Here is a 50,596-nt window from a genome sequence, read left to right as displayed (position 1 = left end):
GGCTGAGCTGAGAATTGCACCGGACCAAAATTATTTCAAGCATAAAGTTTCTGCCGCTGGCCCATTGACGCAATCCGGCACGCTGGCCATTGCTATGCGCCTGAATTGCTGCCGCCTTGGAAGGATGCCCGCATGCTCGAACGCCGTATCGCCGATTGGGACAACGCCTACAGCAATGGCGCCAACATCGCCGGTGGCGATCGTTGGCCTGCTGCATGGGTGGAACCGGCACAGACGTTTCGCGACGCCCTGTCGGCAGATGAGAGAGCGCAGTTCGACATCGCCTATGGTGACAGGCCGCGCAACCTGCTTGACCTGTTCCTGCCTGAAGGCACGCCGAAGGGGCTCGTCGTCTTCGTCCATGGCGGTTACTGGATGGCGCTCGACAAGAGCTACTGGTCGCATCTCGCCAAGGGTTCCATCGACAGCGGCTACGCGGTGGCGATGCCGTCCTACAGCTTGTGCCCGGAAGTCAGGATCGGCGATATCGTGCGCGAGGTCGGTCGGTGCGGCGATAGGCAAGGCGGCCGCGTTGGTCGAAGGCCGATCATGCTGACCGGTCATCATTCCGCCGGCGGGCACCTCGTGTCGCGCATGGTCGCGGCTGCTTCGCCGCTTGCGCCCGAGGTGCAGTCTCGTATCCGTCATGTCGTTTCGCTCTCGGGAGTTCATGATCTCAGGCCGCTGATCAACACCGGCATGAACAAGACGCTCCACATCGACGAGACCGAGGCGCTGGCTGAAAGCCGGCGCTGCTGCGGCCGGTGGACAACGTCCGCATCACCTGCTGGGTCGGCGGTGGCGAGCGCGCCGAGTTCCTGCGCCAGAACGCATTGCTTTCCAATATCTGGACCGGGCTTGGCGCCACCACCGCTACAGTGGTCGAGCCCGACCGGCATCACTTCAGCGTCATCGACGGGCTTGCCGACAAGGATCATGCGCTGACAAGGACCTTGCTCGGCTGAACATGCGCGGATGATACCGACGCGGCGAAGATGATGTCGATGGCCGTAGCGCGCACGTCGTCGGCAGTTTCCGCGACCCCGTTGGCAATGTGCTGGTGGCTCTGTCCACGAGGGGCAGTGCCGTCCAATTGGCGGTCCCATGCAGGGCTTGCCGCGTCCGGGGCGATTGCACAAGTTGCCCTGTTTGTCCGTGTCCAATGATCCTATCTAGTTGAAAATCAATATATTTTATGGCCGATCGCATGATTGCGATTGACAAGCCTCGGCATCCCTGAGTAGCGTCCGCCTCGGAATCGGTTCCGCCGAGAGGCGGATGAAAAGGGAACACGGTGAGGCCGAAGGCCAAATCCGCGACTGCCCCCGCAACTGTAACCGTTGAGCCTCTTCCATCATGCCACTGAACGCATTCGCGCGTTCGGGAAGGCGGAAAAAGGCTGTGACACGGAAGTCAGGAGACCTGCCCGTTCCAGTCACCCATGCTTGTCCACGGGGTGTGGTCAGGCGCGGTCGCTCGTGGCGGTGACATCGAAAGTGTTGCCGCATGCGGAAGGCCGTCGGGTCAATCTTGTCCCAAAGTCTGCCTGCCGACCTGTCTTGCCTGCGGTTTGGAAACCGGGTGCGATCCTTGTCGCGCCCCCCAAACCATTTGAGGGCAGAAATGCAGAGACTTATCCTGGGCATCGGCGCGATCATGCTGGCCATCCCGACACCATCCAGCGCGCAGCAGGCGCCCGCTGCAGGCGGCGTGACCGTGCTGCCGCGTCTGGTCGTTACGCCGCTGCGTCGCGAAACCGCGCTTGTTCGCCCGACGTCGTCGATCACCCTGATCGACGAGGAAGAATTGCGAAAGTCCGCGGCAGCTGACCTGCCGTCGTTGCTGAAGCGCTACGCCGGCGTTTCAATCATCGGCTATGGCGGCCAGGGGGCGTCGTCCAGTGTCTATCTGCGCGGCATGTCGGCCGGCCAGACGCTGGTGCTGGTCAATGGCGTCCGCAGTTCGTCGGCGACCAGCGGTACGAGCTCGATCTTCAACATTCCGCTGTCGTCGATCGAGCGTATCGAGATCGCCAAGGGACCGCACTCAGCGCAGTATGGCGCCGATGCCATCGGCGGTGTCGTCAACATCATCACCAAACAGGGCGGCCAGTGTGCCGACGGCCGTAACGCCTGCGGCAGCATCACCTCGGGCGTCACGCATCCCTGGGGTGGCTATCTCTCAGGCGATCTGCGCGGACGCACCGAGGACGGCATCGATTACTCCGTCGGTGGCTCCATCCTCGGCACGCGCGGCTACGACTTCACCACGCCGCTGGCCTGGGGACATGAGCCTGACGACGATGGCTTCCTGCAGGGCTCGCTCAACGTCGCAGCCGCCAAGGAGTATGGCTGGGGCCGGCTATATGCCGATGGCCTGTTTGCCCGGGGCCGCAGCCAGTACGATGCCTCCGCGCCTTCCGCCAATGAAGTCGACACCGACACCTTCGCCGGCAGGATCGGCGCACGGGTGAAGCATTCCGACAGCTGGAGCTCGACCGTCGAACTTTCCGGCAACCTCGACTATTCGACCAATGTCCGTGACGGCGTCGTGGGCAGCAGCGAATTCGACACTAGGCGCTACGGCATCTTCGCGTCGACGGAAAAGTCCTTTGAAACAGGTGAAGTCAGGCATGTCCTGGTCGGCGGTGCCGAGGCCTATCGCGAGGTGGTGGCTTCGACTGTCGATTTCGGTGTCGGCTCGCGCGACCTCGCGGCGGTGTTCGGCCAGTACTCGCTCGACTATGGCGCGCTGACGATCGACAGCGGTCTGCGCTACGATCACAATGAACAGTTCGGAGGCGCCACCACCTACAACATCGGTGCCAGCTGCGAGCTCGTTCCCGAGCTTGTGGCGCGCGCCTCGTACGGCACCGGCTTCCGGGCGCCGACGTTCAGCGACCTCTATTACCCCGACTACTCCAATCCCAACCTGAAGCCGGAGAAGTCGCGGTCCTATGAGATCGGCATCAACTGGCGTCCAAGCGAGGGGACCGAGCTTGACGTCGCCTTCTACCAGACCTGGCTGACCGACGCGATCGCCTCCAACCCGCCGACCTACCTGCCGTTCAATGTCGCGCGCGCCAAGGTGACCGGTATCGAGGCCAGCCTGTCGCATGCGTTCGACGAGCGCTGGAGTGGCAAGGTTTCGATCGACTACCGCTCGCCGAAGAATGAGGACAACGGCCGCTACATTCCCTATCGCGATCGCTTCAAGGCGGCCGCCGAGGTGAGCTTTGCCGCGACCGACAGCCTCGACCTCACCGCCAAGCTGCTCTACGGCGGGGCGCGCTACGCCAATGCCGCCAACACCGTCAAGCTGCCGGACTATGTGACGGTGGATTTCGCCGCCAACTACACGTTCGACGAGCGGGCGAGCCTGAAGTTTTCGGTCGAGAACCTGTTCGACGAACACTATTCGACCGTCACCAACTATCGCGCGCCGGGCCGAAGCTTCAATCTGAGCTTCACGCGTGTGTTCTGATGCGAGGTAACATGCCCACCAATCGTTTCAGTTGCGCTCGGTTTCGAGCGTGGCTGTCCGCTCTCGCGGGGCTGGCCGCGTTGTCATCAGCGCCGGCAGCCGCTGGGCCGCCGAAACGCGTCGTGTCGATGAATGTCTGCACCGACCAGCTGGCGATGCTTCTGGCGGCCGAGGGGCAGCTGCATTCAGTGTCTTATCTCGCAAGCGATCCCAACACGTCGGTGCTGGCCGATCGGACCAACGGCTTTGCCGTCAATCATGGCCTTGCCGAGGAAGTGTTTCTGATGCAGCCTGACCTGGTGCTCGCCGGAGCCTACACGACACGGACGACGGTTGAGCTGCTGAGGCGCCTCGGCATCCGGGTCGAGGAATTCGCGCCGGACAGCTCCATTGCCGACATCAGGGCCAACATCCTGCGCATGGGAGAGGTCCTGGAGCGGCGCGAAGAAGCGGCAAAACATGTCGCCGCGCTTGATCGTGGCGTCGCCCAATTGGGCAAGGAAAGCGCCTCGGGCAAGACCGTCGCGACCTACTACGCCAACAGCTACACCTCGGGCACCGGAACGCTCGTCGACGAGATCGTCAAGCTTTCCGGACTGGTCAATATTGCAGACAAGCTCGGGCTCAGCGGCACGGCGCGGTTGCCGCTGGAGATGCTGGTGCTGGCCAAACCAGATTTGGTCGTCGGTGGCGGCGAAGACTATGGCGCCCCGGCACTCGCCCAGGAAAACTTCGTCCACCCGGCCTATCGGGCGGTCTCCGGGCAGGGCAGGGCGGTGGCGGTGCCGTCGCGATACACCATTTGCGGCGCGCCGTTTACACTTGAAGCCGCCCGCCTGCTGCGCGATGCCGCCGAGGGGGACGCCAAGTGAGCGACATCTCCCGCTACAGGCTCGTGCTTGCCCTTCTTGCCATCCTGGCCACCATTCTGTTCCTGCTTTCGCTCACCGTCGGTCCGGCGGGCCTCGGCTTCGGCGACAGCATCGCTGCATTGTTTTCCGACAAGGCCGGCGCCATCGAGCTGATCATGCGTGAGATCCGCCTGCCGCGCGCGCTGCTAGGCCTGATGGTCGGTGCTACACTCGGGCTTTCCGGTGCGGCACTTCAAGGCTATCTGCGCAATCCGCTGGCCGAGCCGGGCCTGATCGGCGTCAGCGCTTCAGCTTCGCTGGGCGCGGTGATCGCCATCTATTCCGGCCTGACGATTGTCTTCCCGCTTGCCTTGCCGCTGTCGGCATTGGCTGCCGCCGTGCTCGCCGTCGTCGTGGTCCAGGCACTTGCCGGCCTGCGCGGCAGCACCTTGACCATCATCCTGGCAGGTGTCGCCGTGTCGAGCTTTGCCGGCGCGATGACTTCGCTGGCGCTCAACCTGTCGCCCAATCCGTTCGCCGCGCTCGAGATCATGTTCTGGATGCTCGGCTCGCTGACCGACAGGTCGATGACCCATGTCTGGCTCGCCTTGCCGTTCATGCTCGTCGGCTGGGCTATGCTGGCGGCGCTCGGCCGGGCGCTCGATGCGTTGACACTTGGCAACGAGACGGCAGCGAGCATGGGCATCGACATGCGCCGCGTGCAGTTGCTGGCCGTGTTCGGCACCGCGGCTTCCGTCGGCGCTGCAACGGCGGTGTCGGGCGCCATAGGTTTCGTCGGGCTCGTCGTACCGCATATGCTGAGGCCGCTGGTCGGCGCGCGGCCGTCGCGGCTGTTGCCGGCGAGCGCCTTGGGCGGGGCCTGCATGCTGCTTGCCGCCGACATCCTTGTCCGGCTCGTCGCGCCCGGCCGCGACCTCAAGCTCGGCGTTCTGACCGCAATCGTCGGCGCGCCGTTCTTCCTGTGGCTTGTCTATCGCACGAGAAGGAAGCTTGCCTGATGCTGCTCGATGTTCAAGATCTCAGGGCGTCGCTCGGCGGCCGGCCGGTGCTCAACGGCGTGTCCTTTTCCGTCATGGCGGGTGAGTTTGTCGGCCTTATCGGCCCGAACGGAGCCGGTAAGTCGACCTTGCTGCGCGCATTGCTCGGACTGATACCGGCAGACGGCGCAATCGCGTTGGGTGCGCTCGCCGCCGCTCATGTCTCCGCGAAGGAGCGCGCTCGGAATATGGCCTACGTCGCGCAGGAGCGCGAGATCGCCTGGGCCGTGCCGGTCGAGATGCTGGTCGGCCTCGGTCGCTCGCCCTATCGGCCAAGTTTCGCCTCGCTCGCCCTTGCCGACCGCAACGCCATCGACGCCGCAATGCGCAAGATGGAAGTCGACAGCTTTCGGGACCGCGCTGCGACCGAGCTTTCGGGTGGCGAAAAGGCGCGTGTGCTGATCGCCCGGGCGCTGGCACAGGAGACGCCGCTGCTGCTCGCCGATGAACCGACATCAGGCCTCGACCCATCGCACCAGATCACGCTGATGCGCCTGTTTGCCGATCTCGCGAGCAGCGGACGAAGCGTCGTGGCTTCGCTGCACGACCTCGGGCTCGCCGCCCGCTGGTGCACCCGACTGCTGCTCATCGACGCCGGCAGGATCGTCGCCGACGGCCCGCCTGATGAAGTGCTGACCGCCCAAACCCTGCGCGACGTCTATGGCGTTGAAGCCTTCTTCGGCGAGACAGCGGGCGGGCTGGTTGTCCAGCCGCTCGATCTCGTTGCCGTCGATACCGGAGCACGACCATGAGTTACCTCGAGCAGTTGCTGCGTCACCACCTGACCGACTGGCGCAGCGGATGGAGCATGGGCACGTTTGGCGCCATCGCCGAGTTCCATCAGGATGACGGCGAGGTTGCGGTGATAGACGACACCCACCTGCTGACCCGGGCTACCCGGCGGGGCGGCATTCGTGTCGATCGCGGCACGTTGAGCGAACTGGTGCCTGTCGCCTACGAGACGCTCAGTCCGAAGCGGCATCGCTGGAGCCAGGCGGTGGCGTTGTGCCTTCCTGAAGTCAAGGCGCGGCGCGGCAGCAGGAGCGTGCTGAGTGAGATCGGGCCGGACGATCACGCGATCCGGGGTATTGACCGCACCGGCATCCTGTTCGACATGGGCCTGTCCTTGCCGCAATGCGACTTCTGCATCCGCACCAGCGAGCCAAAGCTGCTGGCCGTCTTGCGCGCCAATCTCGGCCGTTCGCTGTTCGAGCATGGCAATGAGGCAATGCCGGCGATCCTTGCGGTCCATCCGCATCGGATCGCCTTGACCAATATCGGCCGTGTCGAGGTCTACCAGAAGATCGGTGGACCCGACACGGGTGGGGGTTTCTCCCGAGGGACCGCATACCCATCTGCTGCCGAAGCTTCTGAAGGGAGGCCGCACGCATTCGGCCAACACGCCAATCCCCTCTGGCCTGTTGCCAGTCGGCTCGCTGCATCCGGGCAATCCGGTCATCGATCCGCTGGGCAAGGACCGGCCGTTCGACCTGACCCTGCATAGCGAGTTTCAGGAATTGATAAGCCGTTTCGGCACCGCCGAGGCTCTCGCCGGCAAGGCCTATGTCGACGACGCGCTGGAGACGGGCAGGGACCTCGATGCCGGCCAGGCGCCTGCCGGGCGCCATGCCCGGGCTGCGTTGCGTGTCGCGCTGCGACAGAAGGTCCGTCTGGCCGAGTGCCTGGGAGATGAAGCACGCCGCCAAAGGATCACGACCTGGCAAGCCAGCTTCGAGCAATCGGAGCCGGAGGCGGAGGACGACGACGCGCCGGACCACGCGGCCTAAGGCTTCGGTGCGCAAACTCGTGCCCGTCGGCGAAGGCTCCGGCCGTCGCCGACAGAGCAAAATTCGGGGCCAAACTAAACTTGATATTTATAGTCATGTTTTATAAGGTCCGGTTGTGCTCGGGACAGGACGGCCGCAACGGCCACCGTCGGCGCGATGGGACCAGGTCGTGGCAATAGCTCTTTCGGCGATGAATGTTGGGACGCATCGGATCAGCAGGCTGGGTCAGCGTGCGACCAGCCAAGCTGTCGAACTGACGCGGGCCGAGCTTCATCAATTGGTCTGGTCACGGCCGATGACCGAGATCGCCGTGCAGCTTGGCGTGCGTGACCAGCAGGTGGCGCAGGCCTGCGATCGTCATGACATAGCTCGCCCACAACCTGGGCATTGGCAGAAACTGCAATACGGCAAGGGTGTCGAGCCCAAGCCGCTTTCGACCGAATCCTATGCCGCGGAAGAGCCGGTCGTCATCGCTGGTCGCGAGACTTTTCCGCGCATCCGCGACAACAAGCTTGCGCCAGGGGCCAGCAGGTCATGATGCCTGTCAACCCCTTCAAGGATGCCGGCGAGGCGCAGGGCGATGGGATGCGCCGATATCGCGAGACGTTCGCCGAGGTCGAAGCGCTGGGCGCCCAGGTTCGCCGGGCAAGGCGTCACGCTGATCTGAGCCTGAAGCGCGTCAATGCCGTGCCGGAACCCCACAGTGTGGGCAATGCCGTTTTCGCGGTTGAGCTGGAGCGCCACCGCGCCGACCGCGAGACGATGTTCGAGGCGATGCGCAAGTTAGACGCAGCGCGCCGGGCGCTGCGGGCAATCGCCTCCGATTTCGTCACGGATCAGGACAAAACCGTCCCGATGGGTCTGCGCCGTCCTGCCTGAGGAAGGGCCGGACTGTCGCGGGACAACATATCAGCTGGAGACTATCGAGTGTCAAAGATGGCCGAGATCGAACGCCGCAGTGAAGAGGCGTCGGCGCATATCCGCGCAACGATCATGAACGAGTTTTGCGAAGTCATGCACAAGACAGGCCTGTCTCCGATTGCGGTGATGCGGCTAGCCGCGCAGGCGGTCGGGTCGATCTACCGCGAAGTGGCCGACGTTCATGCCTGCCCCGATGGCTGCCCTTGCGGCTGGCGGCCTCATGAAGTGTCCGACATCGAGGTTCTTGGTGCTGCCCTTGCGGCCGCGTGCCGGCAACATCGGCGCAGTCACGATCTGCGGTTGATGCGGGTCATCGGCAGCGCCTGACCCGAGTTGCGGGCGCTCCTGCCTTGGGGCGCTTCTTTACCGGACAGTCTGCCTCAGCCCCGCCAGCGCCTCCTGCACGTCGGCCCGTGCTTCGCTGGCTTCGGGCCAGACGGCGTAGACCGGATAGGTAAATTCGGGCGCGCCTTCGACGGTTTCCAGCTCGCCCGCGGCGATCAGCGGGGCAACCACGCCCTTGCGAAAGTAGCCCGTTCCGCCGGCGCGCAGGATGTAGCTCAGGCCGAGCGGGCCGAGGCCGACGACAAGTCCGGGCTCGCCAAACGCCGTCGAGCTGGCATCGTGCTGGGCGGCGAACAGCGGCCCCCAGTCGACATAGACATAGGTGTCGGCCTCCGGTCTGCCATTGCCGGGCAAGGTCCTGACCAGCACGAGCTGCTCTTCCTGGAGGATCTCTACCTTGAAGCCGGGCAAAAGCTTCGGCGCATAGAGCACGGCGATGTCGAGCACCCCGTTCCTGAGCTGGTCGAGCAACTGGTCTGGCACGCCGACATGGGCGTGAACGGCAATCTCGGGTCTGGTCTTCTTCATCCACACCAGCCAGTCGAGCAGCAGCGGGTTCCACAAGCTGAGCTCGCCGCCCAGCGCAACCACGCTTGTCCGTCCGGAAGGAATGGCCAACTGGTAGCGGGCGCGTTCCCAAATCTGAACGAACGACTGGGCGAAGCGTTCGAATTCGCGGCCGGCCGGGGTCAGTTGTGCCCCGTTGCGGTTGCGCACGAACAGCTGACGGCCCAGCTCGTCCTCGAGCGTGCGGATACGGGCGCTGACGGTCGTCTGGGTGACATGGAGCCGGTCGGCGGCCCTGAGGAAGCTGCCGCAATGAACGATCTCAAGAAACGTGCGGGCGCGGTCGATATCCATACGCCATTAGTGCAAAAAAATTGCATCAATGCAGCATTTAAATCCGTTTGCCTTTCGGAGTGACGGAGCGCAGCTTTTCCGTGTCGAGATCGATCTCGCCGCCAAGACGGGACACGAAGATGATGTCTGACCAAAAAGGCGCTCCTCCTGAAACGCGCGAATACGCTTCGCCTCCTTGCTTCATGCATGAACTGGAACCGGGCTTCCGGACTGATACGGCTCCCATGGACGCGTGGCCTGATGTCGCGCGATGGCGCAAGGCGGAGCGGGCGCGCCTGATCGACGAGCGACTGCTTGCCGATCCCGAGGAACGCAAGGCTCGCTCCGAGCGCATCGCTGCCGAACTCGACCTGGCAATCGGCAAGGTCAGCGGCCGGATCGTCAGTGTCTATTGGCCTTTCCGCGGCGAGCCGGATCTGCGCAACTGGGCCGTCCGGGTGATTGGGCGCGGCGGCAGGATCGCCCTGCCTGTCGTCATCAGAAAAGCCTGGCCGCTCGAATTCCGCGCCTGGTCGCCGGGCGATCCGCTCGAACGCGGGGTCTGGAACATCCTCGTTCCCGCCAACGGGCCGGCGATCCTGCCCGATGTCGTCATCGCGCCGGTCGTGGGGTTTGACGATGCGAACTACCGGCTGGGGTATGGTGGCGGCTTCTTCGATCGCACCCTTGCCGCGATGCCCAAGCGACCGCTCGTCGTCGGCGTCGGCTACGCAGGCAGCCGGATCGCCACGATCTATCCGCAGCCGCACGACATTCCGATGGACATCATCGTCACCGACGAATGAGTGATGGACGAATGAGCGATGGCTAATAAGTCGCAGTATGCCACCCTTGTCGTCAGGGGCTCTGCTGCTAGGCTTTGACCATGCGATGCCGGATGTCCGGACAGTCAGTGCGACACGGATCGCAACTGGGAGGAGGTCGCCTGTCGTGAATGAAACTGTACAGCCAAAGGGACGTTCGCTCTATCTCGAGCTGGGAGGCGAAGAGGCCGTACGCCGGCTGGTCGAAATCTTCTACGATATCGTCGAGCAGGACGAGGCTGCGGCCGAGCTGCATCTGTTGCATCGCAGGGGGCATGGCGTCGCGCATTCGCGTGAGGAACAGTTCAACTATCTCTCAGGCTTCTTTGGCGGTCCGAGCTATTACGTTCAGAAGCACGGGCATTCGCGGCTGAAGGAAATCCACGAGCACGTGGCGATTGGCCCGGAACTGCGCGATTTGTGGCTGACATGCATGCGCCAGGCGGTGGCGAAGGCCGGCCTGTCCGAGCATCTGCAGGCGTTGGTGATGCGCCACTTCACCTTTGCCGCCGAGATGACGCGAAACAGGGACTGAGCCAACCTATCTGGCCTCCCGGCCGCAGCGGCGGCCGGGTCCGGCACTTCGGCCTCAGTGGTAGGGCTGCATCGAACCCGGTGCAGGCTCGCCGCGCATGTTGACGACCGGCTCGCCTTGCGAGGTCGGGGCTGCCAGGCCGGTGGCGACCACCGACACCTTGAACTGACCCTGGAGCGAATTGTCGAAGATCGCGCCAACGATGATGTCGGCTTCATCACCGACCTCCTCGCGGATGCGGGTGGCGGCTTCGTCGACCTCGAACAGCGTCATGTCCATGCCGCCCGATATCGAGATCAGCACGCCCCTGGCGCCCTTGATCGAATTTTCGTCGATGAGCGGGTTGGCGATCGACGCTTCGGCCGCCTTGCTGGCGCGGTTTTCGCCGCTGCCGACGCCGGTGCCCATCATGGCGCGGCCCATGTCGCGCATCACCGTCTTCACGTCGGCGAAGTCGAGATTGATCAGGCCTTCCTTGACGATCAGGTTGGTGATGCAGCTGACGCCGGAGTAGAGCACCTTGTCGGCGATGCCGAAAGCATCCTCGAAGGTGGTCTTGGCGTTGGCGATGCGGAACAGGTTCTGGTTCGGAATGACGATGACCGTGTCGGCAGCCTGGCGCAAAAGCTCGATGCCTTGTTCGGCCATCTGCATACGCCGCTTGCCTTCGAAGGTGAACGGCTTGGTGACGATGGCAACGGTGAGGATGCCTGCCGCGCGTGCTGCCCGTGCGATGACAGGTGCGGCGCCCGTTCCGGTGCCGCCGCCCATGCCGGCGGTCACGAAGCACATATGCGTGCCGGAGAGCTGATCCATGATTTCATGGATCGATTCCTCGGCTGCCGCCTGACCGACCTCCGGCATGGAGCCGGCACCGAGACCCTCGGTCACCATCGCGCCGAGCTGAACCAGCTTCGAGGCCTTCGACATGGTCAGCGCCTGAGCATCGGTGTTTGCGACGATGAACTCTGTGCCCTCAAGACCTTCGGCAATCATGTTGTTGACGGCGTTGCCGCCACCGCCGCCGACACCGATAACGGTCAGCTTCGGCCTCATTTCCGAGATCTCAGGTTTCTTGGAAGTGTTCATGGTTCCGTTTCCTGCGCAGCGCCCCTGCCCGAATCGGACCGGCTCAGGGAATCAGATTGATCGGGAGGCTGCAAGGAATAGCCTGTCGATTGCGGTTTTTAACCGGCAGATCTGGGCTTTTGCACCTGTAAGTGAGGGAGGCGAGCACTCGATCCGCTGTCCGGCCGCTGCTGGCGCAGCCGGACAGCTTGGGTGTCGTGGTCAGAATGCCTTGAGCCGAGCTGTAGCGCCGGAGTTGGTATGCCCACCCGCTTCCGGGTTGGAGTGGAGGACAGCTATCTTCCGCCCAGCCTGTCTGGCAGCTCTTGGTGCAGCATTTTCGACCGGTCCAGGTCGCTTTCGTAGCCTGGTTGTCGGAACCGCTCATTTATCAAAAACGCTAGCGTGGGCAGGCGTCACAATGGCTGCTCATGCGACTGCAGGAATGTCCTTCGCTCCAGCGCGCGAACCTCAAGTTAGCGGAGGCGCGTCTGCAGCCTGTTGGCACCGACAGAGGAATACTGGTGCGAGCCGATGCGTTGTCGCGGCTCGTCTCAAATCCAATGCCAGCCATCTGCCATCTGTCACCAATGAGCCATCTCGCGAGCATGCCATGGTAATATCAATCGATACCCCTCCAAATTGGCGCGATATCGCGCGGGTTGCCTCAGGTGAGATGCTGGCTCTTGCCCCAGCCGCCTGGGAACGCGTTGCACATGCCAATCGTATCGTGACGCGTATCGTTGAGAACGGCGTGCGTGCTTACGGTGTGAACACTGGGGTCGGCGCGCTTTCGAACACGGTGGTCGAACCAGCTTTGCAGGAAAAACTGTCGCGCAACATAATCCTCAGCCATGCCTGCGGGGTGGGCGAACCAGTGCCTGAGCACAGCGTCCGGGCCATTATCGCATCTCAGGTGGCCAACTTTGCACATGGTCACTCTGGCGTGCGCCCTGCGATCGTTCTGCATTTGCTGCGCTTCCTGGAATGTGACTGCATCCCGGAAGTTCCGTCACGAGGGTCAGCCGGATATCTCACGCACAATGCTCACATTGCGCTGGTCTTGATCGGTGAGGGCAGGGCGCAAGTTGCCGGGCGCCGAATGAATGGCCGTGATGCGTTGGCCGCCATTGGCGTTGAGCCATTGGTGCTTGGCGCCAAAGAAGGATTGAGCCTGGTAAACGGCACCGCCTGCGCAACTGGGCTCCTGTGTGTAGCGCTGGCGCGCGTCGAGCGGCTATTGCGCTGGGCTGATGCTGCGGCGGCGCTGACGCTTGAAGCCGCGGGTGGTCAAATGGAGGCATTTGACGAGCGGGTGCTCGCCATGCGGCCGTCACCCGGCATCCAGGCGGTGGGCGTCACGCTGCGTGCTTTGCTCGAAGGTAGCGGCCTGATAGGCGCCGCACGCGGGCGCCGGACGCAGGACGCACTCAGCCTTCGCGCCGTTCCTCATGTGCATGGTGCAGCACTTGAGGTGATGGAGCGCTCGGCGCAACTTGTCGATCGCGAGCTCGCCTCAGTCACCGACAATCCGGCGGTATCGGGTACGCTGGAAAACCCGCTGGTCTTTTCGGAGGCTCATGCCGTTGCGCCGGCACTGGGCCAGGCGGCCGACAGCCTGACGATCGCGCTGGCCCAGGTGGCGGGGATGAGCGAACGGCGGATTGATCGTCTGGTCAACCCTCTCGTCAACAATCTGCCAGCATTTCTCGCCAGCGAAGGCGGCTGCAATTCCGGCTTCATGATCGCACAGTACACTGCCGCCTCGTTGAGCAATGTAAACCGCCGCCTCGCAGCCCCAGCTGCAACCGACGGAGGCGTTACCTCAGGGTTGCAGGAAGATTTCCTCGCCCATCCGACCGTTGCCGCCAACAAGCTGCTGGCGGTCATCGACAACGCCGAATATATCCTGGCAATTGAATTGATGGCGGCTGCTCAGGCGCAGGACTTCCTGGCTGGCGACGAAACGCGCGCGCCTGGAACGGATGCGATCTATCGATCGGTTCGTGAACGTGTCGCGCACTATGCCGACGATCGCCCACTGTCGTGGGACATTGAAACGGTTCGAGCTTTCATACGAGAGACGGATATACCGTAGCGAGCCCACAACTGCGAGACGACACACGCTTGGTCGCGGTCGACTCCTAACCCAATCGACGAGCCAACCCTTGGAGTGATCGCAAGGCCGGCCAACAACTTGCCTGGTTAGCGTCTCGACAAGTCGCGCAGACGGCCTGTCTTCTCGCGGCCGCCCACATGAGTGGGCAGGCCGGAGCCAGCCTAAACAATTGGTTTCAGAATGATCCCATGCGAATTCGGCGTCGTCCACCGGGCGCGATTGAGCCACAGGGGTCTGCGGATCGGACAGTTGGGGGTTCAGCAACCAGACCCACGCATTGATGGTGGCTTTGGGCATACATTATGCCTATATATGGACGACAATGATGGAACCTGTTGCACCATGACAGTCAACGTCTGGTCGCCCGCGATCTCGAAGGCCGACGGGCCGCTGTATCTGGCGATTGCCGACGCCTTGTCGGTCGACATCGCGTCTGGCCGCTTGCCCGGCGGCTTTCGGCTGCCGCCGCAGCGGACACTTGCCGACCAGCTTGGCATCGATTTCACCACGGTGAGCCGTGCCTATGCCGAGGCGCGCAAGCGCGGGCTGGTCGAAGGTCGGGTCGGGCAGGGCACCTATGTCAGGATGCGTCGTCCGTCCAACTCGCCGTCGACGGTGACCGGTATCGTCGACATGAGCATGAACCTGCCGCCGCGGTTCGACGATCCGGAGCTCGCAGCAAAGATGTGGGACGGCATCGCCGAACTGCAGGCCGGCGACGGGCTCGGCCTATTGATGCGCTACCAGGAAGCCGGCGGCACGCTGCGCGACCGCGCCGCGGGCGCCATGTGGCTGGCGCCGCGTCTGGGCGATATCGGCCCTGGTCGGTTGATGGTCTGTCCGGGCGCGCAAGGGGCGTTGCTGGGGCTGCTGGGGGCGTTGGCAGCACCGGGCGAAACCATCTGCGCCGAGGCTCTGACCTACCCCGGCCTGCTTGCTGTTGCCGAGCATCTGCGCATCGGCGTCACCGGCGTGGCGATGGATGAGGAAGGGCTGATTCCCGAAGCGTTCGAAGATGTGTGCCGCAAGCGCGCGCCGAAGCTGCTTTACTGCACGCCGACGCTGCACAATCCGACAACAACGACGCTGTCGCAGGTACGGCGCGAGCAGATCGTGGCGATCGCGCGCCAGCACAATGTGCTGATCGTTGAGGACGACGCTTATGGCGCCTTGCCGGTCAATCCGGTGGCCACTTTCGCGGCCCTCGCACCCGAAATCACTTATCACATTGCCGGCCTGGCCAAGTGCCTGGCGCCGGCGCTGCGCGTGGCTTATGTGGTGGTGCCGCAGGAGCGCACGGTCGCCCATCTAGCCGGCGCCATCCGCGCAACCGCGGGCATGGCCTCGCCGCTGACGGCCTCGCTTGCCACGCGCTGGATCGAGACTGGGGTTGCACAATCCGTGCTGGCGGCAATTCGAAGCGAAGCCAGGCAGCGGCAAGCGATCGCGTCGCAACTGCTGCCGTCCAGCCTTGTGCAGGCAAATGCCGAATGCTTCCACGTCTGGTTGAAGCTTCCATCTGGCTGGAGCCGGAGCGACTTTGCCGCGCGCCTGCGCTCGGCCGGCATCGGCGTCGTCACCAGCGATGCGTTCTCGGTTTCGGGGCCTGCACCCGAGGCAGTGCGCCTCGGGCTGGGGGCAGCGCCCAATCAGGCGTCGCTTGCCGCAAGCCTTGGGACAGTCGCTGACCTGCTCGTGCAGCAGTCGGCGATGTCGTTGATGGTCGTCTAGGGGATGGCGCTCGGCAGTGGGCCGGCGAAATGCTCGATCCGGTTCATGCCAAGGATTTGATGCAGCGGGGTCTCGTCACTCACCCGGCGAAACATGCCGGGCGACATCCAGCGCGCAAAGCCGTCGACATTGGGCGCGCCGCGACCTGAACGAACATCGTCGATCCATAAGGTGCGTGTTTCGAGCGAGATACGGGTCAGGCCGGTCGAATTCGGCACGCCGGCATGGGCATGAGCGCTGGAAAACGCGATGATCTGACCCGGTGCGATGACCACCGGCGTAGCGTCTGCGACCTCAAGCTCCTCGGTCAGATGAGGTATCGCCGCGTCGGCGTCGACAGCGTTGCGACCACCACCCTTCGACCGCTCCAGCAGCGCGGCAAGGTCGAAGTCGGCGCTGGTGTTCGCGACCGGACGATCCCAGAGCGAGGGCTAGATCGCGAAGGTGCGCCCTTCATCGATGTCGTAGACCGGCGCCCACCAATTGGTCTGGGCATAGAGGTTGGAACCCCAGGTGTCGCGGTGGAAGGCAATGGTGGCGGTGGTGCGGGCACGCGGCACGACGCTGCCCGGATCCTGGTGCGGCTGGAACCTGAGATAGAGGGTATCTCGTGCGAGCCCTTCCGCCTCCAGGCCGCAGGCCTCGAAGACATCGCGCCACAGCCGCCTGACCTCCGGCGACCGGGCGAAATCGCGCTGGCGCTGGGCAAAGCTCTCCGTCTGCTCGTGATGCGACAGGTGGCGATGGATCTCCACCGGTGCGAAGGGCGCGAACGCATCCTGCAGGAAGGCTTGGGTGAAGCTGACGAGGTCGGCCATCGGCGCAAGCGCGCCGAAGCGAAGAATGTCGCCGGCATAGATCCGGTCATGAAGCCCGCGCGGGCCGGGTGGTTGAATGACGTCGGTGTACATCGGATCGTTCTGCAATTCACACGGTGAGGCCGGCGATATTCATCAGCAGGCGGAAGAGGTAGGCCACGGCGCCGAGCGCCAGGACGCTGACTGTCCAGATGAGGACCAGCCAGCCGATCCGCTTCGGCCACGATGCCGGTGCCTGTGAGGAGGCGGCCATCAGTGGTAGCCCTCGCCAGCCTTCACCTTGCCGCGGAACACGTAATAGGACCATGCGGTATAACCGAGGATGAAGGGGATGATGAACAGCGCGCCGACCAGCGCAAAGCCCATGCTCTGCGGCGGCGAGGCGGCCTCGCGGATTGTGATGTCAGGCGGGATGATGTTCGGCCACAGGCTGATGCCGAGCCCGCTGTAGCCGAGGAACAGCACGAAGAGGGCCAGGATGAATGGCCCGGCATGTGGTGCGCCCTGCAGGCTGCGCAGGATCAGCCATGTGGCGACAAGCACGAGAATGGGCACCGGCGAGAAGAAGACGATGTTGGGAAAGCTGAACCAGCGTTCGGCAATGTCGGGATGGGCGAACGGGGTCCACAGGCTGACCACCCCGATCACCGCGAGCAAGGCGAGCGTTATCGGGCGCGTGACGGCAACCATCCGGTCGTAGAGTGGCCCCTCGGTTTTGATGATCAGCCATGTGCTGCCGAGCAGCGCATAAGCGACGATCAGGCCGAAGCCTGTGAACAGGCTGAATGGGGTGATCCAGTCGAGCGCACCTCCGACATAGGCGTTGTTTTCGACCTTGAAGCCGTCGAGGAAGGCGCCGAGCGACACACCCTGGAAAAAGGTGGCGACATAGGAGCCGCCGGCAAAGGCCTTGTCCCAGAATGCGCGGTGATGCTGGTCGGCCTTGAAGCGGAACTCGAAGGCGACCCCGCGCCAGATCAGCCCGAGCAGCATCAGCACCAGCGGCAGATAGAGCGCGCTGAGGATGACGGCATAGGCAAGCGGGAAGGCGGCCATCAGGGCAGCACCCCCGAGCACCAGCCAGGTCTCGTTGCCGTCCCAGACCGGGGCGACGGTGTTGACCATTGTGTCGCGCTGCTCGCGGTCGCGGACGAAGGGGAACAGGATGCCGATGCCGAGATCGAACCCGTCCATGATGACATACATCATCAGGCCAAAGGCGATGATGACGGCCCAGACAACTGGAAGATCGATGCCCATCGGTTCAGCCTTTCCTGTCGGCGTGGGTCGGCGCGAACATGTCGATCTGCTCGTGGGCGGCAGATAGCGGGCGCGCCGGCCGGCCGGTCATGTCGTCGTCGCCCGGATCATGCTCGTCGACTTCGGGGCCCTTGCCGACCAGCTTGAGCATGTAGCTCGTGCCGATGCCGAAGACGATGAAGTAGACCACGACGAAGACAATGAGGGTGGTGCTCATCGCTAGCACCGAATGGTTCGACACGGCGTCCTTGGTGCGCATCACGCCATAGACGATCCATGGCTGGCGGCCGATCTCGGTGGTGTACCAGCCAGCCAGGATGGCGATCAGGCCGGCTGGACCCATCAGGGTGGCGAAGCGCAGGAACAGCTTCGTTTCGTAAAGTTGCCCCCGCCAGCGCAGCCACAGCCCCCAGGCACCGAGCAGCAGCATCAGCATGCCGAGCCCGACCATGACCCGGAAGCTCCAGAACACTACGGTCGAGTTCGGGCGGTCCTCCTTGGCGAATTCCTTGAGGCCGGGGAACTGGCCGTCCCAGCTGTGTGTCAGGATCAGGCTGCCGAGCTTCGGAACCTTGATCGCGTAAAGCGTCTCTTCCTTTTCCATGTCGGGCCAGCCGAACAGGGTCAGCGGCACGGCTTCGCCGGGCTTGTTTTCCCAATGGCCCTCAAGGGCTGCGATCTTGGCGGGCTGGTGCTTCAGCGTGTTGAGGCCGTGCAGGTCGCCGATCACAATCTGCAGCGGTGCCGAAACCAGCAGCATCCACATTGCCATCGACATCATGGTGCGGACATGGCGGTTGTCGTTGCCGCGCAGCAGATGCCAGGCGCCCGATGCGCCAACGAAAAGGGCGGTCGCCAGATAGGCGGCGACGGTCATGTGCGCCAGGCGGTAGGGGAATGACGGGTTGAAGATGATCTCGAACCAGTTCACCGGGATGACGACGCCGTTGACGATTTCGAAGCCTTGCGGGGTCTGCATCCAGCTGTTGGAGGCGAGAATCCACGTTGCCGAAATCAGCGTCCCGACCGCAACCATGATGGTGGAGAAGAAGTGCAAACCAGGGCCGACCCGGTTCCAGCCGAACAGCATGACGCCCAGGAAGCCGGCCTCGAGGAAGAAGGCGGTGAGCACTTCGTAGGCGAGCAGCGGCCCGGTCACCGAGCCGGCGAAGGCGGAGAAGTAACTCCAGTTGGTGCCGAACTGGTAGGCCATGACAAGGCCCGAGACGACCCCCATGGCGAAGTTGACGGCGAAGATCTTCGACCAGAAATGGTAGAGATCGCGGTAGACGGTATCGCGCTTCCATAACCACAGGCCTTCCAGCACCGCGAGGTAACTTGCGAGGCCGATGGTGATTGCGGGAAAGATGATGTGGAAGGAGATGGTAAAGCCGAACTGTATGCGGGCCAGTTCGAGTGCGGTTAGGCCGAACATCAAGGACCTCTCTTGCATGTACAATCGGCTTGAGCGCGATTGCTGGTCGAAGCGTAATACTCGTCGATTGTCGTCAGGTATTGCTCACACCTTGCAATAGACCCCCATCTTGATCTGCGCAGCGCGGAAAGTCGACGCACCCCGGGGGACATTTTGCCCCATGTGGCGGACCCGCGCAGGCGTCTTACGGCGCGCTCATTCTCCATACAATAGATCCATACATTCATCAATTGTCAGGAATGTATGTGAATTATATGCATATTGCACCTTGCCGGCAAGGCTGAAGCGCCTTATGTGTCGGGGCGTAGGGGCGCGCTGTGGCGTTGCCCGCATGTTTGCGACCCGCAAGGAGGAGACGCGCATGTCTCGGTCCAGATATACGGCGGAGGGGTTTACCCCCACCGACAACCCGATGAAGACGGGTATCAAGGGGCTCTGCCCGCGCTGCCAGATGGGGCACCTGTTCCAGGGCTTCCTGAAGCTTGCGCCGCGTTGCGAGGTTTGCGGGCTCGACTATTCCTTCGCCGATCCGGCCGATGGTCCGGCCTTCTTCGCCATGACCATTGCCGCGGTGCCGGCGCTCGCCTTCGGCGCCTGGTTCCAGACGGCATTCGGCCTGCCGCTATGGGTGCACCTGTTCATCACCTTGCCGCTGACCGTGCTGAGCTGCATGGCGCTGTTGCGACCGCTCAAGGGCTGGCTGGTGTGTTCGCAGTTTTTCCATAAGGCCGAGGAGGGCTCGATCGACTTCGATTGGCACGCCAAGGCCAAGGGCCAGCAGCAGAATGGCCAGACGCCGGCCGCCTGATCAGGCGGAGTATTCGGCGCAGCCCTGCCGCCGTGGCGACCAACAGCAAAAAGCCATGGGCAGGGGCGGCCCATGGCTTTGCGGCAACATCAAGCTGCCTTTGGCGGTGGGGAGATGTCGTTCAGCGCAGGACGCTGGTGACCTTGTCTCCTTCATCGTTGAGCCCGATCGAAACCTTCTCGCCGATCTGGATATTAGGAAGGCCGACGTCGCGCGGCACGGTGAAGCTGTGGCCGTTGTCGAGGGTAATGACGCGAGATGCCGGGCTGAACTCCATGACCACGCCGTTGTTCGACGACGCGAGCGCTGCGCCCGACATCAAGGCGAGGGATGCGGCAGCCAGGATGATCTTCTTCATTTGGTAGTTTCCTTTCTTGGGAGGTGACGCCAACATCGGCGACGTCCCATTTCTAGCGGCGTCCCGTTTCGAGCTGTTTTCAGAGCACGGCGATAAGTGTTTCGTTTGTTTCAGTCCTTGGTGGAATGCGAAACATGGCGCTGCTTGCTAGCTGGAAGGGCAGGTCCCTGTGCTGCTGGAATAGAGGTCGTGCCATCGCAGCCGTGCAGGCTGGCCAGGCACAGGCGCGGGACGATTGGGCGTGGGTCAATCAGGGAGATGATCGTCGCGATCACTGCAGCCAAGCGTGAGCGCGCCGTCCTGGCTCTGTCGAGCCAACTTCAAGGCGACGGGATGAGGAAGGTGGGGCGAGACCGGAGAGGTTTGACCGCATCTCGCGGTGCCGAACGCGATCCGTCGATCGGGCGGAAACGCACGTGCACCGACCGGCAAGCGCCGGTCGGTCAGAGTGAATGGGGGAGTGGCGTTCTAGGGTCCGAACCCATAAAAATGTTGGCATCGCTTGGGGTTTGTGATCCACGCCTTCCGAAAGGGAGAAGTGATGAATCGGGACCATTTCTGGCTTACAGAAGAGCAGTTTCGCCGCATCGAACCTCATCTTCCGACTGACACGCGGGGCAAGGAACGCGTCGACGACCGTCGTGTGATCAGCGGTATCGTTCAGGTTCTGAAGTCGGGCGGGCGCTGGGTCGATGCGCCGCCGGACTACGGGCCGCGCAAGACGCTCTACAATCGGTATGTCCGCTGGGCGGCCAAGGGTGTGTGGACTGATCTCTTTCACGCGCTTGCCAGTGCCGGTGGTCCGCCCGAGCAGGTTCCGATCGACTCGTCCGCCGTGAAGGCGCATCGCTCGGCTTCGGACGGTAAAGGGGGAAGCAAAATCAGGTCACGTGTTGGCCGATCGCCGCCGATGCCATGTCGGGAGCAGCGCCTTTTTACAATGTCTACTTGGCCGGAGCGGATGCGCTGGATATATACTCGTTAGTCGATGTTAGCGGATAGGTTTTCGACTCGCCTTCGGATAGCTGATTGGTCGGAGGTGCGCATGCAAGGGATTTCAAAAGAGTAGCTGCTGAATGAATGCGACCACGGGGACAACAGAGTTCTCCACGCGATATGGGCCTGTGCTCATCAAGACACACGACCGTCCAATTGCAGATTCGTTATCCAAGTACGGCGAATGGGCGCAGATCGAGATCGACTTCCTTGCCCAGTTCATTTCGCCGGGCAGCTTGGTCCTTGATGTCGGCGGCCATGTCGGACTTCACGCTCGTGCATTTGCCAGCCTTAGCAATGATGTGAAGGTCCATTCCTTTGAAGCGCAGCCACAATTGGCGGGCTTGCTGTCGTGCAATGCGGAGAAGTTTGGAGGACGGATCAGTGTTCATCCAGGGGCCATCGGCGAGAGGGCCGGACGTGCATATATCGGGAGGCTGCCTGACGATCGAAACGTGAATGCCGGCGCACAGTCGGTAAGGAGCGTAGCTGGCTCAAATGACATCGCCGTCGAAGTCAGGGCGATCGATGACTATGAGTTCGACCGGGTTGCTTTCATTAAGATGGATATTGAAGGCTATGAGTCCTTTGCCCTGAGAGGCGCCTCCAAGACGATCGATCGCGACAAGCCGGCGATCTTTTGCGAAGTGAACTCCATCGGACATGCTTCCAGCTTGTTTGATGTGATGTCCGCGCACGACTACGTCTCGTACTTTGTATCAACGTCTGCCTACAACACGCAAAACCGCAATGGGGATCCGGAGAACATATTCGGCGTTGCACACGAGACTGCGCTGTTGTTTCTGCCGGCAGATCATCAAGTCCCGTCGCAAGGTCGCGCCAGCGTGTGCAAGAGGGTGGATGGCATAGATGAGCTGGTGCCGTACTTTGTTGCTGCTCCGCGCTATGGCGACGATACGGACCACGATCGGAACTGGGTTGCCCTCAATGAAGAACTGGCCGTTGTAAAGCGTGCGCTTGCGGAAGCCAGGGCCGACGCAAAGTCTCGGCATGCCGATGATGCTGACCGTGACCGCAAGTTGGACGCTCTGAATGAAGAGCAGGCGGTTGCAAAGCGGGCGCTGACCGAAGCCAAAGCTGCGGCCGCATTCCGTTATTCGGATGATGCGGACCCCGACCGGCCCCTCATTGAACAGCTGGCGGTGGTACAGCGCGCGCTGGCCGAGGCCGAGGCCACTGCATCCAGGTTTCAGGCCGAAGCTGCTAAACACCGAAGCGAAATCGCGCGGCTCAATGAGGCAGCCAGCCTGTATCGCATTCGCCTTGACCGCCTGTCTGAATATATTTCGGACGGACAGCTGGCCGCACGTCGGCGAAGTGCACTGGGAACCCTGGCGCGCAAGTTCGGACGTTCGGAACTGGCGCAGATCTGTCGAACTCTGGTCAATTCGGGACTGTTTGACCGCAAGTGGTACAAGGACAGCTACCCGGATGTCGGCGCCTCCCGGCATGAGCCGGTGGTCCACTATGTGCTTTTCGGCGCCTATGAAGGGCGCGATCCATGCAAGGGCTTTGATACCTCCTACTACCTTGAAAACAATGCGGACATCCGCAACTGGGGCGGAAACCCGCTGCTGCATTACATCGAGCGTGGCGAGAAGGAGGGCAGGTGGCCGAACGAAAACTTCGATCCCGCATCCTATCTCAATGCCAATCCGAATGCGGACAGGACGAAGATGCTGCTAAGCCAGCATCTTCAGGGCGCCGGTCGCGACGACCATTTCAAGCCGTCATTTCGCCCGGCAGCTCCAGACTGGGGTGATTTCGAGGCGTTGGCCGCTCAGATCGCTGCTCCCGTCGCGTCGTCTGCCACGGTTGACGTGATTGTTCCTGTCTATCGCGGCTACGACGACACGCTGGCTTGCATCATGTCGGTGCTGATGAGCACAAACAGGACCGATCTCGAGCTGATCGTTGTCGATGATGCCTCGCCGGAGCCCGAGCTGTCGCGCGCGCTCGATCGGCTTGCCGGGATGGGCCTCATCACGCTGCTGCGAAACCAGAAGAATTTGGGTTTTGTCGCGACAGTGAACCGCGGCATCGCCCTGCACCCCGATCGTGACGTGCTGTTGTTGAACAGCGATACCCTGGTCTTCAACGACTGGCTCGACCGGCTTAAAGATCACGTCACGGGTGGCGAGGTGGCGACTGTGACGCCGTTCACCAACAACGGCACGATCTGTAGCTATCCGAAATTCTGCAAGGACAATCCGGGCGAACTGGATGTTCCCTTCGCCAAGATCGACGAGTATGCGGCTGCGGCAAACCGGGGCACCGCAGTCGAGGTGCCGACGGGTGTCGGCTTCTGCATGTATGTTACGCGCGCAACATTCACGAAGATCGGCGACTTCGACGTCAAGACCTTTGGCCGCGGCTATGGCGAGGAGAATGATTTCTGCGTTCGGGCCGAGGCGCAGAACATGCGCAACTTGCACGCGCTGGATGTCTTTGTCTTCCATTCAGGCGAGACGTCATTCAGCTCGGGGGCTGCACAGGCCAAGAAGGACGGCTACCGCGCGCTGGTCAAGAAGCACCCTCAATACCCCGGCGCTGTCGCGCGTTACCTCTCTGCCGATCCCGCCAAAGCTGCACGTGCACGGCTGGACATCGCCCGTCTGGTCGAGGGTCGACTTGCTCGTGTCGTGCTTTGCTTTACCCACGGCTGGGGTGGCGGCATCGATCGCTACCTTGCTGACCGTGCGGCTGCCGGCATGTCGAGCGGAGAAGCGCTGCTTTGTGCCGTGCCCGTGCGGGATGGCACGGCGTTCAGAATCACCAATGCCGCATCGCAGGGCGATTTCGCAAATCTCGAACCCTTTGCGGTGGAAGGCAGCCTTTCGACGCTTGCCGAGCAACTCCGGGGCATCGTTTCGCATATCCAGGTCCACAGCACAGTTCGCTGGTCAAGCAAGATCCTCGATCTGGTTCCGGATCTGGCGCGCGAGCTGGGCGTAGCCTATGGCGTCATGCTGCATGACTATGTGCCCGTCTGCCCCCAGATAACCCTGATCGACAGCTCGGGGCACTATTGCGGTGAAACAGGATCCGAGCAGTGCAACCGGTGCATCGGTGAAAACCCCACATCCCCCAGCACCATTCATCCTGACTGGCATTCCGCCGACATGGCGGACATTGACGCCTGGCGGCAGCGATACAGTGACTTCATTTCGGGAGCCGATGAAGTGGCCGCGCCGAGCCAGGACGTCATCCAGCGCATGGCGCGCTATCATCCCGGTCGCAAAATCGTCCTGCGTCCGCACGCTGAGTCGGACAGGCCGTTTGCCCGTAAGGTTGCTCTTCCATACGTAGGCGGCGTGCTGAAAGTCGTCACCATCGGTGCCATCGGCGACCACAAGGGCGCCCGCATATTGGAAGCCTGCATCGACGATGCTCGAGGCCGCGAGCTTCCTATCGCGTTTTCGATCGTCGGTTTCACGAGTAGCCCCAAGCTTAATGGCTCCTCGGAGATCCAGATTACGGGCGGCTACAACGAGGATGAGGTATTCAACGCGCTAGACGATGTGAAGGCGCATGTCGCCCTGCTGCCCTCCGTTTGGCCGGAGACCTATTCCTATACGCTGTCCATAGCGCTGGAGGCAGGTTATCCGGTCTGCACGTTCGACATGGGAGCCCCAGCCGAGCGCCTGCGCGCCTTGGGCACGGGATTGCTGCTGCCGCTGGAGACGATGTCGGACCCGGCGAGTATTAATGACATGCTTCTGGATCAGTTTAATCAGACCAAAAACGGGTCCTGCGAGCGTCGTGACTTGGCCCATTCGGCACCGTCGTACCCGAAGCGATGCCAACATTTTTATGGGTTTGGACCCTAGAACGCCGCGGCTTTAGGACGGAGGGTACGCGGTCGGCGGCTCGCAAATGTGCTGAAATCATCGGATTGACGATGTGGGGGTCGGTCAGCAGCGCCATATGCCCGGCATCGGCAACCATCGCGAGCCGTGCGTCGGGAACGGTTTCGGCCACCATTTCGGTGACACGCAAGCTGGCGACAGGGCTGTCCAGTGCCATTATAGCAAGTGTCGGGCAATCGAGCCGGCGGCAGCGGCTTGCCGGCCAGGCTGCTGCAAGTGCTGCGGCAAAATCCCGAACCACTTGATCCGCATGATGCTCAAGCTCTTGCCGGAGGCTTTCGCTGGTCCGGCGCCAGGCCCCTGCGCCATGCCAGAAGTCGATATAGGCGCGCATGCCGGCTGACGGGCCGGAGGCACGTGCTGTTGTCGCCAGTTTCTCGGCCATGCCGGCAAGCTCGGCGAACAAGGCCAGATCCGACGGAGCCCCGGCGCGCAGCAGATGGAACAATGCGGGCTCGATCAGCGTCAGGCTTTTGACCAGTTGCGGCCGTAACAGCGCTATTTCCAACGCCACTGCCGCACCATGCCCATGTCCGACAAGGTGCATCGGCTCCGCCATCGCGCCAATGACGACGCCGGCAACATCGGGGATGTTGCCGGCCGTCCGATTGCTGCCGTAACGAGACAGATCAGGCGCGATCAGCCGGTGGCGGCCGCGCAGGTAGTCCGCGGTGCCCTGCCACAGCCTGCCTGTATTCGCAGAGCCGTGCAGCGCGAGTACGGTGTTGCTGAGTATAGGTTGGCAGATTGGGCCCGGGTCGGACTGCCAGCTAGCGCTATTCCACATCGTGTTCATGGCCGCGCTTCCGGTCACCGGATGGATTGCTGACAAGCGACTGGATTTCAGAGCGGGCCACGCCGATGTCCTTGAGCAGGTAGTCGTCAAGTTCCCCAAGGTTCCACACCGCGCGGCGATGGGCGCGATGCAGCCAGAATGCCCGATGGGCGGCCGCGATCCGCGAAGCCAGCGACGAAACGAGGCCGGCTGCGGGTGATCGGATGGTCAGGGTAGTCATGTCCTGGAACTCCTTTGAGCTGTGCCAAGTCGGCGATACTGATCTAGACCTCTCCTGTTTCGGGCATGTTCCCGGCATCGGGAGAAGTGTTTCGTTTGTTTCAGTGGCGATGTTTAGTCGATCTGCGGGTTGCCGCAGGGCGCATGACGGCTGCCCGGGCGAGCAGGGACGTCAACCGCCATCGAAGCTGCTGACGAAAGCCCGATCGAGCCGCGTCCGTTGTCGCCCGTTGCTGACAGTGGCAGGCCGCTGAACAGGCGGCGCGACGTGAGCCGCCCTGGTGTCGCGCCCAGCGACACACGTGAATAGACGTCGGTTCGCTGCTTCTTCACGATGCGCGGGGACGTTGCGTTAGCAGGGTCGTGCAGTGACGACATCATCCCGGCGGGTGGGAATTGAAAGGTGGAAGCGATGTCGTAAGCATGCGCCATGCCGAAGGTCGGCAGTACAGCGCAAAAGGCTAGAATGGTCGATCGCATCTCATGTCTCCTTGGGGGACGTTCGCGTTCTCGACCTTGCCGGGCGCCTCGCCTGCGGAAGGGCCGCCTATCAACATCCCGTGGGTTTTTGATAGACTGGATGCTTCCGCATGCCGGAGCCGACCCAACGAAGTCGACATGGCGGAAGTTAGCTCAGGCCTGTTTCGACGCTTTTTCTGAGTCTAGGAAAAAGGTTTCGTTTGTTCGCGCGATTGCGCGAAAATGGCTCTCATGCCGAAATAATTGAAACAAAGTGAGTGAGTTTCGACCTCATATCGAAACAGAGGGCTTGTAATCATCCGCCGCGCTCACGCCGCCGTGATGTGGCCGCGCCTAGGATTGAGGAGACCATCATGCGAGCTGGTGATCCGGCCGTGAATGTTCGGACGGGCTACGCGCTTTTCGACAGCGAAGACATGCTTGTCGATGCCAACGCCGAGATTTTCGGCGGCATGATCCAGCCGCGCGGCGAGCAGCAGCCGATGAATATCATCTCGGCAGTCGCCAAGGTTCTCAGACAATTCATCAGCTTCGATGGTCTCGCGGTGGAACAGACCGATGACTTCGTTCGGCGCGCCGCGTTGCGCTGGCGGCAGCCGAACGTGCCGCCGATCGAGGCGCAAACCGTCGACGGCGCCTGGAAACTGCTAACGAGCCACCCCCGCCTTGGCACCGGCATCGCGCTGATCAGCACCGACATCACCGAAATGAAGCTGGCCCAGATCGCACATCTCAACAGCGCCGAGATCTTTCGTTGTATCACCGACAGCCATCCGCTGCCGGTCTGGGTCGTCGACGAAGAAAGCAAACAGATCCTTTATGAGAGCCTCGACGGGTCGCACCTGCTTGGCCGCAAATGGCAGCCGCAACAGCAACAGCGCCTCACCGACCATTTTGTGAACCCGGACGAATTCGATCAGGCCTGTCGCCATGTCTACGGCAACGACATCCTGCGTGACTGCGAGATTGAGATGCAGCGCGAAGATGGCTCCCATGTCTGGTGCTCGACGAACTGGCGGCGAAGCGTCTTTCGTTCGCGCCCGTCGCTGGTCATCGGGGTTCTCGACATCACCGAGCGCAAGAAAGCCGAAGCAGCGGAACGCGAGGCGACGTCGCTGATGCAGCGGGTGCTGGACGCTTGCCCGTCGCCGACGCGCATGTCGACGATCGAAGGCGAGACTCTCTATGCCAATCCCGCCAGCCGGGAACTCTATGGCGATCGCCCTCACATCGCGGACTATTATGTCAACCCGGCCGACCGGAAAATTCTGGTCAGCACACTGCTCGACAAGGGCAGCATCGACGACTTCCGTGTGCGACAATACTGTTCCGACGACACTATCTTCTGGGGCTCGCTGTCGGCGCGGCTGATCGACTTCCAGGGCAAGAAGGTGATCGTTTCCAATGCGACGAACATCAACGCCATGATCATGGCGCAGCAACAGACGCGCCAGGCAAACAACCGCCTGACCGACGCGATCGAGTCGCTGGCCGAAGGGTTCGCGCTTTATGACAAGGACGATTGCCTGGTGCTGGCCAACAGCCAGTATAGGAAGATGCATGCCATCTGCGCCGACGTGCTGGTCCCCGGGGTGAACTGGTTCGACTTCCTGCGGGTGACTGCTGAACGCAGCCAGTTCCGTGTTCCCGGCGACAAGATCGACGAGTGGCTGGCCGAGCGGGCGAGGGACCGGCGCGAGTACCGGCAGCAGGAATTCCAGCATGCAGACGGCGGCTGGTTTTTCGTTTCGAACAGCCCGACCCGGGAGGGCGGCTTCGTCGTCACCCGCCTCGACATAACCGAGCGCAAGCGGGCCGAACTGGCGGCCAAGGAAGCAGACGATCTTGTGCGCAGGGTCCTGGAGGCCAGCCCCGTCAGCATCCAGATGACGCGTGCCCATGACGGCAAGCAGCTCTACAGCAGTCCGGCGACGACGCGATTGCTGGGCGACGTCGTTGGCGCGCTCGACCACTTCGCCAGTCAGGCGCATCGCGACGAATATGTCGAACGCCTGCTGCGTGATGGCGCTGTCGATGAATTCGAAACACAGCTCAAGCGCAGCGACGGCCAGACATTCTGGTGCTCGATCTCGTCGCGACTGATCGATTTCCATGGCGAGCAGGTCATCGTCTCCCATACGCACGACCTGAGCGACCGCATCGAGTTGCAGAAGCAGGTCGAGCACCAGCGCGAGAAACTGCACCAGAACGAGAAGCTGTCGGCGCTTGGCGGGTTGCTGGCCGGCGTTGCCCATGAGCTGAACAATCCGCTGTCGGTGGTGCTCGGCATGTCGCTGACGTTGAAGGAAACATCGGTCGACGCCAAGACGGTCGAGCGAGCCGAGAAGATCAGCAAGGCAGCGGAACGCTGCGCCCGTATCGTCAAGACCTTCCTGGCAATGGCCAGGCAGCAGCCGACGCGCGCCACGAATGTGTCGATAGACGAGGTTGTTTCGGCAGCTCTCGAAGTGGTCAACTATTCGATCCGGTCTTCCGACATCCAGCTCATGTTCGATCTCGAGCCGGATCTGCCGGCGATCTGGGGTGACCCCGATCAGCTCAGCCAGGTGCTGATCAACCTGCTGGTCAATGCCGAGCACGCGCTCCACCATTGGGAGGGGTCAAGGAAGATACTCGTTGCCACGGGAAGGCATCCGGAATGCGGCAACATCACCATCAGTGTCACCGATACTGGCCCAGGGATTGCGGAAGAAATCCTGCCGCGCATCTTCGAGCCGTTCTTCACCACCAAGGAGGTGGGCGCCGGTACGGGCATCGGGCTGTCCTTCTGCCATCGCATCATCCAGGCCCATCAGGGAACCCTTGAGGTTGAAACCGTGCCTGGCGGTGGCTCGACCTTCATTGTCTCGCTGCCGGCTTCCGACCGGTTCGTCGAAACATCAGGACCCGCTGACGAAGAACCGGCCAACTCAGCCGGCCTGTCATGCCTGGTGGTGGATGACGAAAGCGAGGTTGCCGACCTGATCGCGGAAGTCTTGATGCGCGACGGCTTCAATGTCGTCGTCGCGCGGTCAGGCGAAGAGGCTCTGACGCAGCTCAGGAAGCGGACGTTTGCCGTCATCCTGAGCGACCTGAAGATGCCTAGCATGGATGGCCGGCGGCTCTACAACTACATCGCCGACTACCACCCGGCCGAAGTCGACAGGCTCGCCTTCCTGACCGGCGACACGATCAGCCCCGAAGCGCAGGTGTTCCTGCGCGCCACCAAGCGGCCCTATCTGGAAAAGCCGGTGAAGCCGATCGAACTGCGCCGGTTTGTTTCAGGCCTGGTCGTCAGGCAGGTGTGAGGGATGTCGTTTGATTTGCCGCCCTCGCCGAAGCGAGGTAGTTTTCCAGTCGAGGTGAGGACCCGGTGACTGCCATTTCGCAGATCGTCGTTTGCGATGACGAGCCCGATGTCCGCGAAATGGTCGCGGAATATCTGGAACGCCACGGCTATGCTGTGACGACAGCCGATGCCGGGCCGGCCTTGCGCCAGATCGTCGAGAGCCAGCCCGTCGATGTCGTGATCCTCGATATCCGCATGCCCGGCGAAGACGGCCTCTCGCTGGCGCGCTACCTGCGCGAGCACTCCGAGGTGGCGATCATCATGCTGACGGGCTCGGCTGAGATCATCGACCGGGTCGTCGGTCTCGAGATCGGTGCCGACGACTATATCGGCAAGCCGGTCGACCTGCGCGAATTGCTGGCGCGGGTGAAGGCCGTGCTGCGCAGGACAACGGGCAGGGATCGTGTTTCAGAAAATGCGCTTGGGCCCCAGAGTGCCCAGTTCGGCAGCTGTCGATTGGACCTTGAGCAGCGCAAGCTGTTCGACGCCGATGGCCTTGATATTGCGATCACCCCGATGGAGTTCCGGCTGCTCAAAGTGTTCGCAGAGAACCGTGGGCGGATACTCAACCGTGACCAGTTGCTCGAACTTGCGCATGATCGGGGCTGGGATCCGTTCGACCGCAGCATCGACATCCGAATTTCGCGGCTGCGCAAGAAAATCGAGACTGACCCGACAAAGCCCGAGGTGATCAAGACCATTCGCGGGGTCGGATATCTCTACGCCTGATCAGGCAACAGGCCTTGCGTTTGCACCGGTGTGCTCGCCTCAGGCAGCGAGACTTGCTTGGCGTATCCATCAAAATGCCGTACTGGGAGGCTTCTTGGGCAATTCAGCTCCAGAGATCACGGACCGCGCCACCGCCTGATGCACCAGACCAAGGCATATAGATCGCTTGCGACCGGCTTTTTGCCGGCCATGCTGCTGTGCTTGGCGGTGATGCTTGGCGGGTCGCTGGTCGACAGCCTGCCTCAGGCATCGGGTGCCACAGAGCCCGCTTCGGGTCAGATGGACGCCCGCGGACGGCATGGCGGCCCCGCCATTCCCGAACGATCGTTCGTCGTCGTCGATTGGCGTAGCGTCAAGGCGATGCCGCAGCACGATGACGGCAAGTCGGCAATCATCCCTTCCAGGATGGACACGCTTGCGATGGCCATTGCCCGTCCGCAGGCCGATCTCGTCTTGGAGACGGATGTCTTGCCCTCTGGGCCGACCTATGGCGCTCGCGCGCCGCCAGCAATCTCCTGACCATTTGTGGTTGGTGCGGCCCGACGCCGCGCCGCTGAACGAACAGCCGTCGTCCGCGCGTCCCGACGCCGCGGCGACGGCCTTTGCAGGATAGATCATATGCGGACCTCCCGATGGGTGGTGTGGACATACACCATCATCATTCTGGCCGGCATCATTGCCGCGCTTCCCAACGTTCTGACCGCCAAGCAACTGGCGGCATTGCCAAGCTGGTTCCCGAAACAGCAGGTCACGCTCGGCCTCGATCTCCAGGGCGGCTCGCACCTGGTGCTTGAAGTCGATGCGGCGGCACTGAAGACAGACCGCCTGCGCTCGCTGCTCGACGATGTGCGCGGCGCCCTGCGCAAAGAGCGCATCAACGCATCCTCGGCGCGGCTTGCCGGCGATGCCATTGTCGTCAACATCGCCGACGATGCGCAGCGCGCAAAGGCGCTGGCAACGCTGCAGGCACTGGCTGTTCCCGTCAGTGGCGGCCTCGGCCTTGGCGGCGGCAAGCCGGACATCGAGGTCACCACTGCCGACAAGCAGATCAAGGTCGTGCTGACCGAGGCTGGCCAGCGCGACAAGCTCGACGCAGCCCTTCAGCAGAGCCTCGAGATCGTGCGCCAGCGTGTCGACCAGGTCGGCGTTGCCGAGCCGACGATCCAGCGGGTCGGCAGCGACCGCATGCTCGTCCAGCTACCCGGCCTGCAGGATCCGACCCGTTTGCGTGAGCTGCTCGGCAGCACCGCCAAGATGACGTTCCACATGGTGGCCAATGTCGCCAATGGCGAACCGTTGCCGCGTGGCGTCACCATGCTGCCCGACGCCAAGTCCGGCGCACAATATCCCGTCGAGGACCGTGTCGCGCTCGATGGCGCACGCCTCACCGATGCGCGCGCCGGCTTTGACCAGCGCACTCAGGAACCGCTCGTTTCGTTCCGCTTCGACAGCGTCGGCGCGCGCCAGTTCGCCGAGATCACCGCCGCCAATGTCGGCAAGCCATTCGCCATCGTGCTCGACGGCAAGGTGCTGTCGGCGCCAAACATCCGCGAACCGATCACCGGCGGTTCGGGCCAAATCAGCGGCAGCTTCAGCGTTGAAGAGACCGTGACGCTGTCGGCGCTGCTGCGCGCCGGCGCGCTGCCGGCACCGCTGACCGTCATCGAAGAGCGCACCGTCGGTCCCGACCTGGGCGGCGACGTCATCAAGATGGGCATCTACACCGGCATCGCCGGCTTCGTGGCCGTCGTGCTGTTCATGGTGGCGCTCTATGGCACCTGGGGCATGATCGCAAATTTCGCGCTCTTGCTGCACCTGATCCTGACCTTCGGTGTGTTGACGCTGATCGGCGGCACGCTGACCCTGCCTGGCATTGCAGGCATCATTCTCGGCATCGGCTTCGGCGTCGACGCCAACATCCTGATCAATGAACGCATCAGGGAAGAGTCGAAGAAGGGGCTCAGCGCCTTCGCCGCCTTGGACAACGGCTTCAAGCGCGCCTACTCGACGATTGTCGACGCCAATGTGACGTCGCTCATCGCCACCGGCCTGCTGTTCATGTTCGGCTCCGGTCCGGTGCGTGGCTTCGCCATTACCATGTTCCTCGGCACCTGCCTGTCGATGTTCACCGCAGTTTCTGTGACCCGTATCCTGATGGCGGCAGTCGTTCGCCGCAGGCGCCTGAAGACGATCACCATCGAACCGCTGGTCCGCTTCTTCCCGGAAAAGACCTCGATCTCGTTCATGAAGGCGCGTTATCTCGGTATCGGCATGTCGATCTTCCTGTCGCTGGCCTCGATCGGCCTGTTCTTCAAGCCGGGCCTCAATTACGGCATCGACTTCAAGGGCGGCATTCAGGTCGAGATCGCGACGTCGACGCCGGCCGACCTGGCGCAACTGCGCAGCACGCTGGGCGGCTTGAACATCGGCGAGGTAGCGCTGCAGCAGATCGGCAGCGACGGCAACGTGCTGATCCGTGTCCAGCGCCAGGAGGGCGGCGAGGTGGCGCAGACCGCTGCCGTCGACACCATCAAGTCAGCGGTGCAGAAGCTCGACCCGAGCGTGAAGTTCGAACGCACCGAAGTGGTCGGACCGAAGGTCAGCGGCGAGCTGGCGCAGTCCGGCATCATGGCGGTGGTGCTGGCAGCCCTTGCCATGCTTGTCTACATCTGGTGGCGCTTCGAATGGAACTTTGCCATCGGCGCCATCGCCACGCTGGTGCTGGATACCACCAAGATGGTCGGCTTCTTCGCGCTGTTCGGGCTGGACTTCAACCTGACGGCCATCGCCGCGCTTTTGACCATCATCGGCTATTCGGTGAACGACAAGGTGGTCGTCTACGACCGCATGCGTGAGAACCTGCGCCTCTACAAGAAGATGCCGCTGCGCGAGATCATCGACATGAGCATCAATCAGGTGTTCGCGCGTTGTATTTACACCTCCGTCGCCATCCTGCTGTCGATGTTGCCGATGGCGATCTGGGGCGGCAGCGCGGTCGAGAACTTCGCCGTCCCGATGGTCTTCGGCGTGTTCATCGCAACGACGTCGTCGATCTTCATCGCAGCACCGATCCTGCTCCTGCTCGGTGATTGGTGGCAGCATCGTCATGCCGGCCGCGAGCCATCGACTGCGGTTGCCGCAACCAAGGCCTAGCTGTCCCTGTCGGAGCAGTCCTTGTGGCGGCTCCGACAAAGGCCGACCTCAGGCCGGCCGGAAGCGCGTCACTTAAAGTCGTATGCGGTCAGCACATACAGGCGCTTGCGCCCGTGAGAATAGACTTCACGAGCGACGTCCTGGATTGAGATGCGAGCTGCATCGAAGGCGGCAAGATATCGTGTTTCATTGTCAACCGCCGGCTGGCTGGCTTTGAGCGCCTGGACCTCGACGAAAAACGGAACTTCGAACGTGCCGTCGTATCCAAGGAAACGTATGGCTTTTCTCGTGGCGTCATAACTGCGGCTTCTGTTGGGAAAGGCAAGTGTCATCGGTTGCTCCAATACAATGTCGTCGGGAAGATCAGGTTGCCGAAGGGCGCCCAACAAATGGTGAGCCACCAAGGCGCTAGGTCCCAGGGGTAGCTTTGGCTTCCTGCGGATCGGAACCCAAACGTCCATCGCCTGGAAATCGGTTCGCGGGTCTAATCAGGGGCGCCGATCGCGCTCATGTTTTCGGAATTCAGACAGTTGGAAGACAAGGGTGTCCTCCTTTCAGTTGGGGCCAGGGCACGATGGCCGCCCTCAATCAGCCGCGCCCTAAGACGAGCGGCCGACAATCGACCCTGCGCCTTTATCAAGTTCCCGTCTATGCGGATTGTGAAATATTTCGCGCGGCAAACAATTCTGAAATGGCAAAGAGCAGAGCCACGTAATGCGTGGCGTGTTGCATTTGGATTTGCTTGCGCTGGGCAAAGTCAAGTGCCGAGGGCGTATGGATTGGGGTGCGTCTGGATAGCTTGCGCGAATGAGCATCTCAACGACGCATTTGGCTGCATACTGGCTTCATGATTCTTGCCTCCTGTCGGATGCCCGACCTTCCAAACGATGCGCTTGAATTTGCTGATGACGCGCTGCTCGATATCGTGCAGCGGCAGACGATCCGCTATTTCTGGGAGGGTGCCCATCCGGTCAGCGGTCTTGCCCGCGACCGCCAGAAGACCGCCGGCGATGCGCCGAACGATCTCGTGGCGATCGGTGGTTCCGGCTTCGGGATCATGGCCATCATCGTTGCGGTGGAGCGCGGCTGGGTCGATCGCGCTGAAGCCCTTCATCGATTGCATCGGATGCTCGATCTGCTTGAGGGCTCGCCGCGCTACCACGGCATGTTGCCGCATTTCATCAACGGCAGTACGGGCGACACCATTCCGTTCCGACGAAAGGACGATGGCGCTGACATCGTCGAGACGGCGTTTCTATTTCAGGGCCTGATTTGTGCCCGCGAATATCTTGATCAGACTGCGAGCGAGGAGCAGCGCTTTCGCGCTCGGGTGAACACGCTGCTGGCTCAGGCCGAGTGGGACTGGTTTGCGCGGAAAGGCAAGCTCTACTGGCACTGGAGCCCCAGACATGGCTGGGCCATGAACAGTCCGATCGAGGGTTGGAACGAGTGCCTCCTTGCATTCGTTCTTGCGGCGGGATCGCAGCATCATGCCATTGATCCGGATTGCTACCACGACGGTTTTGCTCGCGCCCCAACCTTTGAAAACGGGCGTAACTACAACGGAATCGTCCTGCCGCTTGGACCTAACTTTGGCGGGCCGCTCTTTTTCACGCACTACTCCTTTTGCGGGCTCGATCCCAACGGTCTCAGCGATCGCTATGCAGACTATTGGCAGCAAAATACTTGCCACGCATTGATCAACCACCAGCATTGCGTGCTCAACCCGCATGGTCACAAAGGCTATGGCGCGGATTGCTGGGGGCTTACCGCGTCTCATGGGCCGACTGCCTACATCGCGCATGCTCCTGACAGGGATGTCGGGGTCATCACGCCGAGTGCGGCCCTGTCGAGCTTTCCTTATGTGCCCGACCAGGCGATGGCCGCCCTACGCGGTTTCCTGACCAAGCCGAGGGATCGTATCTGGGGTCGTTTCGGCTTTGTCGATGCGTTCTGCGAAAACCGCAACTGGTATGCCCGGACCTATCTGGCCATAAACCAGGGCCCCATCGTTGCAATGATCGAAAACCACAGAACCGGGCTCTTGTGGAAGCTGTTCATGGGGGCACATGAAGTCCGGCTTGGTCTTGCCAGGTTGGGTTTCACCAGAACTGGAGCCAAAGAGCAGAAGGACCACCTAGGTGCGGACGCCGTTCACGCTTCGCCCTCCCGGCGCAAAGCAGCTGGGTTTGTTGCGACCTAGCCGTTGGCGGCACGTACCTCGATGCGCAACAGGGCGAGCATTTCATCGAGATCGGCCCGGTCGGCGATCGAGATGCGCAGCCATTCCGGCAAGCCGTAGTCTTCGTTCGAGCGGATGATGAAACCTTGCCTGGCCAGCCGCGCCACGGTCTCCTGGGCCCAACCGGCATAGGCGCCGGGCAGGCGGACGAAGGCGAAGTTTGCGGCACTCGACGAAATCTCGAAGCCAAGCTTGCGCAGTTCGCCTTCGAGATAGTCGCGTTCTTCGGCGGTGCGGGTCCGCACGTGCTGGACGAAGTCCTGTTCGCCGACCGCGACAGTAGCCGCCACCTGCGCCAGTCCGTTGACGTTGCCGATGCCGCGGACATTGTTCAGCGCCGAAACCACCTCCGGATAAGCATAGGCCCAGCCGGCGCGTGCGGAGGCCAGGCCGTAGGCCTTGGAGAAGGTGCGGGTGACGATGACGTTGGGGTGGTGATCGGCGATCTCGAAGGTCGCGACCGCCTCGGCCGGGTCGACATATTCGGCATATGCGGCGTCGAGCACCAGGACGACGTGTGATGGCAGTTCGCGAGCCAGACGCGCCACCTCGTCCATCGGCACCACCGAGCCGGTGGGATTGTTGGGATTGGCGAGGAAGACGACGCGCGTCTTGGGCGTAACGGCGGCCAGCAGCGCATCGACATCGACAGAGAAGTCGGGGCCAAGCGGTGCTTCGACCGCCTTGGCGCCGAGGCGGTAGGCAACGATGGCGAACTGCAGGAAAGAATAGGCCGGAAACAGGATCTCGTCGCCGGCGCGTGCATAGACGCGGCCGACGGCATCGAGCAATTCCTCCGAGCCGTTGCCGCAGACGATGCGGGCGGGGTCGAGATTGAACTGCTTGCCGATCGCCGCGCGCATCGTTCCGCAGTTCGGGTCGGCATAACGATAGACGTTGGGAGCTGCCTCGCGAATAGCCTCGACCACCCCGGGCGCCGATCCGAGCCAGCTTTCGTTGAGGCCGAGATTGACGACGCGTGCCGCACCCGTGGTGTCGATTTTCTTGACGACGGTCAGCGTTCGGGCGGACAGGTAAGGTACTGGCAGGGACATTTCGTTTCCTTGAAGTCTAGTCGGAGCCGATCAGGATCTTGGTGTAGAGCGAGCGGAAGCGCTTGCGGTCCGCCGGCGGCTCCTTGAAGTGAGTGGCGTAGTAGCCGATCTGCTGGAAATAGGTGATGCGGGCGCGGATCAGGCTCTCGTCCTGGTCATAGCCCATCGCGGCAAAAGCCCGGACAAGCAGCGCCATACGAAAATCGTCCTGTGCCTGCACCTTGCGGGCGATCACTGCCGAACCGCGCGCCCAGTCGCGGATGGCGAGATCAAGCCGCGGGCTGAACGGGTCCTCCCTGATCCACACGCCGGTTACCGCGTCGAAGAAGGTCGGGCCGTCGATGACCTCCTGATCGATGAGCGCCTCGAACGGCTTGCAGTTGCGCTGACGCCATTCCTCGAGAAGGCTGTCGAGCAAATCCTTGAGGTTCCTGAAGTGGAAGTAGAAGCTGCCGCGCGTGACCTTCAGCTGTTTCGACAGGTGATCGATCTTGACGTTGGCGATGCCCTTCTTTTCCAGCGCAGCGATGGCAGCGGCAATCCACGCCTCGCGCGACAGCGTTTTCCGTGCTTCGGACCTGGCCGATCGTTCGGGAGACGTCGGGCTGCGCTTCATCTCGTCGTTCCTCAGGGGAGGTTGCCGAAGCGCTCCAGCATCAGCGCGAAGAAACCATCGGCGTCGATGCGGCGCAGCACGTTGCAGTTCTTGCGGCGACCGGTGACGTGCCACCAGTCGACGACGGTCATCCCGATGGTCTCGGGTGACATCAACTCGATTGTGACGTTGCACTGCTTCTGCTCGTAGAGATGCGGTGCGAGCAGGTAGCCGGTGACGCAGGCGTCGTGGATCGGCCGGGCCTCGGTCGGGAACTTGTGAGAGCCATACTGGCGGTAGAAGTCGGCCATGTTGGCGGCTTCGATGGCCGAGCGGGTGCCGAGCGCGCGCAGCTGCTGCAGCCATTCCGGGGTCATCTGGGCGGTGTAGGTGCAGTCGATGCCGGCCATCGTCACCGGCACGCCGGAATCGAATACGACTGCCGCCGCATGGGGATCGACCCAGATGTTGAACTCGGCGGCAGGCGTGGCATTTCCGCCCTCGAAGAAGCCGCCGCCCATCAGCACGACTTCGCGGATGCGCGGGATGATGCGCGGCTCCATCACCATCGCCATGCCGAGATTGGTCATGGGTCCAAGCGTGCAGACGGTGATTTCGCCTTCGGGGGCGGCCATCAACGTGTCGACAAGGAAGTTGACGGCATGCTTGTCCTGCAGCGGCTTTTCCGGCTCGGGCAGGACGCAGCCGTCGATGCCGGTTGGGCCATGGACATATTCGGCGGTCTTGAGCGCCTTGACCATCGGACGCGAGCAGCCGGCATAAACCGGCACGTCGGACCGGCCAGCGAGTTCGGCGATCTGCAGCGCGTTGCGCGAGGTCAGCGCCAGCGGCACGTTGCCGCCGACGGTGGTCAGCGCCAACACCTCGAGCTCGGGCGAGCCCAGCGCAAACAGGATGGCAAAGGCGTCATCCTGGCCGGGGTCGGTGTCGATGATGATCTTTCGCGGCGACATGGCTCTTCCCCCCGGTTCGATCGCCGGATAGCTTCGGCGGCATTGCATGGATTGGACGTCAATGCATACAGTACTGTATGTTATTTTCAAGACGGGCTGGCAGACCTCCCGTTGGCACATCGGGGAGAAATGAATGGGGCCTTCAGTCGATCCGGTGCCCGCTGGCGACATCCAGCCGAAGAGCGCCGACGTCGTCATCGTCGGTGGCGGCATCATCGGCGTCAGTGCTGCGCTGTTCCTGGCGAGAAAGGGCATTTCGGTCGTCGTCTGCGAGAAGGGCCACGTCGCCGGCGAGCAGTCGAGCCGCAACTGGGGTTGGTGCCGGCGAATGGGCCGCGACCCCCGCGAGCTGCCGCTGATCGTCGAAGCGTTGAAGATGTGGGGCAGCATCGAAGAGCTGGTCGGCGAAGATGTGGGCTTTCGCCGCACGGGCATCCTGTATCTCTGCCAGGACGAAAGCGACGTCGAGCACCATGCCGAATGGGTGAGACGCGCCGGCGACTATGCGCTCGACTCGAAGATGATCGAGGGAAGTGCGCTGACCGATCTCATGCCCGGCGCGCAAAAGACGTTTAGGGCAGCACTGTACACCCCGAGCGACGGCAGGGCCGAGCCGCAGAAAGCAGCACCCGCGATCGCCCGTGCCGCTCAGCGTGCCGGCGCCCGCATACTTTTGCGCTGCGCGGTGCGCGAGATCGAGACCGAGGCGGGCAGCGTCTCGGGCGTGGTGACCGAGAACGGACCGATCCGGGCGAGCACCGTCGTCGTCGCCGGCGGCGCGTGGTCGAGCCACCTCTGTCGATCGGTCGGCATCCGCTTGCCGCAACTTGCCGTGCGCTCGTCGGTGATGCGTACCGGTCCTGTCGAAGGCGGTCCCGATGGCGCTGCCTGGACGGAAGGTTTTGCCTACCGCAAGCGTCTCGACGGCGGCTACACCATCGCCGACGGCACCATCAGCTATCATCATGTGAACCCCGACAGCTTCCGCTACTTCACCGATTTCCTGCCGATCCTGTCGCGGGAGTGGCGCTCCATCGGCCTGCGCTTCGGCGATTTCCTCGGTGGCCCATTCGGGCTTTCGCCCAGGCTGGAAGGCGAGGGCAGTGTCTATGAGCGGCACCGCACGCTAGATCCCGAACCGGCAGTTGCCCCGCTCGAGGCTGCTCGCGCCAACATGGAGAAGGTCTTCCCGGTGCTGAAAGGCGTACCCACGCTGCAGCGCTGGGCCGGCTTCATCGACGCCACGCCGGATGCCGTGCCGGTGATTTCGCCTGTCAAATCGCTGCCCGGGCTGGTCATCGCCACTGGCTTTTCCGGCCACGGTTTTGGCATTGGCCCGGCCGCCGGGCGACTTACAGCCGATATCGTCACCGGCGACAGGCTTTTGGTGGCCCCCACGGCTTTTCGCTACGAGCGCTTCATCGACGGCACCAGACATCGCCCGACGACAGGGGTGTGATGGGCTCAGCCGCCGGCGAGGATGCGCTGCATCTCTTGCACGGCGGCATTGCGTTGCGGGTCCCGGCCCGCGGCGTAGGGCAGGCTGAAAGCCACCGGAATGTCGGGTGCGACGCCGATCCCCTCCAGCCGCACATCGTCGCCGATGACGGCGTCGGAGACCGCCACTTCGAGCAGGCTGTCGTCGGGCAGCAGATAGGCACGCCCGGCCAGCAACGCGCCGGCGGTGCGGGCGCCGACGAGCGGAATGCCGTTGCTCTTCAACGCATAGGCGAACAGTTCCAGACCGCTTCGCGCGCCTTCGTCGATGATCGCGACAACAGGTTTTTGCCAGCGCACATTGGCAAGTGTCGCCTCGCCCTTGCGCGGGATGAGCCGGAATGTCGGTGTGTCGCCGACAAACAGCTCGGCCGCATCGGAAGGGCCGCCGCCCCAGCGGCCGCGCAGGTCGACGACCATGCCGTCGACGTCCTTGAGGCGACCGTCGGCCATTTCACGGGCAACGATGTCGAGACCATCAGGTGCCGAAAGGGTCCATAGCCTGACATAGCCTATGCGCTTTCCGTTTTGCTCGGAGACGCCGACGCTTGCCTCGATCGCCTGCTCGAATGTCCTGAGCGGACGCAGCCGCTCCACCGCTACCGTGACGGTCGTGGGTTCGGCACCGGCGTTCCGGCGCAGCCTGATCTCGACGGTGCGGCCGACCTTGTCGCTGAATGATGCAATCTCATGATAGGGCGCGCCGTCGACCGAAAGGATCTCGTCGCCAGTCAGGATTCCTGCCCGGGCCGCCGGGGAGCCGTCATAGACGTCGCTGACGAACAGCGACCCTGCCAGCGGTTCGGCGATCATGCCGATGCCGGGATAGCTGACCTGGCCGTCGGGCGGAAACAGCCGCCGCATGTCGTTGCGGATGGCAAAGCGGAAGATGTCGGCGAGCTCGAAATAGGCGATCGTGTCGGGTTCGAAACGGCCGGTGTGGGAGGCCTGAAGACTGGCAAGCACGGTATCGATCGCCTTGTCGATCCGCGTCTCCGAATTGCTCGCGTTGAGTGGCCCGGTGCCGATTTCCTGCCTGATTGCTGCGCTGAACCGTGGCAGCGCCGAGGCGTCGTGGAAATTGTCGATGACGAGCTCGACGGCGCGGTCAAAGACGGCATTGCCCGATTTCGGCGGTGCCTCATCCGCCATAGCTGCCAAAGGCTGCAGCAGATGGAGGGCTGTCGCCATGAGGAAGCCGAGGGTCTTGATGTCCATGGGCGGTTCCTTCTCCGGTCCATTATCGGCCTAAGCGGCGGCAGGACGAGCCCCCTTGCTGACAAGTTTGCGTGAGCGGAACTGGCGCCATGCATGCGGTGGCCGGGTAGGTTTCACCCTATCCGACAGGGGGTCGGCACATCTGAAAGAGTAGGCCCGGTCCAACGCCCAAAGGTCCGCGAATCTATCCCGGCAGGTGTTGTGAGCCGGCGGTGCAAAACCGATCATCCTCCCGAAAGCCACAGACAGGCGCCACGCCGCAACACTATTCGGGAGGACTTTTCATGGCCGGCTTCAATCAGCTTTTCGTTCCAGGACCGACCAACGTTCCGGAGAGTGTCCGGCAGGCGATGAACATGCCGATGGAGGACATGCGGGCGCCGGATTATCCGACCTTCACGCGCGGTCTGTTCACCGATCTGATGAAGGTCTTCCGCAACGAGACCGGCCGCGCCTTCATCTTCCCGTCCTCGGGCACCGGCGCCTGGGAGTCCGCCATCACCAACACGCTGAGCCCCGGTGATCGCGTGCTGATGTCGCGCTTCGGCCAGTTCTCGCATCTGTGGGTCGACATGGCCGAGCGCTTCGGCCTCGATGTCGACGTCGTCGATGTCGAATGGGGCACGGGCGTTCCCGTCGAGATCTATGCCGAACGCCTGGCAGCCGATAAGGAGCACCGCATCAAGGCGGTCTTCGTCACCCACAATGAAACCGCAACCGGCGTGACCAGCGATGTCGGCGCCGTGCGTGCCGCCCTCAACGCCGCCAAGCACCCGGCGCTGCTGTTCGTCGACGGAGTGTCATCGGTCGGCTCGATCGACTTCCGCCAGGAAGAGTGGGGTGTTGACTGCGCAGTGTCCGGCTCGCAGAAGGGCTTCATGCTGCCGCCCGGGCTCGGCTTCCTGTCGGTCAGCAAGAAGGCCCTCAACGCTGCCAAGACTGCAAAATTCAGCCGCTGCTACTTCTCCTTCGAAGACCAGATCCGTGCCAACGACACCGGCTACTTCCCCTACACGCCGGCGGTCCAGTTGCTGCGTGGCCTGCGCGCTGCCCTCGACCTGATCCAGGAAGAAGGCCTCGATAACATCTTCGAACGCCACCACCGGCTGGCGACCGGCGTGCGCAAGGCGGTCGACGCCTGGGGCCTGCGCGTCTGCGCCAAGGAAGCGAAGTGGAATTCCGACACGGTCAGCGCGATCGTGGTTCCGGAAGGCATCGACAGCGCCGACATCGTCCGCCGCGCCTATAACGGCTACCAGACCTCGCTCGGCGTCGGCCTCAACAAGGTCGCCGGCAAGGTGTTCCGCATCGGCCATCTCGGCTGGGTCAACGAAGTGATGATGTGCGGTGCCATCTCGGCCGCCGAGATGTCGCTGCGCGACTGCGGCGTCAAGGTTCAGCCGGGCTCCGGCGTCGGTGCCGCACTCGAGCACTACCGCCTGTCGGCTCAGCCGGCCGTCGCCAAGGCAGCCTGAGGGAGGATCGCATGAGCCATACACTCCACCACCTCCGCAAGCTGCGCCTGCAACGCTCGGAGCTCGCCGTTCCGGGCTCCAATCCGGAGATGATCCGCAAGGCCGCCGACGGCGAAGCCGACTACATCTTCCTCGACATCGAGGATGCGGTGGCGCCGCCTGACAAGGAGCGGGCGCGCAAGAACATCATCCAGGCGCTGAACGAAATCGACTGGCGCGCCAAAGGCAAGACCATTTCGGTCCGCATCAACGGCCTCGATACCCATTACATGTACCGCGACGTGGTCGACGTGATGGAACAGGCAGGTGACAAGCTCGACACCATCCTGGTGCCGAAGGTCGGCGTCCCGGCCGATCTCTATACTGTCGATGCCATGGTCAGCCAGATCGAGATGGCAAAAGGCTTCAAGACCCGCGTCGGTCTGGAAGCCTTGATCGAGACCGCGCTCGGCATGGCCAATGTCGAGGCCATTGCTGCCTATGGCGGTCGGCTCGAGGCGATGCATTTCGGCGTTGCCGACTATGCCGCCAGCTGCAAGGCGCGCACCGTCAGCATCGGTGGCCTCAACCCCGACTATCCTGGTGATCAGTGGCACGCCGCCCTGTCGCGGATGACGGTTGCCTGCCGCGCCTACGGCCTGCGTCCAATCGACGGCCCGTTCGGCGACTTCTCCGATCCGGAGGCCTACATCGCCGCCGCCAAGCGTGCGGCAGCCCTCGGCATCGAAGGCAAGTGGGCGATCCATCCCTCGCAGATCGAGCTGGCGAACGCCGTGTTCTCGCCGCCGGAGAAGGAAGTCACCCGCGCCCGCCGCATCATCGAAGTGCTCAAGGAAGCCGAGGAGCAGGGCAAGGGTGCCGCGGCTCTCGACGGCAAGATGATCGACGCCGCATCCGAACGTATGGCCCGCAACGTCCTGGTCATGCACGACGCAATCGAGCAGTCGGCGCGGTCGCGCAACAGCCTGCCAAACTGAGGAGGAGTTCGACATGGATATTCATGAATATCAGGCCAAGGAACTGCTCGCCCGCTACTCGGTGCAGATCCCGCGCGGCGGCCTGGCCTACAGCCCGGAGCAGGCAACCTATCGCGCCAGCGAGATCGGCGGCGGCAAATGGGTGGTCAAGGCGCAGATCCATTCCGGCGCCCGCGGCAAGGCCGGCGGCATCCGCATCTGCACCACTGACAACGAGGTCTCCGAGGCCGCCGAATCCATGCTCGGCCGCAAGCTGGTGACGCATCAGACCGGCCCCAAAGGCAAGCTGGTGTCGCGCCTCTATGTCGAGGAAACCGTCGACATCCGCCAGGAGCTCTATCTTGGCATCGTGCTCGACCGCAAGTCGGAGCGCGTCATGATCGTGGCCTCCGCCTCCGGCGGCATGGAGATCGAGGAGATCGCGGAAAAGCAGCCCGACTCGATCATCCGCGCCATCGTCGATCCGGGCGCCGGCATGCAGCAGTTCCAGGCCCGCGAGATCGCCTTCGGTCTTGGCCTCGACAACAGCCTGATCGGCAAGGCCGTCGACACGCTGCTCGGCTGCTACCGCGTCTTCCGCGACTTCGACGCCTCGATGCTGGAGATCAACCCGCTCGTCATCACCAAGGACGGCAATCTGATCGCGCTCGACGCCAAGATGTCCTTCGACGAGAACGCGCTGTTCCGCCGCGCCGAGATTTCGGAGCTGCGCGACAAGTCACAGGAGGATCCGCGCGAAACCTTCGCCAGCGACCGTGGCCTGTCTTATGTCGGCCTCGAAGGCAACATCGGCTGCATCATCAATGGTGCCGGCCTCGCCATGGCGACGATGGACATGATCAAGATCGCCGGCGGCGAGCCTGCCAACTTCCTCGACATCGGCGGTGGTGCGTCGCCCGAGCGCGTCGCCAAGGCATTCCGCGCCGTCCTCGCCGACAAGAACATCGAGACCATCCTCGTCAACATCTTCGCCGGCATCAACCGTTGCGACTGGGTGGCCGAGGGTGTCATCAAGGCAATCCGCGAGGTTGGCGTCAACGTGCCGCTGGTCGTGCGGCTCGCCGGAACCAATGTCGAAGAGGGCCGGCGCATTCTCGCCGAGTCGGGCGAAAAGGTGATCGTCGCCGATACGCTCGCCGAGGCAGCCGAGAAATCGGTCGAAGCGATGCGCGCCTACGCGAAATCAAAAAAGAACTAAGGGAGGTCGAAATGGCAGTTCTCTTGAATCGCCGGACGCGCGTCATCGTCCAGGGTCTGACCGGCAAGATCGGCTCGTTCCATGCCGACGACATGAAGCGCTACGGCACCAATGTGGTCGGCGGTGTCACTCCCGGCAAGGGTGGCCAGGTGCATCAGGGCATTCCGGTGTTCAACACCGTTCGTGGTGCCGTGCGCGAGACCGGTGCGGAAGCCTCCATCGTCTTCGTGCCGCCGCCCTTTGCTGCCGACTCGATCATGGAAGCGGCGGAAGCCGGCCTGAAGCTCTGCGTCTGCATCACCGACGGTATCCCCTCGCAGGACATGATGCGGGTGAAGCGCTACATGCGCCGCTTCCGCTACGAAGACCGCATGCGCCTCGTTGGGCCCAATTGTGCCGGCGTCATCACGCCCGGCCAGGCGCTGATGGGCATCATGCCCGGCAACATCTACCTGCCGGGCCGCGTCGGCATCGTCGGCCGCTCGGGCACCCTCGGCTATGAAGCCGCATCGCAGATGAAGGCGCTTGGCATCGGTGTTTCGACCTCGGTCGGCATTGGCGGCGACCCGATCAACGGCTCGTCCTTCAAGGACATCCTCAAGCTGTTCGAAGACGATCCGGACACGGATGCAGTGGTCATGATCGGCGAGATCGGTGGTCCTCAGGAAGCCGAGGCCGCGGAATGGGCCAGGCACAACATGCGCAAGCCGCTTATCGCCTACATCGCCGGCCTTTCGGCGCCGAAGGGCAAGCGCATGGGCCATGCCGGCGCCATCATCTCGGCCTTCGGCGAATCCGCCCAGGAGAAGGTCGAGATCCTGCGCGAAGCCGGTGTGACCATCGTGCCGACCCCGGCAGCCTTCGGTCCGACCGTCGCCAGCGTGCTCGAGCAGCAGAAGAAGGCCGCCTGACCCGGCCTTCGGGGGAGCCGGCGCCGACCGGCTCCCTTCTGCCCGTCTGGTGCACCGGCCGATTATCGATGATCCATCGCATGATGTGTCGTTTCGAACTGCTAAAGTGCGCCTCGCGCGTCCGACCAGGATGCGTGGCGCTCCAAGCATGACCAAGGAATTGAAATGAAACCTCGCGTTATCGTCACCCGCCGCTGGCCCGCGGCAGTCGAGCAGATCCTGGCGGAGCGCTTCGACACGACCTTCAATCAGGGCGATGCGCCGCTCGGCCCGACCGAGCTCAAGGCGGCGTTCCTGAACTTTGACGCGATCCTGCCGACCGTCAGCGACAAGCTGCCGTCGTCGGTCTTCCCCGATGCCGACATTCGCGCCAAGATCCTCGCCAATTTCGGCGTCGGCTTCAGCCATATCGACACGGACGCCGCTCGCGCCCGTGGCATTGTGGTGACCAACACGCCTGGAGTGCTCACCGACTGCACCGCCGACATCGGCATGAGCCTGCTGCTTTCGGTCGCCCGCCGTGCAGGTGAGGGAGAGCGCCAGGTTCGCGCCGGCCAGTGGGCGGGCTGGTGCCCGACCCACATGATCGGCGCCAAGGTCACCGGCAAGACGATCGGCATCATCGGTATGGGCCGTATCGGCAAGGCCATGGCCAAGCGCGCGCATTTCGGCTTCGACATGGATGTCGTCTTCTACAACCGCTCGACGGTCGACGACGAGGAAACCCGCGCCATGGGCGCGCGCCAGCTGGCAAGCATCGAAGAGGTGTTGGCCGCTTCCGACTTCGTGTCGTTGCATTGCCCCGGCGGTGCCGAGAACCGTCACCTGATCAACGCCGACCGGCTTGCTGCGATGAAGCGCAGCGCCTTCCTCATCAACACGGCGCGCGGCGACGTCGTTGACCAGAAGGCGCTGGTGACAGCGCTCGACAACGGCACGATCAGGGGTGCCGGCCTCGACGTCTATGACGGCGAGCCTGACGTGCCGGGCGCCCTGATGCGCATGGAAAATGTGGTGTTGTTGCCGCATCTGGGCAGCGCCACCGAGGAAACCCGCGTGGCCATGGGCATGAAGGCGGTGGACAACCTGACCGCCTTCTTCGAGGGCCGCGCCTTACCCGACAAGGTGGTGTGATGTACCTCGACTGCTCGGTCTCGGCACTGGTCAAGCTTCGTGCGCAGGCAACCGCCCTGTTTCGCGAAGGTATCGCGGCGTCCGATCCCGAGCAGGCGGTCACTTCCACGCTTGAAACGAGAACCGATGACATCGCCGCGGCAAGGCGTGTCATCCTGATCGCCTTCGGCAAGGCGGCGTGCCCGATGGCGCGCGCGGCCTTGCCGTTCATCGGCGACAAGCTTGTTGCCGCCGTTGCTGTGACCAATTTCGAGAACCTGGCGGAGATCGAAGGCGTCGAAATGATATCAGGCGGTCATCCCTTGCCCGACGAAGGCAGCATCAGGGGTGCCGAGGTCATCGAGCGCGCTGCCCTGTCGGCCGAACCGGGCGACCTGGTGCTGGTGCTAGTCAGCGGCGGCGGTTCAGCGCTCACCTGCGCTCCAGCTGCCGGTATCGCGCTCGCCGACAAGATCGCGCTCAACGACACGCTGATCCGCTGCGGGGCCGACATCAGCGAAATCAACGCCGTCAGGCAGCTGTTCTCGCGGCTCAAGGGCGGACGCCTCGCCCAACTCGCGTCGCGGGCCAAGGTGTTGTCGCTCATCCTGTCTGACGTCCCCGGTGATGATGTCGGCACTGTCGCCAGCGGTCCGACCGCGCAGCCTTCGGCGACGCAGGCCGAGGCAATCGCCATTCTCGACCGCTACGGCCTGGTCAAGACGTTGTCGCCGGCGCTCAAGACGCATCTCGACCTGCTCGTCGAGCGCGCCGAGGTGCCGACCAGCTTTGACCATGTCGAGAACATCGTCATCGGCAGCAATGGGATCAGCCTGCAAAGGGTGATGCATAGCGCCGAAGCCAACTATCCCGTCGTCGTCAAGGCCGACGACTGGCTGAGCGGCGATGTGTCCGACGTCGCCAAGACGCTGCACCGCATGGCGGTATTTGCCGCCAGCCAACGTGGCCCCGTAGCGATTGTCGCCGGCGGCGAGCCGACGGTGCGGGTCGCCGGCAATGGCAAAGGCGGGCGCAACCAGGAGCTGGCACTGCGGTTTGCGCTGCTCAATGAGTGGACGTCGATCAAGCGCCCCTGGGTTTTCCTGAGCGGCGGCACTGACGGCCGTGACGGGCCAACGGATGCGGCGGGGGCCATCGTCGACGCCGGCTCGACCACCTGGATGCGCAAGCTCGGCTGCAATCCGGTGGCGCTGCTGCAGAACAACGATTCCTATCATGCGCTCGCGTCGTCGGGCGACCTGCTGATGACCGGTGCCACGGGCACCAATGTCGCCGACCTGCAAATACTGCTGATGCAGTAGCAGCCGTACCTGCGACTTTCGAAATCGGCCTGGTTGGCGATCGGCTGACAACTGTCCTGTTGGCCGCCGCACCGCTGCGTTTGTCAGATACTGTTGAACGTGCCGCTGAAAATGTTTACTCTCGGTGAAATAGATTCAGCGAGTAGAGGCAGGCGGCATCGATATGAGCAAGGCTAAGACGGCAGAAAAGAACGGGCATTCGAAGAAGAACGGCAAGGCCATGGCGGCCGCGGTTTCGGTCGGCGCCGCAAAGTCCGCTCTGGCTCACGTCTCGCCGCCGCTGCACCAGGATCCGCACGCCGTACGCGATACGCGCGAAAAAGTGCTTGAAGTGGCGATCGGCCACGAGGTGCGTGCCTTCCGCAAGAAGCTTGGCATTACCGTTGCCGACCTCGCTTCGGCCACCGACATTTCGCTCGGCATGCTGTCGAAGATCGAAAACGGCATCACCTCGCCGTCGCTGACGACGCTGCAGGCGCTTTCGCGGGCGCTTGGCGTGCCGGTCACCGCCTTCTTCCGCCGCTTCGAAGAAGAGCGCAACGCCGTTTTCGTCAAGTCGGGCGAGGGCGTCGACGTCGAACGCCGCGGCACGCGCGCCGGGCACCAATATACGCTGCTCGGCCATATCGGCTCCGATACATCGGGCGTGACGGTCGAGCCCTATCTCATCACCTTGTCGGAAGATTCAGACGTCTTCCCGACCTTCCAGCATGACGGTATGGAGTTCCTCTACATGCTGGAAGGCGAGGTCGTTTACCGCCACAGCAACAATCTCTATCGCATGACGCCGGGCGACAGCCTGTTCTTCGATGCCGACGCGCCGCACGGTCCGGAAGAGCTGACACATCTTCCGATCAAGTATCTGTCGATCATCTCCTATCCGCGTGGCCGCGGCGGCGACTGAGGGCGGCGAGGCGAGATAAGCTTTTTCTCCCTCGCCCAGCCTGATCACTTTGCATCTATCGTTTTGTCGACCTACGCCTCGAAGGCAGAGGCCACAGGTCTGAATCCTGGATCCCGACAGGAATCGGATCTGCGCCTGCAGATTAGGAGTTTGGTCCAAAAGTGGGATCGCTCCATCCGAGATTGGCTGCGGGAGCACTCAGCCTAGGCACGGCAAGCTTCGGGATAGGCGCTCAACCAGTCGCCATTAGTGTTGGTTGCGTGTCCCCGCAACCATTGATAACGACACTCCCGCGAGCTCTGCTCCGGGAGTGTTTTTGTTTGCAGAACCAACAGCCTGCCGCTCGGTCCAGTTCAGGATCGTGCCCAGTTCTCCATACAGCGTAGCTTCGATCTCGCCGCGCTTGGCGCCAGGTGTCAGAACGATCTTCTCGATCAACGATCGCAGCGCGGTTGCCGCCTGCGGTCGGTCGTCTGGATGGTTGAGCGCCTCGGTCAGATGCGCGACCTTGCGCGCATAGAGTGAAGATATGCTGGGCAGCAGGTCCGGCTTGTCCTTGGGGGCGGCGGCAAGCTGGTTCATAAGATCGGCCTTGCGCAGCTCGAGCGCGTCCATCTCGGCCTTCATGCTCACCTGAAACATGCCGGCCTTGATGGCCTCGATGATGCTGCGGATCTGCTTCTCGACCTTCACCAGTTCTGCGTTCCAGCCATCGGCATTGGCGCGGCGTTCGCGGTTGAGACGGTTCGTCTCCTCGGCATAGGCCCGCATCGCAACCGCGGCTGCTTCGGCGCCATCATCCTGTTCTTCAGGCGGCGAGCACCCGCTGCTCCAGTTCGCCCCGCACAATGGTGCGCTTGTTCGGACATGAGCCATTGCTAGTGTGGTTGGAGCAGGCGAAGCGGTCGACGCTGCGCAAGGAATAGGGCCCCTCGCAGCAGCCGCAAAACACAAGTCCCGACAGCAGTGACTTCGGCCGGCGGGCGCTGCTCAGCCGGTTGCGCATGTGGTGCGCGCGGACAGCCGTGGTCAGATTGACGGACTTGTCGGTGATCTCGCTCTGGCGCGCCTTGACCGCTTGCCAGAGTTCGTCGCCCACGATGCGCAATTCCGGTACGTCGGTGACAATCCATTCGCTTTCCAGATTCAGGCGCGAGACGCGCTTGCCGATTGCGGGATCCTTCACATAACGCTGACGGTTCCACACCAATCGACCGACATAGAGCTCGTTGTTGATGATGCCCGTGCCGCGCCTGACATGA

41 protein-coding genes, 5 pseudogenes and 1 riboswitch (1 of these 47 running past the window's edge) are annotated in these 50,596 nt (G+C 62.8%); of the genes and pseudogenes, 30 read left to right on the top strand and 16 right to left on the bottom strand.

Translation table 11 applies throughout. From position 1 onward, the window contains the following. Positions 1 to 132: 132 nt before the first annotated feature. From SLT36_RS30580 to SLT36_RS30535, 10 genes and pseudogenes are all read left to right on the top strand, one after another. Positions 133 to 945 (top strand): alpha/beta hydrolase, encoded by an 813-nt coding sequence (locus SLT36_RS30580; protein WP_432288861.1) that lies wholly within the window; start codon positions 133 to 135, stop codon positions 943 to 945. Between the two features lie 297 nt (positions 946 to 1,242). After that, positions 1,243 to 1,444, top strand: a riboswitch (cobalamin riboswitch). Between the two features lie 179 nt (positions 1,445 to 1,623). Further along, positions 1,624 to 3,483 (top strand): TonB-dependent receptor domain-containing protein, encoded by a 1,860-nt coding sequence (locus SLT36_RS30575; protein WP_432288859.1) that lies wholly within the window; start codon positions 1,624 to 1,626, stop codon positions 3,481 to 3,483. An 11-nt stretch (positions 3,484 to 3,494) separates the two neighbouring features. After that, positions 3,495 to 4,355 (top strand): ABC transporter substrate-binding protein, encoded by an 861-nt coding sequence (locus SLT36_RS30570; RefSeq protein WP_432288858.1) that lies wholly within the window; start codon positions 3,495 to 3,497, stop codon positions 4,353 to 4,355. Further along, a complete protein-coding gene (locus tag SLT36_RS30565) occupies positions 4,352 to 5,353 on the top strand; it encodes a FecCD family ABC transporter permease (RefSeq protein ID WP_432288856.1) in 1,002 nt (333 codons plus the stop codon). Before SLT36_RS30570 ends, SLT36_RS30565 begins: the two co-directional genes overlap by 4 nt. After that, the gene (locus tag SLT36_RS30560) at positions 5,350 to 6,144 is read left to right on the top strand and encodes an ABC transporter ATP-binding protein (RefSeq protein WP_432289224.1); all 795 of its coding nucleotides are present in this window, start codon (positions 5,350 to 5,352) and stop codon (positions 6,142 to 6,144) included. The genes SLT36_RS30565 and SLT36_RS30560 overlap by 4 nt, the downstream gene beginning before the upstream one ends. After that, positions 6,141 to 6,665 (top strand): annotated as a pseudogene (locus SLT36_RS30555) (DUF6925 family protein); the annotation flags it as partial. The gene SLT36_RS30560 and the pseudogene SLT36_RS30555, both read left to right, overlap by 4 nt. Before the next feature lie 10 nt (positions 6,666 to 6,675). After that, complete coding sequence (locus SLT36_RS30550; protein WP_432288855.1) at positions 6,676 to 7,179, top strand: DUF6925 family protein; 504 nt, start codon at positions 6,676 to 6,678, stop codon at positions 7,177 to 7,179. 295 nt (positions 7,180 to 7,474) lie between these two features. Continuing rightward, the gene (locus SLT36_RS30545; protein WP_432288853.1) at positions 7,475 to 7,717 is read left to right on the top strand and encodes a hypothetical protein; all 243 of its coding nucleotides are present in this window, start codon (positions 7,475 to 7,477) and stop codon (positions 7,715 to 7,717) included. Then, positions 7,714 to 8,058, top strand: coding sequence for a hypothetical protein (locus tag SLT36_RS30540; RefSeq protein ID WP_432288852.1), 345 nt, complete (start codon positions 7,714 to 7,716; stop codon positions 8,056 to 8,058). The genes SLT36_RS30545 and SLT36_RS30540 overlap by 4 nt, the downstream gene beginning before the upstream one ends. Positions 8,059 to 8,115: 57 nt before the next feature. Further along, a complete protein-coding gene (locus SLT36_RS30535; RefSeq protein WP_154384318.1) occupies positions 8,116 to 8,427 on the top strand; it encodes a hypothetical protein in 312 nt (103 codons plus the stop codon). A gap of 36 nt (positions 8,428 to 8,463) precedes the next feature. Here the strand turns inward: SLT36_RS30535 and SLT36_RS30530 are convergent, their stop codons facing one another. Continuing rightward, a complete protein-coding gene (locus SLT36_RS30530) occupies positions 8,464 to 9,306 on the bottom strand; it encodes a LysR family transcriptional regulator (protein ID WP_432288850.1) in 843 nt (280 codons plus the stop codon). A gap of 122 nt (positions 9,307 to 9,428) precedes the next feature. Here SLT36_RS30530 and SLT36_RS30525 point away from each other — a divergent pair, with 122 nt between their 5' ends. Together SLT36_RS30525 and SLT36_RS30520 are read left to right on the top strand one after the other, a co-directional pair. After that, on the top strand, positions 9,429 to 10,091 hold the full coding sequence (locus tag SLT36_RS30525) for a 5-formyltetrahydrofolate cyclo-ligase (protein WP_432289222.1): 663 nt from the start codon (positions 9,429 to 9,431) through the stop codon (positions 10,089 to 10,091). Positions 10,092 to 10,236: 145 nt separating this feature from the next. Next, on the top strand, positions 10,237 to 10,644 hold the full coding sequence (locus SLT36_RS30520) for a group II truncated hemoglobin (protein WP_182574348.1): 408 nt from the start codon (positions 10,237 to 10,239) through the stop codon (positions 10,642 to 10,644). 54 nt (positions 10,645 to 10,698) lie between these two features. Here the strand turns inward: SLT36_RS30520 and ftsZ are convergent, their stop codons facing one another. Continuing rightward, positions 10,699 to 11,733 carry a cell division protein FtsZ gene (gene ftsZ / locus SLT36_RS30515; RefSeq protein ID WP_182574349.1) on the bottom strand — a complete coding sequence of 345 codons (1,035 nt, stop codon included), beginning with the start codon at positions 11,731 to 11,733 and terminating at the stop codon, positions 10,699 to 10,701. A 592-nt stretch (positions 11,734 to 12,325) separates the two neighbouring features. Between ftsZ and SLT36_RS30510 the strand changes: the two genes are divergently transcribed. Together SLT36_RS30510 and SLT36_RS30505 are read left to right on the top strand one after the other, a co-directional pair. Beyond that, positions 12,326 to 13,810, top strand: coding sequence for an HAL/PAL/TAL family ammonia-lyase (locus SLT36_RS30510; protein WP_432288849.1), 1,485 nt, complete (start codon positions 12,326 to 12,328; stop codon positions 13,808 to 13,810). Positions 13,811 to 14,173: 363 nt separating this feature from the next. Then, positions 14,174 to 15,562, top strand: coding sequence for a PLP-dependent aminotransferase family protein (locus SLT36_RS30505; protein WP_432288848.1), 1,389 nt, complete (start codon positions 14,174 to 14,176; stop codon positions 15,560 to 15,562). Here SLT36_RS30505 and SLT36_RS30500 read toward each other — a convergent pair. The 4 genes and pseudogenes from SLT36_RS30500 to SLT36_RS30485 all read right to left on the bottom strand — a co-directional run bounded on the left by SLT36_RS30500 (position 15,559) and on the right by SLT36_RS30485 (position 19,075). Beyond that, positions 15,559 to 16,473: pseudogene (locus SLT36_RS30500) on the bottom strand (hypothetical protein). The gene SLT36_RS30505 and the pseudogene SLT36_RS30500 overlap by 4 nt on opposite strands. Positions 16,474 to 16,489: 16 nt before the next feature. Further along, positions 16,490 to 16,633, bottom strand: a complete 144-nt coding sequence (locus SLT36_RS30495) for a DUF2474 domain-containing protein (RefSeq protein WP_432288846.1) — start codon at positions 16,631 to 16,633, stop codon at positions 16,490 to 16,492. Further along, positions 16,633 to 17,640, bottom strand: coding sequence for a cytochrome d ubiquinol oxidase subunit II (gene cydB, locus SLT36_RS30490; RefSeq protein WP_432288845.1), 1,008 nt, complete (start codon positions 17,638 to 17,640; stop codon positions 16,633 to 16,635). The genes SLT36_RS30495 and cydB overlap by 1 nt, the downstream gene beginning before the upstream one ends. A gap of 4 nt (positions 17,641 to 17,644) precedes the next feature. After that, positions 17,645 to 19,075 carry a cytochrome ubiquinol oxidase subunit I gene (locus tag SLT36_RS30485; RefSeq protein ID WP_432288843.1) on the bottom strand — a complete coding sequence of 477 codons (1,431 nt, stop codon included), beginning with the start codon at positions 19,073 to 19,075 and terminating at the stop codon, positions 17,645 to 17,647. A gap of 361 nt (positions 19,076 to 19,436) precedes the next feature. On the opposite strand from SLT36_RS30485, the gene SLT36_RS30480 reads away from it, so the two are divergent. Then, positions 19,437 to 19,883 carry a DUF983 domain-containing protein gene (locus tag SLT36_RS30480; RefSeq protein WP_067968489.1) on the top strand — a complete coding sequence of 149 codons (447 nt, stop codon included), beginning with the start codon at positions 19,437 to 19,439 and terminating at the stop codon, positions 19,881 to 19,883. Positions 19,884 to 20,004: 121 nt separating this feature from the next. Here SLT36_RS30480 and SLT36_RS30475 read toward each other — a convergent pair whose 3' ends face one another. Then, complete coding sequence (locus SLT36_RS30475) at positions 20,005 to 20,241, bottom strand: DUF1344 domain-containing protein (protein WP_432288842.1); 237 nt, start codon at positions 20,239 to 20,241, stop codon at positions 20,005 to 20,007. A 541-nt stretch (positions 20,242 to 20,782) separates the two neighbouring features. Between SLT36_RS30475 and SLT36_RS30470 the strand changes: the two are divergent. Together SLT36_RS30470 and SLT36_RS30465 are read left to right on the top strand one after the other, a co-directional pair. Then, positions 20,783 to 21,145 (top strand): annotated as a pseudogene (locus tag SLT36_RS30470) (transposase); the annotation flags it as partial. 172 nt (positions 21,146 to 21,317) lie between these two features. After that, positions 21,318 to 25,088, top strand: coding sequence for an FkbM family methyltransferase (locus SLT36_RS30465; protein WP_432288840.1), 3,771 nt, complete (start codon positions 21,318 to 21,320; stop codon positions 25,086 to 25,088). Here the strand turns inward: SLT36_RS30465 and SLT36_RS30460 are convergent. The 3 genes and pseudogenes from SLT36_RS30460 to SLT36_RS30450 all read right to left on the bottom strand — a co-directional run bounded on the left by SLT36_RS30460 (position 24,988) and on the right by SLT36_RS30450 (position 26,622). Continuing rightward, positions 24,988 to 25,923 (bottom strand): alpha/beta fold hydrolase, encoded by a 936-nt coding sequence (locus tag SLT36_RS30460; RefSeq protein ID WP_432288838.1) that lies wholly within the window; start codon positions 25,921 to 25,923, stop codon positions 24,988 to 24,990. The two genes, SLT36_RS30465 and SLT36_RS30460, sit on opposite strands and share 101 nt — an antisense overlap. Before the next feature lie 31 nt (positions 25,924 to 25,954). Further along, positions 25,955 to 26,143: pseudogene (locus tag SLT36_RS30455) on the bottom strand (DUF1127 domain-containing protein); the annotation flags it as partial. Positions 26,144 to 26,256: 113 nt separating this feature from the next. Beyond that, positions 26,257 to 26,622, bottom strand: coding sequence for a hypothetical protein (locus SLT36_RS30450; protein ID WP_432288837.1), 366 nt, complete (start codon positions 26,620 to 26,622; stop codon positions 26,257 to 26,259). A gap of 257 nt (positions 26,623 to 26,879) precedes the next feature. On the opposite strand from SLT36_RS30450, the gene SLT36_RS30445 reads away from it, so the two are divergent. From SLT36_RS30445 to secD, 4 genes are all read left to right on the top strand, one after another. Further along, on the top strand, positions 26,880 to 29,930 hold the full coding sequence (locus SLT36_RS30445; RefSeq protein ID WP_432288836.1) for an ATP-binding protein: 3,051 nt from the start codon (positions 26,880 to 26,882) through the stop codon (positions 29,928 to 29,930). A gap of 65 nt (positions 29,931 to 29,995) precedes the next feature. Continuing rightward, positions 29,996 to 30,700 (top strand): response regulator, encoded by a 705-nt coding sequence (locus SLT36_RS30440; RefSeq protein ID WP_432288834.1) that lies wholly within the window; start codon positions 29,996 to 29,998, stop codon positions 30,698 to 30,700. A gap of 189 nt (positions 30,701 to 30,889) precedes the next feature. Further along, the gene (locus SLT36_RS30435; protein WP_432288833.1) at positions 30,890 to 31,219 is read left to right on the top strand and encodes a hypothetical protein; all 330 of its coding nucleotides are present in this window, start codon (positions 30,890 to 30,892) and stop codon (positions 31,217 to 31,219) included. 99 nt (positions 31,220 to 31,318) lie between these two features. Further along, positions 31,319 to 33,853: a protein translocase subunit SecD gene (gene secD, locus SLT36_RS30430; protein WP_432288832.1), complete on the top strand. Its 2,535-nt coding sequence runs from the start codon at positions 31,319 to 31,321 to the stop codon at positions 33,851 to 33,853. A 68-nt stretch (positions 33,854 to 33,921) separates the two neighbouring features. On the opposite strand, the gene SLT36_RS30425 is transcribed toward secD, so the two are convergent. Next, complete coding sequence (locus SLT36_RS30425) at positions 33,922 to 34,185, bottom strand: DUF1488 domain-containing protein (RefSeq protein WP_432288830.1); 264 nt, start codon at positions 34,183 to 34,185, stop codon at positions 33,922 to 33,924. 515 nt (positions 34,186 to 34,700) lie between these two features. Here SLT36_RS30425 and SLT36_RS30420 point away from each other — a divergent pair. After that, complete coding sequence (locus SLT36_RS30420; protein WP_432288828.1) at positions 34,701 to 36,056, top strand: glucoamylase family protein; 1,356 nt, start codon at positions 34,701 to 34,703, stop codon at positions 36,054 to 36,056. Here the strand turns inward: SLT36_RS30420 and SLT36_RS30415 are convergent. From SLT36_RS30415 to SLT36_RS30405, 3 genes are read right to left on the bottom strand one after another with little or no spacing between them, the layout of a single operon-like run. Further along, positions 36,053 to 37,150, bottom strand: coding sequence for a pyridoxal phosphate-dependent aminotransferase (locus SLT36_RS30415; RefSeq protein ID WP_432288826.1), 1,098 nt, complete (start codon positions 37,148 to 37,150; stop codon positions 36,053 to 36,055). The two genes, SLT36_RS30420 and SLT36_RS30415, sit on opposite strands and share 4 nt — an antisense overlap. A 16-nt stretch (positions 37,151 to 37,166) precedes the next feature. Next, entirely contained in the window at positions 37,167 to 37,766 is a 600-nt protein-coding gene (locus SLT36_RS30410; RefSeq protein WP_432288824.1) for a TetR/AcrR family transcriptional regulator, read from the bottom strand. Between the two features lie 11 nt (positions 37,767 to 37,777). Continuing rightward, entirely contained in the window at positions 37,778 to 38,719 is a 942-nt protein-coding gene (locus SLT36_RS30405) for a nucleoside hydrolase (RefSeq protein ID WP_067967852.1), read from the bottom strand. Positions 38,720 to 38,852: 133 nt separating this feature from the next. On the opposite strand from SLT36_RS30405, the gene SLT36_RS30400 reads away from it, so the two are divergent. Further along, positions 38,853 to 40,178 carry an NAD(P)/FAD-dependent oxidoreductase gene (locus SLT36_RS30400; RefSeq protein ID WP_432288823.1) on the top strand — a complete coding sequence of 442 codons (1,326 nt, stop codon included), beginning with the start codon at positions 38,853 to 38,855 and terminating at the stop codon, positions 40,176 to 40,178. A gap of 5 nt (positions 40,179 to 40,183) precedes the next feature. Here SLT36_RS30400 and SLT36_RS30395 read toward each other — a convergent pair whose 3' ends face one another. Further along, positions 40,184 to 41,434 (bottom strand): S41 family peptidase, encoded by a 1,251-nt coding sequence (locus tag SLT36_RS30395; RefSeq protein WP_432288822.1) that lies wholly within the window; start codon positions 41,432 to 41,434, stop codon positions 40,184 to 40,186. Positions 41,435 to 41,718: 284 nt separating this feature from the next. Between SLT36_RS30395 and SLT36_RS30390 the strand changes: the two genes are divergently transcribed. From SLT36_RS30390 to SLT36_RS30360, 7 genes are all read left to right on the top strand, one after another. After that, the gene (locus SLT36_RS30390; protein ID WP_432288820.1) at positions 41,719 to 42,909 is read left to right on the top strand and encodes an aminotransferase class V-fold PLP-dependent enzyme; all 1,191 of its coding nucleotides are present in this window, start codon (positions 41,719 to 41,721) and stop codon (positions 42,907 to 42,909) included. Positions 42,910 to 42,920: 11 nt separating this feature from the next. After that, positions 42,921 to 43,886, top strand: a complete 966-nt coding sequence (locus SLT36_RS30385; RefSeq protein WP_432288819.1) for an HpcH/HpaI aldolase/citrate lyase family protein — start codon at positions 42,921 to 42,923, stop codon at positions 43,884 to 43,886. A gap of 13 nt (positions 43,887 to 43,899) precedes the next feature. Beyond that, positions 43,900 to 45,084 carry a malate--CoA ligase subunit beta gene (locus tag SLT36_RS30380; protein ID WP_154384334.1) on the top strand — a complete coding sequence of 395 codons (1,185 nt, stop codon included), beginning with the start codon at positions 43,900 to 43,902 and terminating at the stop codon, positions 45,082 to 45,084. A gap of 11 nt (positions 45,085 to 45,095) precedes the next feature. After that, positions 45,096 to 45,995 carry a succinate--CoA ligase subunit alpha gene (gene sucD, locus SLT36_RS30375; protein ID WP_067967870.1) on the top strand — a complete coding sequence of 300 codons (900 nt, stop codon included), beginning with the start codon at positions 45,096 to 45,098 and terminating at the stop codon, positions 45,993 to 45,995. 165 nt (positions 45,996 to 46,160) lie between these two features. Further along, entirely contained in the window at positions 46,161 to 47,129 is a 969-nt protein-coding gene (locus tag SLT36_RS30370; protein WP_432288817.1) for a 2-hydroxyacid dehydrogenase, read from the top strand. Then, positions 47,129 to 48,430, top strand: coding sequence for a glycerate kinase type-2 family protein (locus tag SLT36_RS30365; RefSeq protein WP_432288816.1), 1,302 nt, complete (start codon positions 47,129 to 47,131; stop codon positions 48,428 to 48,430). The genes SLT36_RS30370 and SLT36_RS30365 overlap by 1 nt, the downstream gene beginning before the upstream one ends. A gap of 163 nt (positions 48,431 to 48,593) precedes the next feature. Further along, a complete protein-coding gene (locus SLT36_RS30360; protein ID WP_432288815.1) occupies positions 48,594 to 49,334 on the top strand; it encodes a helix-turn-helix domain-containing protein in 741 nt (246 codons plus the stop codon). Between the two features lie 246 nt (positions 49,335 to 49,580). On the opposite strand, the pseudogene SLT36_RS30355 reads toward SLT36_RS30360, so the two are convergent. Beyond that, positions 49,581 to 50,596: pseudogene (locus SLT36_RS30355) on the bottom strand (recombinase family protein) (it continues 657 nt past the right edge of the window).

It is taken from the genome of Aminobacter sp. BA135 (assembly GCF_050859125.1).
GTDB classification, from domain to species: domain Bacteria; phylum Pseudomonadota; class Alphaproteobacteria; order Rhizobiales; family Rhizobiaceae; genus Aminobacter; species Aminobacter ciceronei.
The sequence above is the reverse complement of the archived record's forward strand: the minus strand, read 5'-3'. Positions and strand labels throughout refer to the sequence as shown.

What these genes read in the sequence shown, in the direction of transcription:
- SLT36_RS30580 (WP_432288861.1), top strand. Translation starts at nt 133, where the DNA reads ATGCTCGAACGCCGTATCGCCGATTGGGACAACGCCTACAGCAATGGC.
- SLT36_RS30575 (WP_432288859.1), top strand. Translation starts at nt 1,624, where the DNA reads ATGCAGAGACTTATCCTGGGCATCGGCGCGATCATGCTGGCCATCCCG.
- SLT36_RS30570 (WP_432288858.1), top strand. Translation starts at nt 3,495, where the DNA reads ATGCCCACCAATCGTTTCAGTTGCGCTCGGTTTCGAGCGTGGCTGTCC.
- SLT36_RS30545 (WP_432288853.1), top strand. Translation starts at nt 7,475, where the DNA reads ATGACCGAGATCGCCGTGCAGCTTGGCGTGCGTGACCAGCAGGTGGCG.
- SLT36_RS30540 (WP_432288852.1), top strand. Translation starts at nt 7,714, where the DNA reads ATGATGCCTGTCAACCCCTTCAAGGATGCCGGCGAGGCGCAGGGCGAT.
- SLT36_RS30535 (WP_154384318.1), top strand. Translation starts at nt 8,116, where the DNA reads ATGGCCGAGATCGAACGCCGCAGTGAAGAGGCGTCGGCGCATATCCGC.
- SLT36_RS30530 (WP_432288850.1), bottom strand. Translation starts at nt 9,306, where the DNA reads ATGGATATCGACCGCGCCCGCACGTTTCTTGAGATCGTTCATTGCGGC.
- SLT36_RS30525 (WP_432289222.1), top strand. Translation starts at nt 9,429, where the DNA reads ATGTCTGACCAAAAAGGCGCTCCTCCTGAAACGCGCGAATACGCTTCG.
- ftsZ (WP_182574349.1), bottom strand. Translation starts at nt 11,733, where the DNA reads ATGAACACTTCCAAGAAACCTGAGATCTCGGAAATGAGGCCGAAGCTG.
- SLT36_RS30510 (WP_432288849.1), top strand. Translation starts at nt 12,326, where the DNA reads ATGGTAATATCAATCGATACCCCTCCAAATTGGCGCGATATCGCGCGG.
- SLT36_RS30505 (WP_432288848.1), top strand. Translation starts at nt 14,174, where the DNA reads ATGACAGTCAACGTCTGGTCGCCCGCGATCTCGAAGGCCGACGGGCCG.
- SLT36_RS30495 (WP_432288846.1), bottom strand. Translation starts at nt 16,633, where the DNA reads ATGGCCGCCTCCTCACAGGCACCGGCATCGTGGCCGAAGCGGATCGGC.
- cydB (WP_432288845.1), bottom strand. Translation starts at nt 17,640, where the DNA reads ATGGGCATCGATCTTCCAGTTGTCTGGGCCGTCATCATCGCCTTTGGC.
- SLT36_RS30485 (WP_432288843.1), bottom strand. Translation starts at nt 19,075, where the DNA reads ATGTTCGGCCTAACCGCACTCGAACTGGCCCGCATACAGTTCGGCTTT.
- SLT36_RS30480 (WP_067968489.1), top strand. Translation starts at nt 19,437, where the DNA reads ATGTCTCGGTCCAGATATACGGCGGAGGGGTTTACCCCCACCGACAAC.
- SLT36_RS30475 (WP_432288842.1), bottom strand. Translation starts at nt 20,241, where the DNA reads ATGAAGAAGATCATCCTGGCTGCCGCATCCCTCGCCTTGATGTCGGGC.
- SLT36_RS30465 (WP_432288840.1), top strand. Translation starts at nt 21,318, where the DNA reads ATGAATGCGACCACGGGGACAACAGAGTTCTCCACGCGATATGGGCCT.
- SLT36_RS30460 (WP_432288838.1), bottom strand. Translation starts at nt 25,923, where the DNA reads ATGAACACGATGTGGAATAGCGCTAGCTGGCAGTCCGACCCGGGCCCA.
- SLT36_RS30450 (WP_432288837.1), bottom strand. Translation starts at nt 26,622, where the DNA reads ATGCGATCGACCATTCTAGCCTTTTGCGCTGTACTGCCGACCTTCGGC.
- SLT36_RS30435 (WP_432288833.1), top strand. Translation starts at nt 30,890, where the DNA reads ATGCTGCTGTGCTTGGCGGTGATGCTTGGCGGGTCGCTGGTCGACAGC.
- secD (WP_432288832.1), top strand. Translation starts at nt 31,319, where the DNA reads ATGCGGACCTCCCGATGGGTGGTGTGGACATACACCATCATCATTCTG.
- SLT36_RS30425 (WP_432288830.1), bottom strand. Translation starts at nt 34,185, where the DNA reads ATGACACTTGCCTTTCCCAACAGAAGCCGCAGTTATGACGCCACGAGA.
- SLT36_RS30420 (WP_432288828.1), top strand. Translation starts at nt 34,701, where the DNA reads ATGATTCTTGCCTCCTGTCGGATGCCCGACCTTCCAAACGATGCGCTT.
- SLT36_RS30415 (WP_432288826.1), bottom strand. Translation starts at nt 37,150, where the DNA reads ATGTCCCTGCCAGTACCTTACCTGTCCGCCCGAACGCTGACCGTCGTC.
- SLT36_RS30410 (WP_432288824.1), bottom strand. Translation starts at nt 37,766, where the DNA reads ATGAAGCGCAGCCCGACGTCTCCCGAACGATCGGCCAGGTCCGAAGCA.
- SLT36_RS30405 (WP_067967852.1), bottom strand. Translation starts at nt 38,719, where the DNA reads ATGTCGCCGCGAAAGATCATCATCGACACCGACCCCGGCCAGGATGAC.
- SLT36_RS30400 (WP_432288823.1), top strand. Translation starts at nt 38,853, where the DNA reads ATGGGGCCTTCAGTCGATCCGGTGCCCGCTGGCGACATCCAGCCGAAG.
- SLT36_RS30395 (WP_432288822.1), bottom strand. Translation starts at nt 41,434, where the DNA reads ATGGACATCAAGACCCTCGGCTTCCTCATGGCGACAGCCCTCCATCTG.
- SLT36_RS30390 (WP_432288820.1), top strand. Translation starts at nt 41,719, where the DNA reads ATGGCCGGCTTCAATCAGCTTTTCGTTCCAGGACCGACCAACGTTCCG.
- SLT36_RS30385 (WP_432288819.1), top strand. Translation starts at nt 42,921, where the DNA reads ATGAGCCATACACTCCACCACCTCCGCAAGCTGCGCCTGCAACGCTCG.
- SLT36_RS30380 (WP_154384334.1), top strand. Translation starts at nt 43,900, where the DNA reads ATGGATATTCATGAATATCAGGCCAAGGAACTGCTCGCCCGCTACTCG.
- sucD (WP_067967870.1), top strand. Translation starts at nt 45,096, where the DNA reads ATGGCAGTTCTCTTGAATCGCCGGACGCGCGTCATCGTCCAGGGTCTG.
- SLT36_RS30370 (WP_432288817.1), top strand. Translation starts at nt 46,161, where the DNA reads ATGAAACCTCGCGTTATCGTCACCCGCCGCTGGCCCGCGGCAGTCGAG.
- SLT36_RS30365 (WP_432288816.1), top strand. Translation starts at nt 47,129, where the DNA reads ATGTACCTCGACTGCTCGGTCTCGGCACTGGTCAAGCTTCGTGCGCAG.
- SLT36_RS30360 (WP_432288815.1), top strand. Translation starts at nt 48,594, where the DNA reads ATGAGCAAGGCTAAGACGGCAGAAAAGAACGGGCATTCGAAGAAGAAC.